Genomic DNA, 57,671 nt, shown 5'->3' on the forward strand with positions numbered 1-57,671 from the left:
TGATTGCCGGGGCGGGCCGCCCGGAGTCGAGCGCCGTCGCCAGGAGCCGCAGCGCTGCGAACTCATGCGGGGGTATCGGATCGGGCAGGGAGTCCAGCGCGAACCACTCCAGGCCTCCGCATTTAGCAGGCTCCTGGATGGTGGGGACGCCGTACCAGTGGGTGAGAGTGAAGAAGAAGTCAACGCGCTGCTCCAGTGCCGGCCCGCCGACCGCATTCGAGCGGTGCATGGCGGTCAGCGGCAGCAGCTCACCCGGGGCGATGACGACGCCCATCTCCTCGGCGCCTTCCCGTACGGCAGCCGCGGTCACCGACTCGCCCGGCTCGACGTGTCCCGCGATCCCGGCAGCCCAGTGCCCGTCCATGAACCCGGTGTTGCGGCGCAGCTGTAGCAGGACCTCGGTGTCTGCGGCCGGACCGGGGCAGGGACCGCCGTGGGGGCGATGCTCCCGGCTCACGCGGGTGGGACGTCCATCTAGCGCGGATGCGACGGTGTGCTCGCGCTGGCGTAGCAGCAGCACGTAGGCGGCTGGTACCAGGGCGAAGGGAGCGGGGTCAGGACCGGAAGGACGGGGGAGTGCGGGCATGGGCGCACGCTAATGCATCGCCTGCGGTGCGGCATTCACGCCGGAGCCCTACGGGGGACACAGGCGGCGCACAAGGGGGACGGCCACAGTGGTCGGTGACCAGTAACCCGGCGCTGCGGCGACGGCCGACTCGCGCGCCGTCCGGGCAACGCCGCACCTAAAGGAGACCCCCATGCGCTTTGGCGCTACTACCGAATACCGTACCGACCGCGAACCCGGCGACGGCAGCCGCCTCCACGCGCGGCGCCGTTCCATGCTGCTGGGCGGACTCGGCCTGGCCGCGGCCGGCGCACTGGCCGCCTGCGGCTCCTCCAGCACCTCCACGTCCACCGCCTCGCCCGCTACCGGGGGCGCCACCGCCGCGGCGGACGCCGCCACCGCCGACGAGACGCCCGCTACCGGCCCGGAGTACCACGAGGCATCGGAGTCGAACACGGTCCTGTCCGCAGGCTCCTGGACCGGCACCATCGGTGACAAGGAGATCAGCCTGAGCGGTGCCTACCTGGTGGATGGCATCGAGGCGACTATTGACGGCGGTACCTTCGAGTCCACCAGCGCCGACGAGGCTGTTTTCCTGGTGGTGAATGGAGGCAGCCTCACTGTGGCCAATGCCCGCATCAACAAGTCCGGCGACGCCTCCACCGATGGCGAGCACGGGGTGGATGACTCCTACAGCTTCTACGGGCTCAACTCCGCCGTGGTGGTGGTTGGCGCGGGCAGCAGCGCCAGCATCGGCCAGACCGCCATGACTACCGATGCCTCCGGCGCCAACGGGGTAGTCGCCACCGGCGGCGCCACCGCCGAGGTCACCGCCAGCGCCATCGCCACTACCGGCGAGTCCTCCCGTGGCCTGCACGCCACCTACGCCGGAGCGATCACCGGCGCCGACCTCACCATCACCACCGAGGGCGCCCACTGCGCGGCTGTCGCCACGGACCGCGGTTCGGGCACCGTGACGGTAGACGGAACCAACAACTTCACCACCGCCGGCGACGGCTCACCCTGCATCTACTCCACCGGCGAGATCACCGTCTCCGGCCTGACCGGCACCGCAGGTCAGGGGCAGGCGATCGTGGTTGAGGGCAAGAACCGCGCCACCGTCTCCGACTCGACCCTCACCACCGACTCGGAGACCGCCGGCGTCATGCTGTACCAGTCCATGTCCGGGGACGCAGCCGACTCCGATGCCGCCACCGAGGCCTCCGCGCTCGCGCTTACGAATGTGTCCCTGACCTGCAGCCGGGACGTACCGATCCTCTACGTCACCAACACCACCGCTGAGGCCACGCTCACCGGCTGCACCCTGGAGACCTCCGGCGGCCTGGCCATGGCCGATGAGGACCGCTGGGGCAACTCCGGCTCCAACGGTGGCAATCTGGCGCTGACTCTGGACGCCACCAGCTTCGGCGGCGCCATCAGCGCCGGCAGCAGTTCGTCTATCACTGTCAGCACGACCAACGGTGGTTCTGCTACCGGCACGACCTCCGGTGACGTCACCGTCGCCTGACGCCGCGGCTCGCAGGGCCTCTTGCGGCGTGCTTGGCGCGCCTGAGGCCGACACCTGTCATGGAATGCACCTCTTTCTGCGTCTGCTTCCCGAGGGGTATCCCCGCTCACCGCAGAATCATGCGATTCGATGCGGTGTGCCAGGGGCTGTTGCGGTTGAAAGTGGTGCATTCCGTGACAGGCGTACCTTGCCTAGCGGCCGCGGTGTGCCGCGGACACCGGCGTGGGCGTGTAAGCGGCGGTTACACGGGCGAGTAGGGGAAGGCCCTTGCCGTGTAGCTGGCATTCTGTTTGGCGTTGACGCGCTGACCGAGCTGCGGCACGGCCTTTGGCGGGTGAGCTAGCCAGTAGTAGGGAATTGGAGGAATTCCACAAGTTGCGCTCGCGGATACGGGCGGCAAACGGCGGTGTGTCATGGGCGCAGATGACCCTACGGTGGTGACATGAGCACAAACATGCGCCCTGCTGCCAGCCTCGAGGCCACCCCTGCCACCGCCGTACCCCTGATCCGCCGCGTGGCCCGCGAGGCCGCGCTCATCGTCGGTGGCGCCGCCGCCATCGCCCTGATCGGTCAGGTCGCCCTGCCGCTGCCCTTCACTCCAGTGCCGGTCACTCTCGGCACCCTTGCCGCCCTTGGCGTGGGCGGAGTCCTCGGTTCTCGCCGCGGCCTGGCCGCCGTGGCCCTGTTCGCCGCCGCAGCCGCCTTCGGCGCACCGGTGCTCGCTGGCTGGAACGGCGGCGTCACCGCCTCCTTCGGCTATGTGCTGGGGTATGGGCTGGCGGCGCTGCTGGCCGGCAGAGCTGGGGCCGTGCTTGTTGACCGTGGTGCAGGCGCTGCGGCCCTGCGCGCGATGGCGTTGCGGGTTGGCCTGATGCTCGCAGCCTCTGCGCTCGTGTACGTTCCCGGGCTCGTCTGGCTCCACGCCGCCACGGGAGCTTCCTGGGGCGTCACCGTTTCCCTGGGTCTCATGCCGTTTATCGTCGGCGACCTGCTGAAGTCCCTGGTTGCCGCACTGCTGCCCCGCCCGGCTGCCCTGCGCTGACTGGTGCTTCTCCCGGATCCTGAGAATGTCTGCTCGCCCGGAGGTGAGTGGCGATAGGACTACAGCGTGAACAGTCCAGCTGACTCCCCAAACACTTCTCAGCCTGTAGACCCGCGCCCGGCGGGGGCGGGACGCAGCGACGAGGACCGCTCGGCCTATATTGCCGTGACCGTCTTCCCGCTGCTGATCCTGCTGGCCTTTGCCGCCGCGATGCTCGCCCCCGAGGCGCTCAGTCCGCTGGCGGCGGGCACCAACTACGCCCTGGGCATCATTATGTTCGGCATGGGCCTGACCCTGACGGTCCCCGACTTCGCCCTGGTGGTGCGTCGGCCCCTGCCGGTTCTGGTGGGAGTGGCCGCCCAGTTCGTGGTCATGCCCATCATCGCCTGGACGCTGACCCGCATCTTCCAGCTGGACCCGGCCCTGGCCGCCGGCGTCATCCTGGTCGGCTGCGCGCCCGGCGGCACCTCCTCCAACGTCATCTCCTACCTCTCGCGCGGTGATGTGGCGCTCTCGGTGACCATGACGTCCATCTCCACCCTGCTGGCCCCGCTGATGACGCCGCTGCTGACCCAGTGGCTCGCCGGGCAGTACATGCCCGTCGACGCCGGCTCCATGGCGCTGTCGATCGTGAAGATCGTGCTGGTGCCGGTCATCGGCGGCCTGGTGATACGCGCTCTCCTGGGGCGGTATGTGGAGCGGCTGCTGCCGGTCATGCCCTGGATCTCGGTCCTCGGCATTTGCTACGTGGTGATCGCGGTCGTCTCCGGCTCGGCCGACAAGATCGCCTCCGTCGGCGTGCTGGTGGCGCTGGTGGTTGTCCTGCACAACTGCCTCGGCTACCTGCTGGGTTACGGGATCGGCTGGATCACCAGCCGCAATGAGAAGGCCTCACGCACCACCGCCATTGAGGTAGGCATGCAGAACTCCGGCCTGGCCGCGGGCCTCGCCGCCCAGTACTTCAGCCCGGAGGCGGCCCTACCCGGTGCGGTCTTCTCCATCTGGCACAACCTCTCCGGCGCCGTGGTAGCCGCCCTGTTCCGCCGCCGGGACGCCCGCGCCGCCGGCTGAGGCATTGCGCGACGACGGCGGGCACCCACCTGCGCGGTGGGACACCGCACTCGGGCCGAGCGAAGGTGGTGGGTTCTCGCGGATTCTCTGAAGCGAGCGGCGGGTTCGCGCGTGAGTAGCCCAGATCTGGGACCTGCTTCCGACCCGGTGGCGGGAATGTGGTATAGGTTACTTGCGCGGCCGGAAGTGGCCGGTTCTGCGCCGTCCATCGTTGGACATAACCCCCGGCTTTGACGTCCGGGGTGTCAGGCGCGTTTCGAAATGCGGGTATCGTGAGACGGTCCGTTCGGTCCCAAGGTCGCCCGCGGGTGGCTGTGTCTGGGCGGCACTGTCCGTAGCCGCACCGGAATCGGCTCCCACGCGGAGTCCGGGCCTCCGGCGGCCCGCCAAAGAGAAGACCGCATGTTTCCGTACCTAATGCGCAGGCTTGCGAACTACGCGATCCTGTTGTTCATAGCGACGTCACTGGCGTACTTGTTGGCATCGGCGTCCTTGGACCCCGCCAACAACTGGAACCGCGAGGACCCGTCGCTGAACTGGGATGCGATCAACGCTGCTCTCGTCCAGTACAACATCAGCTCGGACATGCCCGTGTGGGGCCGATACGTCACCTGGCTCCGTGAGGTGGTCACTTCCTGGGACTGGGGCGTCACCCCAAAGGGTGAATCGATCAACGCGTTGCTGGGAACGAAGATCGCCGTGTCGGTACGGTTGGTGTTCCTGGGCGCCATGATCGGCATGGTCGGTGGCGTGGCCCTGGGCGCCTGGACGGCGACCCGCCAGTACAAGTTCTCAGACCGGGCGATCTCCCTGCTCGCGATGATCGTGATCTCCACGCCGGCGATGGTGCTGGCGATTCTCCTGCAAGTGCTCGCCGTCCACATCAACCGGACCACCGGCTACCAGATCTTCGAGTTCACCGGTGAGGGCGAGGGTTTCCTGGGGCGGGCCCAGCACCTGCTGCTGCCGACGCTCTCAATGTCGCTGGGGTCAATCGCCTCTTACTCGCGTTACCAGCGCAACCTCATGCTCGATACGCTCGGCGCTGACTATGTGCGCACCGCCCGCGCCAAGGGGCTGCGCAAGCATCAGGCCGCCACTCGCCACGCCCTGCGCACCGCTCTGATCCCCATGGCCACCTACTTCGCCTTCGCCTTGGCCGGCCTGTTCACAGGTGCGGCGATCACCGAGCGCGTCTACGGCTGGCACGGCATGGGTGAGTACTCAATCAACTCGATCTCGAGCTACGACATCAACGGGGTGACCGCCGTGGTCGCGTTCTCAGGCCTGTGCACATTGGCCGGTGCGTTGCTGTCCGATGTCTTTGTCGCGATCGTTGACCCACGGGTGAGAGTGAGCTGACCGACATGCATGGCTCGACTAACGAACCAGACGGCGCCGTACAGCCCGATACGGAATCGACCGCCAACTTGAGTGGCACAGGGCAGTCCGCCATGGACCAGCCGGGACAGGCACCGGTAACCGTCGCGGACGGCGGCAACCTTCTGGACAACAACCCCAAGGAATCTAGGCGGCTTACCCGCGGGCGCATCATTCTGCGCCGCTTCCTGCGCAACAAGACCGCCGTATTCGGAGCTGTTGGCATCCTGGCCCTCGCACTGATGGCGATCTTCGGCAACCGTGTTGGTCAGTGGTCCTACACGGACGTCGACTCGAAGGCATTCCTGCAACCGCCCAGCGCCGACCACTGGTTCGGCACCACCCAGGGCGGACGCGACGTCTTCGCCATGGTGGTGGAGGGCACCCGCAAGTCGATGATGATCGGAGTGTTCGTGGCCCTCCTGCAGACCAGTATCGCCGCGATCATCGGTTCCTCCGCCGCCTATTTCGGCGGCTGGTGGGAGAAGGTCGCCCTGTGGGCCACCGACCTGCTGCTGGTGGTGCCGTCGTTCCTGATCATCGCGATCCTGTCCCAGAAGGCGGGGGCTGCCAAGGGATCGACCGCCCTTTTGATTGTGCTGCTGGGCGGATTCGGCTGGATGCTCACGGCACGCGTGGTGCGCTCGCTGACCCTCAGCGTCAAGAACCTCGACTACGTCAATGCGGCACGATTCATGAACGTACCCAGCCCCGTCATCATCGTCCGCCACATCATCCCCAACATCGCCTCACTACTGATCGTCGATGCCACGCTCAACGTCGCCTACGCGGTGCTCAGCGAGACGACGCTGTCCTACTTCGGTTTCGGTGTGCAGGCGCCGAACACCTCCCTGGGCACATTGATCGCGGAGGGACAGCGCTCCGCAACCACCTACCCCTGGATCTTCTTGGCGCCCGCCGCGGTGTTGGTGTTCATGCTCGTATGCGTCAACTTCATGGGAGATGGGCTGCGTGACGCCATCGACCCCTCGTCCAAATCCGGAGGCAAGGCATGAGAGCGACACGGCGCAACCGGGATACGGCCGCCAAGGCACAGGACTTGCCGGATCGGGAGGCTGATGCCCCGCTGCTGGAAATTGCAGATCTGCACGTCTCCTTCCCCTCCGAGAACGGCCGGGTCCACGCGGTGCGCGGCATCGACCTGACAGTTAGGCGCGGGGAGGTGCTCGCCCTCGTGGGTGAATCGGGCTCCGGCAAGTCGGTTACGTCCACGGCTGTCATGGGACTACTTGACGAGACCGCGGATATTTCCGGGTCGGTGCGTCTGTACGGCACCGAGCTGCTCGGGCGCAGCGACGAGTACATGTCCAAGATCAGGGGCACCCAGGTCTCTATGGTTTTCCAGGACCCGCTGTCCGCCCTCACGCCCGTGTACACGGTTGGGGATCAGATCGTCGAGGCGCTGAAGGTCCACAACCCGGACATGCCCGACGCCGATGCCAACAAGCGGGCGGTCGAGCTGCTGGATCTGGTGGGCATCCCCAATCCGGAGGTGCGTTTTAAGGCCTATCCGCACGAGTTCTCCGGAGGCATGAGGCAGCGCGCCGTGATCGCCATCGCGATCGCCAACAACCCCGATCTGATCATCGCCGATGAGCCAACCACGGCGCTGGACGTGACCATTCAGGCGCAGATCCTCGATGTTCTGCGCACGGCGCAGAAGGAGACCGGCGCCGGCGTCATCATGATTACTCACGACCTGGGGGTCGTGGCCGGCATGGCCGACCGGGTCGCCGTCATGTACGCGGGGCGGGTTGTCGAGACCGGTAACGTCGACGACATCTTCTACCGCTCGCGCATGCCCTACACGATCGGGCTGCTCGGGTCGCTTCCCCGCCTCGACGCCAAGAAGGACTCCGCCCTGGCAACCCTTGAAGGCGCGCCGCCCTCGCTGCTGGAGGCGCCCACCGGCTGTCCATTTGCGCCGCGGTGCCCCATGGCGGTCGCGGAGTGCCTGGACGGCGAACCCGATCTGGTCCCGGTCCGCGACGACGCCTTGCCATCTGACTCCACTGCCGCTGAGCAGCAAAAGTCCGCCTGCCGTCGCTTCCCGGAGATCGAGAAGAACAACCTCGACTACACGGACATCTTCCCGGTCCCCTCCCTCAAGACCGCCGATGTCATGAACCTGCCCCACTCACAGCGCCCCGAGGTGCTGCGGGTAGGCGGCCTGGTGAAGGAATTCCCGCTGATGAAGGGTGCGGTGTTCAAGCGGCGCGTCGGCACCGTGCACGCGGTGGACGGCATCTCCTTCGATGTGCGCCAGGGCGAGACGCTGGCAATTGTTGGCGAGTCGGGCTGTGGCAAGACCACCACGCTTATGGAGGTGCTCAATCTGCAGGCGCCGCAGGACGGCAAAATCGTTGTCTTGGGCAGGGATACTGCTGCGATCAGCCGCGCTGAACGCAAGCAGATCCGCCGCGATTTGCAGGTCGTCTTCCAGGACCCCATGGCGTCCCTGGACCCGCGTCTGCCCATCTACGACATCATCGCGGAGCCACTGCGCGCCAATGGCTGGAGCAAGCAGCAGGTCGGTCCGCGCGTCGAGGAGCTCATGAAACTGGTGGGGCTCGAACCGAGCCACGCCAACCGCTATCCCCGCAACTTCTCCGGCGGGCAGCGCCAGCGCATAGGCATCGCCCGGGCTCTGGCCCTGGAGCCGAAGCTGCTCGTACTGGACGAGCCGGTCTCTGCTCTGGACGTGTCCATTCAGGCCGGCGTCATCAACCTGCTCGACGAGTTGCGTGCGACCCTGGGGCTCAGCTACCTGTTCGTGGCCCACGACCTGTCCGTGGTGCGGCACATAGCCGATCGCGTGGCCGTCATGTACCTGGGCAAGATCGTCGAGATCGGTGACGTCGATGCGGTGTTCTCCGCGCCGGCTCACCCGTATACGCAGGCACTGCTCTCGGCCATTCCGATTCCGGATCCGGCGAAGGAGCGCACGCGCAGCCGCATCATCCTGGAGGGCGATCTGCCGTCCCCGGCCAGTCCCCCCTCGGGCTGCCGCTTCCGCACTCGCTGCCCCAAGTTCGCGAACGAGCTGAATGAGGAGCAGAGAAAGGCCTGCCTGGAACGAATGCCGGACTTCACCGGCGAGGGTGAGGACCACGAGGTCGCCTGCTACTACCCAGAGCGTACCGCTGTGTTCTGACGTCATCAGCGAGTACCTAGCCCGGAGCAAGGTAGTAGTGACCAAGAACTACGAAACTGCAGGTCACACGATGTCGCAAGCAGGATGCGACTGCTGCAGATGAACGTATGATGTACACCATGCCCACGGCTTGACTGCGGCGGCAGCGTAGCGCCGCCCTGTCCAACCATCCGGATCCATCTCGAATCGGAGCTTTGATATGAACATCAACCGCCGCTTGTTCCTTGCCGGCTCGGCCTCCGCGGCAGTCATGGCCGCCCTGGCCGCCTGCGCCAAGAACACCGAGTCCAACTCGAACTCATCTGCCGATGCAAACGCCGAGATCGACTTCGACCAGGCGATGAATCGCCAAGAGCGCTCCTCCCTGCAACAGGGTGGCACCCTCAACTTCGCCATTTCCAACACCATTGCCAATTGGAACTATCATCACGCCAACGGCGTTAACGTCAATCTGCGTAATATTCTGGACTTCGTCTCCCCCTACCTCCTCGACTGGGCGGATGACGGCACCCCGACCGCGAACCCCAACTTCTACACCACCTTCGAGGCTGAGGATGTGGATGGCAAGACCGTCGCCACTGTGGCCCTAAATGAGAATGCCGTCTGGGGCAACGGGCGTCACATGGACTCCGAAGACATTGAGGCCTTCTTCGCTCACGCCGATGACCCCGAGTATCAGTGGGCCTCAACGGATGGTATCGCCGACGTTGAGTCTGTCGACATTATCGACGATCTGACCGCTAAAGTGACCTTCAAGTCGATTTTCCCCGACTGGACCAATCCGCTATCGTCCCTCTTTCCGAAAGAGCTATTCGTGGACGCCAAGACCTTCAACGAGTCGATGGCGGGCGCCGGCGCTTTCAACAACGACTACTTCGCCGGCCCCTTCAAGGTGGACTCCTACAACGAGTCCCAGCAGCTGGTGACCCTGGTCCCCAACGACCTGTGGTGGGGCGAGGCCCCACTGCTGGATAAGGTAACCTTCCGCGTCCTGGACCCTGCAGCCGAAGCGACCTCATTCGCGAACAAGGCGATCGACGTTATCGACTACATCATCTCGGCAGACGTTTACAACCAGGCCGCCGGGCGGGAGGATGCCGAGATCCGTCAGAACTTCGGCCTGCAGTGGCGGCATTTCACCATCAATGCGGCATCCGGTCCACTGGCGGACAAGGCTGTGCGTCAGGCGGTCCTGCGTGCCTGTGATCGAGCCGCTATTGCCTCCTCCGACCTGGCGGGACTGCCGATCGAGGTCGATGACGTGTTGCTTGGTAATCATTTCTTCATGCCGCCTCAGGAGGGCTACCAGGACAACTCGGGTGACTGGTCCTACGACCCCGACGCCGCCAAGCAGCTGTTGGATGACGCCGGCTGGGTAGAGGGGGCTGATGGCGTACGCGAAAAGGACGGTCAGCGCCTTAGCTTCACCTTTACGGTTCCCTCTGGGACTCAGACTACGGAGAATGAGGCCAACCTGCTGCAGAGTCAGCTCAGCGAGGTTGGTATTGAGATGAAGTTGGACCCGGTTGACGCCAATAGCTATTTCCCCGAGTACATCAACGCCAAGAACTATGAGATGACCGCCTTCACCTGGGAGGGTACTCAGTACCCTATGGCCAACATCGGTCAGATATACGGCTCGAGTTCTTTGAGTAACTACACGTCCCAGTCGATCCCGGAGATCGACGACTATGCTGCAAAGATTGCGTCGACTCCGGATCATGATGAGCGTATCCGCATGACCAATGAGTGCGACGTGCTCATCTGGGAGAACGTCATGAATTTCCCCATCTACGAGCGCATGCAGTTCACGGCCGTCCCGAAGAACCTGGCGAACTTCGGGGCCAAGGGCCTGGCCTACTTCCGTTCCGAGAACGTCGGTTACATCTCCGAGTAAGGGAGCCACGGGGCATTGCCCGCGGTCGTGATCCGCTCACTGACAGGTCGTGCTGGCACCCTGCTGACGGGTGCCGGCACGACCTGGGCCGTCATTACGGTTTGGCTCGCCGACGGTACTCGCAACGGGCTGCAGGCCCTGGGCTGCGGCCTGTTCCTGATGCTTGCGGTTTGGTGCTTGTGGTGGGCGCCGCAGCTCACCATCGCGGACGCCGGCATCACTGTGCGTAACGCATGGCGCACGCATACTGTCGGCTGGGATGAGGTGGAATCTTGCCGCACCCGCTGGGGACTGGAGATCATCACCGGATCCGGTCATACGGTCAAGGCCTCCGCCGCGCAGCGTGCAGGTGGGTTGTCGACATCCTTCCGCAGACGCCAGGAGTTGCGGGAGCGCGAACTGCTTGGAAGGGGCGGCCGCACGGGGCGGTACGCCTCCGCGCGCCGGACGGTGCCAGAGGAGTACCTAGCGGAGGGTGATTCCGTGTATCGCACCCGGATGGACGCCGATGCGGCGGGCGATCTCATCGCCGCATACCAAGAGGCCATTCTGGCCCGCAACAGCCGCCCCGAGCGGAAACAGTCCGAGACCAGGCAGATGAGCTCGCGGTGGAACCGCGCCCCCGTGGTGGCAGCGACCATCGCCGCCGTAATACTGCTGACGGGAGTGCTCTGAGCCGCCCCGGTCGCCGCCAGATCACGGGTCAACAGAGGTGAGCGGCCGCACAGGCCGCATGTCGCGCCTGTCATGGCCTGTCCGGCCGCAGTAGCGGTACCCTGCCTGAGTTTGTGCGCCCGCGGGCGCTTACCAAATGGAGGAAAGAGCCCACATGACTGTGCGCCAGGACCTGCGCAACGTCGCCATCGTCGCTCACGTCGACCACGGCAAGACCACCTTAGTCGACGCGATGCTCTGGGAGGCCGGCGCCTTCGGCAACCGCGCCACCGAGGAGAACACGACCGAGCGCGTCATGGACTCCGGTGAGCTGGAGCGCGAGAAGGGCATCACGATCCTCGCCAAGAACACTGCCGTCCACTACGCCGGTCCCGCGGCCATCGATGCGGGTCTTCCCGCCGGTATCACCATCAACGTCATTGACACCCCCGGCCACGCCGACTTCGGCGGCGAGGTCGAGCGCGGGCTGTCCATGGTTGACGGCGTCCTCCTGCTCGTGGACGCCTCCGAGGGCCCCCTGCCTCAGACCCGCTTCGTGCTGCGCAAGGCCCTGGCCGCCTCCCTGCCGGTCATCCTGGTGGTCAACAAGGTGGACCGCCCCGACTCTCGCCTGGACGAGGTCGTGTCCGAGACCACCGACCTGCTGCTCTCGCTCGCCTCCGACCTGGCCGATGAGCACCCGGACATCGACCTGGACGCCGTGCTGGACGTGCCTGTGGTGTACGCGTCCGCCAAGGCCCGCCGCGCGGACACCGTCAAGCCCGCCGACGGCGAGCTGCCCGCATCCAAGAACCTCGAGCCCCTGTTCCGCACCCTTATTGATCGCATCCCCGGCCCCTCCTACGACGAGTCCGCCCCCCTGCAGGCGCACGTGACCAACCTCGACGCCTCCCCGTTCCTGGGGCGGCTCGCGCTGCTGCGCATCCACTCCGGCACCCTGCGCAAGGGCCAGACCGTCGCCTGGGCCCGCCACGACGGCTCCCTCACCTCCGCCCGCGTCTCCGAGCTGCTGGTAACCGAGGGCCTGGAGCGCAAGCCCGCCGAGGAGGCCCACGCCGGTGACATCGTCGCCGTCGCCGGTATTGAGGACATCACCATCGGCGAGTCCCTGGTCGACCCTGAGGACCCGCGGCCCCTGCCACTGATCAAGGTGGACGATCCCGCCATCTCCATGACCATCGGTATCAACACCTCGCCGATGGCCGGCCGCACCAAGGGCGCCAAGGTCACCGCCCGGCAGGTCAAGGACCGCCTGGACCGCGAGCTGGTCGGCAATGTCTCCCTGCGCGTGCTACCTACCACCCGCCCCGACGCCTGGGAGGTGCAGGGCCGCGGTGAGCTGGCGCTGGCGATCCTGGTGGAGCAGATGCGCCGCGAGGGCTTCGAGCTGACCGTAGGCAAGCCGCAGGTGGTTACCAAGATGATCGACGGCAAGCGCCACGAGCCGGTCGAACGCATGACCATCGATGTGCCCGAGGAGCACCTGGGCGCCGTCACCCAGCTCATGGCCGCCCGCAAGGGCCGCATGGAGACCATGGCCAACCACGGCACCGGCTGGATCCGCATGGAGTTCCTGGTGCCCGCCCGCGGCCTGATCGGCTGGCGCACCCAGTTCCTCACGGAGACCCGCGGCACCGGCATTGCCTCGTCCATCTCCGAGGGCTACGAGCCGTGGGCGGGCCAGATCACCGCCCGCACCTCCGGCTCCCTGGTCTCCGACCGCGCCGGCGCCGTCACCGCCTACGCGCTGATCCGCCTGCAGGACCGCGGCACGTTCTTCGTCGAGCCCGGTCAGGAGACCTACGAGGGGCAGGTCGTGGGGGAGAACCCCCGCGATGAGGACATGGACGTCAACGTGGTGCGGGAGAAGCAGCAGACCAACATGCGCTCCTCTACTGCCGACGTCTACGAGGCGCTCACGCCGCCGCGACGCCTCACCCTGGAGGAGGCCCTGGAGTTCGCCTCCGAGGACGAGTGCGTGGAGGTGACTCCGGATGCCGTGCGCATCCGCAAGGTCATCCTCGACTCCCAGGAGCGTTTCAAGGACGCTGCCCGACGCCGTCGCGCCGGTGCCTGAGGTGGAGGGATCTCACTGCTCCACCAGGAGATGCGCCTCATGAGCCAGACCCCGCCCGACGTCGGCGCCCGCGCCTCAGCGGGCCCGCACGCCGACGCTGTCCCCGACTCCGCCGAACCGGTCGCGGCACTCGGCGGGACCGCTGCCCGGGGCACCCGTGCGATCGTGCGTCCACTGCTGGCCGCACTCGGCGCCACCCTGGCGATCGCCTGGCTGGGACTGGCCTGGGCGACCACCCGGACCCTGGCCCCGGGCTCGTCGGTGTCCGGCGTGGACGTCTCCGGCATGACTCGTGCCCAGGCTGTGGCTGCCGTGGATACCGCCATCGGCGCCCAGCTTGAGCAGCCTGTCACGCTCACCGTCGACGAAGCCACCGACACGCTCATCCCCGCCAGCTCCGGCGTGAGCGTGGACGCCGCCGCCAGCGTCGACCGGCTCACCGGCCCCACCCTCAACCCACTCACGCTGGTAAGGAGGCTAGCGGGCACCGCCGTCGACGCCGTCACCCGGGTCGACTCCGACGCGCTCACCCGCGCCCTCAACGCCCGCCTGGGCACGCTGGCCACCGGCACCGCCGACGCCGTCGTCACCCTGGACGGCACCACCCCCGTGCTCACGCCCGGGTCGGTAGGCACCGGGCTGAACGTGGCGGAGAGCGTGAGCGCCCTGACCGGCGCCTGGCCGCTGGGGGAGACCACCATCGCCCTGGCCGCAGGCACCGCCAACCCTGCCGTCACCGACGCCGAGGCCCAGGAGTTCATCGACACTGTCCTGACCCCGCTGCTGAGTGACGACATCACCGTCACCACCGCCGGCGCCGGCACGGACGCCGCCGGCACCAGCATCCTGGCCCCAGAGGCGCTCGCTGCCCTGACCGACATCGACTCCACCGACGGCGTCCTGACTGCCACTCTCGACGCCGAGGCGCTGCACGCCGCGGTCCTCGCCGACCTGGGCGGGGACATTGAGGCGCCCGCCACCGACGCGACCTGGACCATCGACGGCAACCCCGATACCGCCGTGGACGCCACCCCCGTCTACCACCCCTCAGCCACTGGCACGGGAATCGACCCCAGCACTCTGGCTGAGGCAGTCCTAGCCGCCGGCACCGAGGCCGACGGGGATCGCACCGCCACCGCGACCGTGGTCGTCCTGCAGCCGGAGGTGACCATGCCGGAGGAGGAGTGGGGGATCGTCGAGATCGTCGGCGAGTTCTCCACCCCCTACGTCTCCCAGTACGGGCGCGACCAGAACCTCCAGCGCGGCACCGAGATGATCAACGGCACCCTGGTGCCGCCGGGGGAGACCTTCTCCACCACCGACGCCCTCGGTCCGGTAGACCTCGAGCACGGCTATACCTACGCCGGCGTAGTCACCGATGGGCAGCACACCGACGCCATGGGCGGCGGCCTGTCCCAGGTGGGCACCACCGTGTTCAATGCCGGCTTCGAGGCCGGCATGGACGATGTGGAGCACTGGCCCCACACCTACTGGTTCACCCGCTACCCGGCCGGGCGCGAGGCCACCATCTGGACCGGCGTCAAGGACGTCAAATGGCGCAACTCCACCCCGTACACGGTGCTGGTGCAGGCCTGGGCCGGCGACGGCGAGGTACACGTGCGACTGTGGTCCACCCCCTACTACGAGGTCACCATCACCGAGGGTGAGCACACCAACTACCGGCCCTACGCCACTGTGTACGGCTCCGGGCCGGGATGCGAGCCCTACGGCGGGGGCACGCAGGGATTCGACGTCACCGTTACCCGCACCCGCAGCCACGATGGCGAGAGCCTGCCCGACGACGTCCTGACCACTGCCTACGACTCCGACAACCCCGTGGTGTGTCGCTGAGCTCAGCTGCGGGTGGCCGGCGGACGGGGCCGCGGCGGCACCGAGGACGGCGGGATCGGCGTCGGTGCCCGCAATTCGCACACGGCGCGTGACGCAATACGACTCGGGCGAGCGGGAGAATCCGGCGGACTTGCTGACACCTTGCGCGGCTGTTGGGCGCAGCGCCACCGCGGGGAGATACTTGGATACGCAGATGCGCCCGCGGCCCCGCGCGGCACGCCTGGAGACAGAGAGGAAGCAGTCAATGACCTATGTCATCGCTCAGCCCTGCGTGGACGTCAAGGATCGTGCGTGCGTGGACGAGTGTCCGGTCGACTGCATCTACGAGGGTGAGCGCAGCCTGTACATCAACGCCGACGAGTGCGTTGACTGCGGCGCCTGCGAGCCGGTGTGCCCCACCGAGGCGATCTTCTACGAGGACGACGTCCCCGAGGAGTGGGAGGACTACACCCGGGCCAACATCGACTTCTTCTCCCTCAAGGGCCTGGGCTCACCGGGCGGCGCGCAGAACGTCGGCCCGCAGGACTACGACGATCCCATGATCGCCGCCCTGGAGCCCCAGAACGAGGAGTGGAAGGCCGCCAACGGCTACTGAGCCCGCACCCTTCACCGAGACCGGCACCAGTAACACACCGAGACCGGCACTAATGACGTGCCGAGACCGGTAGAACTGGCTCCGCGAGCGGCACTTGTAACCTGTTGCCGAGACGGAGCGTAAGATACGTTTGCAACGTTGCTGGCAGCTCCCTGAACCTTAGTAGGTGACATGTTCGAGGTTCGTCCGACCGTGAGAACACTCAAGGCACTGCCTGCGGAGTCATACAGCGGCCCAATCCCGGATGCGATTCGTCGTTCTCGATGGAAGGACCTCGCCGATGTGGATATCAGCCAACTGCCGCACCCGTTGATCGACGCCGGCAAGAAGGCGCTAGCCCGCGGAACGGACCGGCATATCAAGGCGAGTGCCGCTGCGGGAAGGCCGGTCTTGGAGCTACGTACCCGTGAAGGTGCGGCGTGGCGCGGGGCAATGATCGTCGACGACGATGGGATCGGCTGGATTGTCTATGCGCAACGGCATGATCGGTTCCACTCCGCTGTCGCAGGCCAGCTGGAGGCCGCTCGCGCGCACGACTGGATGCCAAGGCCGGTGGATCGCACTCTTCGAAGACGGGAACAGGCTCGAGCCGAGATTCGTCGGTGGCGCATACAGACGCTAGCGGCAATCATCGGGGCGGTTGGCGCTGCGGTGGTGGCTGATGACCACAGCAGTGAGCTCTTGGTGCAGCGGGAAGAACCCAGACTAGACGCATCCGCGCGTTTAAGTATCTTCTCGTCGACGATAACGGTGTCAGTTGCGGCAGACCTGCCTGAGGTCGATGCGGCTCCAGGCTTGCGAGGCGAGGCGCTCCTGGACGTGGTAGTCGTGACAAGGCGGGCGGAGGACAAATTGCTGAGCACCACCATTGCCGAGGCGGTGACGCTTTTGGCCGGTCATCGACGTCCTGACGCCGTTACGCTCCCGGACGGCTCAGGTGTCTACTACGATTTCATCGTCCCGGCGTCTCGGTTGCAGTGGCTTGTGGCGGTGGAGTCCGCAGATGAAGTGGGCGAGCTGGCGGAGACGGCCCTAGGTGAGCGTCTTCGGCCTACGCATCTTCATTACACCCGCAAGGAACTGGTTGCTGAGAGCGCGGTGGAAGGGCGAGCTGTGCGGGCCCTGTGCGGCGAGTGGTTCGTTGTCAGGCGTGACGAGGGCCTACCGGTGTGCGAGGCCTGCGAGACGAGGCTGCCAGTTGCTCGCCTTGTGGCCGAACGGCTGCGCTAGCTGTTCGGCCACAAGGCGAGCAGATCAGGCCTCCTCGAGCTCGGCGAGGTCCTCGGCGGACAGCGGCGCGATCGCATCCACGGCCTGCTTGATGGTGCGGTCGCGGTTGGCCAGGTCTTCCGCCAGCTGCGCACTAGCGCGTTCGCGACGGTCGAGGTAGTCGACCAGGGCTGTTGCCGGAATACGGCGGTCCTTGCCGACGTAGTGGAACTTCAAGAGGCCGGAGTCCATGAGCTTGTACACGCTCGGACGGCTCATGCCGAGAGCTGCTGCCGCCTGATTTGGGGTGACTGGACGGTCGAGACTGAGTGCTGCGACGTCGACGCCGCTGCGCAGGGAAGCCAGTATGTTCTCCAGCAGGATTGCCAGTGGCGATCCCTGGGGGAGGCTGTGTGCGGCGCCGAGCAGGACGTCCATGCTCTGCTCATTAACGGAGGCGGCGTTAACGGTTGTTACGGTGTTGGTCTTAGTGGCCATCGGGGTCTCCTTGGACGAGCAGCAGGCGCTGCGTCGCCTGCGATAAATGTAGCAGATGCATCAGGTGTAGCAAGTGCTTGGGGGGTATCGGACGATGAGACGCCTCACGCTGTCGCCCGCTAGATCGCTGCTACGGAGGCGAGAACGCGACACAATGGCGGCGTGAACGCCTCCACGCCCGCCGTCCCGGACCCCGCCGCCTCTGCTCCAGCGGCCCTGCCCCGCCCGCTCGCCCTGCCCGACTTTCCCTGGCACTCCCTGCGCCCCTACCGGCAGCGCGCCTCCCAGCACCCCGACGGCGTCGTCGACCTGTCTATTGGCACGCCCGTCGACCCCACCCCGACCGTAGCCCGCGAGGCACTCGCCGCCGCCGCGAACGCCCCCGGTTACCCGCCCGCCGACGGCACGCCCCAGGCGCGTGCCGCCATCATCGACTGGATGCGTCGCCGCCGCGGCGTGCCCGGCCTGAGCGACGCCGCCGTGATCCCCGCCATCGGCTCCAAGGAGTCCGTGGCCCAGCTGCCGCTCCAGCTCGGTGCCCGCCCCGGCGACCTCATCGCCCACCCGCGCGCCGCCTACCCCACCTACGACGTCGGTGCCCGCCTGGCCGGCGCCACCCCCGTCCCCGTCGACACCGCCGCCAACCCCGACACCTGGGAGCTGCCCGAAGGCCGCCTCGCCGCCATCTGGCTCAACAGTCCCGGCAACCCAGACGGGCACGTCCTCGGCGTCGAGCAGCTCGCGTGCATTGTCACCTGGGCGCGGGCGCGCGGCGTCGTCGTCCTGTCCGACGAGTGCTACGCCGAACTCGCCTGGGAGGAGCCCTGGGCCACCGTCGGCGTCCCCAGTCTCCTGGACCCACGCGTGACCGGCACCGGCCCCGACGGCGCGCCGGACTTCACGGGGTTGCTCGCCCTGTACTCCCTGTCCAAGCAGTCCAACCTCGCCGGCTACCGGGCCGCCTTCCTCGCCGGCGACCCGAACCTGGTGGCACCCGTCACCGAGGTGCGCCGCCACACCGGTATGCTCCCTCCCGCCCCCGTGCAGAATGCCCTGGCCGCCACCCTGGCCGACGACGCGCACGTGGCGGCCCAGCGGGCGGTCTACCGGGCCCGGCGCGAGGCCCTGCTGGAGGCGACCGCCGCCGTCGGCCTGGTCAATGACCCCGAATCCGTGGCGGGCCTGTACCTGTGGCTGAGCGGGCCTGCATCCATGAGCGCGTGGGACCTGGTGGGTGCCTTTGCCGAACTGGGGATCGTCGTCGCCCCCGGGGACTTCTATGGAGCGGCCGGTGCCGGGCACGTGCGCATGTCACTAACCGACACCGACGAGCGGGTTGCCGCCGCCGTACGCCGCCTGCGCGCTCCCGAGGCGGCCGCGCGATTCGCGGGCTGACGGGCGGGGAGTCCTGTGCTGCCGGTTCTCGCCCGGGTGAACTGACCGGGGCGACGACGGCGCCCGCGGGCCGGTAAGGTTCCCGGCAGACAGGTCCGGGGCCGCGCCCGCAGCCCCGCCGTCGCCAGCAAGGAGACACTTATGACCGAAACGCCCACTGACCTCCGCGCCCAGGACGCCCCCGGGATGCTTACCGTCGGAGAGACCAGCCTGGAACTGCCGCGCGCGCTGGCAACCGAGGGCTCCGCCGGGCTCGCCATCGGCAAGCTGCTGGGGGCCACGGGCCTGGTCACACTCGACCCCGGCTTCACCAACACCGCCGCCTGCACCTCTGACATCACCTACATCGACGGCGCCGCCGGCATCCTGCGCTACCGCGGCTACCCGATCGAGGAGCTGGCCAAGTCCTCCACCTTCCTGGAGGTCGCCTACCTGCTGATCAACGGGGAACTGCCCGACCCGGAGACCTTCGAGCGCTTCCAACGGCGCATCGGCCGTCACCGGCTGCTGCACGAGGACTTCCGCAGCTTCTTCACCTCCTTCCCCTCCTCCGGGCACCCCATGGCGATCCTCCAGGCGGGCATCGCCGGCCTGGCCACCTACTACGAGGACACCCTCAACCCGCACGACCCCTACGAGACCGAGCTGGCCACCGTCCTGCTGCTGAGCAAGATGCCGACGATGATCAGCTACATCGCGCGCCGCGCCATCGGGCTGCCGCTGCTGTACCCCGACCCCAAGCGCGGTTACGTCGAGGACTTCCTGAACATGACCTTCGGCATGCCCTACCAGGCCAGCGACATCGATCCCACCGTGGTGCGTGCCCTGGACATGCTGCTGATCCTGCACGCTGACCACGAGCAGAACTGCTCCACCTCTACCGTGCGCCTGGTGGGTTCCTCGGACGCCAATATGTACGCCTCCGTGGCTGCCGGCGTCGGCGCCCTGTCCGGGCCGCTGCACGGCGGCGCCAACGAGGCCGTGCTGCGCATGCTGGACACCATTCAGTCTGAGGGCATGAGCACCTCCGAGTTCGTCCGCAAGGTGAAGAACAAGGAGGACGGCGTGCGCCTAATGGGCTTCGGGCACCGCGTCTACAAGAACTACGACCCACGCGCTGCCCTGGTGAAGGAGACCGCGCACGAGGTGCTCACACGCCTGGGTTCCAAGGACGGGGACCGCAAGCTGGAGATCGCCATGGAGCTGGAGGAGGTCGCCCTGTCCGACGACTACTTCATTTCCCGCAGCCTGTACCCGAACGTTGACTTCTACACCGGCCTGATCTACCAGGCGATGGGCTTCCCCACGAAGATGTTCACCCCCCTGTTCGCGCTCGGGCGCCTGCCCGGCTGGATCGCCCAGTACCGGGAGATGATGAATGACCCGGCCAAGCGCATCGGTCGCCCGCGCCAGGTGTACACCGGCGAGGTGGAGCGCCACTACGTGGCCATGCACCGCCGCAAGCGCGTGCGCGAGTACCTCGACACCCGCGTCGGCGAGCCCACCCTGGACCGCGTCCCGCGCGTGTGAGGGCCTTACGCCTCCTAACGTGCTAGCTGGGTTCGTCAGCGGCAACGCTGGAGCTGACAACAAAGTTTGCGTCGGTAGCAAACGGGATCTTCGCGTTTGAGGGTTCGGTGGACGGGTGGATCGGCGGTGCTTCGGCGAGTGGTGGATGGCGTGCGTGTTCCGGCGGCGCGGCGGGTGGGGAGTGTGGTGTGGCGATCTTGCTCGAGGGCCGTTCTCGGGCTAATGAGGTCGTTTTCGCCGTGCGGAGGTCGTTCTCGGGTTGGTGAGGTCGTGCTCGGTCGGGCGCAGGGGGTCGTTTTTGGGTTGGCGAGGTCGTATTCGGGCGTGTGAGGTCGTAGTCGACTAACCCGCGCTGGCCGAATACGACCTCATTCGCCCCACACCCTCCACATCGTGGAGGGTTTCGGGCCCACGAGGACGTTTTCGCCACACGGAGGACGTTCTCGGGCTGACGAGGTCGTTTTCGCCGTGCGGAGGTCGTACTCGGGCGTGTGAGGTCGTAGTCGACTACCCGACGCCGACCGAATACGACCCGCGCTGTTGGGCGTGGTGGCCGCCGTGTCGTACTCGACCACCTGATGGGCCGGTTCTCGTCAAACAGGGTCCCGAACACAACCAACACCAACAGCCCCAGCTCAAACCCCCCACACCCACAAACACGAAGAGCCAGCAAACGGATGCAGGGCCTTGAGCGCGTTTCTTGACCGCTTGGACTCACGTGGATCCGCTGAGGTCCTAAGGGGACGGGTGCAGTGTTTGCCGCGGATTTAGACGTGGGGAATGCATGTGCCTGCTTCGGTGCGGCTGCCGACTCTGATGGGCCGGCAGCCGGCACGTACAAGTCAGAGGAAGGCTCCGTTGCACACCTGGATCACCTGGCCGCGCACGGCCCGGCCCATCTTTGAGGCCAGGAACAGACAGGCGTAGGCCTGGTCCATGGGGTCACACTCCGGTCCGGGGAAGTAGACGTAGTGCTGGGAGTGCTCCAGCATCTTCTTTCCTCCGGGCTGCTCGCCGGCCTTGTTGGCCTCATGCGCTGGCGTCACCGTAGCGCCGGGGGCGACGGCGTTGCAGCGGATGTCAGTGTCGTTGAGCAGCATTGCCACGTTCTTCGTCAACGTGTTCAACCCGCCCTTGGTGGAGGTGTAGGCGGCGCCGCAGAAGGGGCGCTCGCCGTTGACGGAGGAGATGTTGATGATGCAGCCCGCGTTCTTGGGCCGGAAGATCTTCAGCGCCTCGCGGATATAGCGCATAGGACCGGCCAGGTTGGTGTTCATGACGTAGAGCATCCAGTCATCGTCGGTATCGTCGATCGTCTTCTGCTCGCCGATGCCGGCATTGTTGATGAGGATGTCCAGGTCGCCGAACTCCTCCAGCACGCGGGCGAAAACCCGCTCGGTGTCTTCCAGGCTGGTGACGTCGGCCACGATACCGATGGCCTGCCCGCCCTTGGCGCGGATGCCCTCCACGACCTCTTCCAGTTGCTCAGCGTGGCGGGCGGTGATGGCGACGGCGGCCCCCTCCTCGGCGAACAGCTCCGCCATTGTGCGGCCCATGCCGTAGCTGGCGCCGGTGATCAGCGCCACCTGGCCCTTAAGCATCTGTGCTTCCATGACGACCTCGTCTCTTTCAGTCCGGGCGCAGTGGCAGGCGCATGTCGCCTACTGCTTCACCCGGCGCCCGGCATCGGCCTTGACCTTAAGTGGTGCGGACGGGATCGTGCCTGGCCCTGGTAGTACTCCTCAGTGGTAGTGACGCATGCATCGGAGTCGTGCTGGAGCAGACGTATGGGGTGGGCGTCCCATCACCTTATGGCTTGACGTGAGGTGAGGCTAAACTCTCCTGCATGGAAGATCAGCGTCCTACTTCCGAGACCGCCGCGTCGGCGGCTGCGCCCGCCTACGCGGCGGAAGCGCCCCTTCCGTACGCCAACCGCCCTTTGGCCACTGCCCCCGGTCACTGGGTGCTGGCCCGCGCAGGCAAACGCGTGCTGCGCCCCGGAGGGGCGGCGCTGTCCACCGCCATGCTGGCTCGCGCCCGCCTGTCCGGCGCCGACGTTGTTGAGCTCGCCCCCGGACTGGGGCGCACCGCCGCGGAGGTCATTGCCGCACGCCCGGCCTCCTACACGGCCATCGACCGGGATCCCGACGCCGCCCGGCGCGTGGCCGCCGTCGTCGGCGACCGCGGCAGTGTCCGCCGGGGAGAGGCCGCGCAAACTGGCCTGCCCGACGCCAGTGCCGACGTCGTCATCGGCGAGGCCATGCTGAGCATGCAGGGGGACAAGGCCAAGGCGGCGATCGCCGCGGAGGCGGCCCGGGTGCTGCGCCCCGGCGGACGCTATGCCATCCACGAGCTGGGCGTGGTCCCGGATGACATAGACGCGGCCCACTACACCGAGCTGCGCAAGGACCTGGCGCGCGCCATCCACGTCAACGCCCGCCCCATGACGGTGGCGGCCTGGCGGCAGCTGCTCGAGGACGCCGGGCTGGTGGTCTACTGGGCGGACACCGCCCCTATGGCCCTGCTCAAGCTCAGCCGCAACCTGCGAGACGAGGGCCTGGGCGGCTTTGCGCGCATCGCCCGCAACGTCATCTCCGACCGGGAGCTACGGCAGCGCATGCTAGTGATGCGCCGCACCTTCAAGCGCTACGAGCAGGACATGGTGGGCGTCGCCCTGGTGGCCCACAAGCCTGAGTAAAGCCGAACGTCAACGCCTGCCGGGGCGGGGCCGCCGACGTCGGGCCCGCGCGACCCGTGCACACCAGCCTCTGCGCCCGCGGTTGCCCGCCCGGCGGCCTCAGTCGTCGCGGCTGCGGCCGCGCAGGCCGGCACGCAGCACCTCCCGGTTCAGGGCGGCGATTGCCGTCAGCGGGATGCCCGCCGGGCAGGCCGGAACGCACTCCCCGTACAGAGAGCAGGGGCCGAAGATCTCATTGACCGTGCGCGCCATGCGCCGTGCCCGCCGGGAGCGCTCGTGGCGGCCCTGCGGCATGAGCGACAGGTGCGCCAGCTTCGCCCCGGCGAACAGCATGGCTGCGCCGTTGGGGCAGGCGGCCACGCATGCGCCGCAGCCGATGCAGGCGGCGAAGTCGAGCGCCTGCTCGGCCTGTAGGTAGGGCTGGGGCACGGAGTCGGCGTCGGGGGCGGTGCCCGCCGCCACGTCCACTGTTCCGCCCGCCCGGATCAGCTCGTCCAGGGCGGTGCGGTCCACCACCAGGTCGCGGATGACCGGGAAGGCTGCCGACCGCCACGGCTCCAGCCGGAAGCGCGTCACCCCGGGGAAGGCCCGCAGGTGCTGGCGGCAGGCGGGGGTGTTGTCCTGTGGCCCGTGCGGCTTGCCGTTGACCAGGAAGCCACACATGCCGCACACGCCCTCGCGGCAGTCGGACTCGAAGACGACCGGCTCGCCGCCGCCGGCAATGATCTGGTCGTTGAGCCGGTCCAGCAGCTCCAGCAGGCTCATCTCCGGCTCGGCGTCCTCCACCGTGTAGGACTCGAAGCGGCCGCGGGCACGCGGCCCGTCCTGCCGCCAGATCTCCAGTTCCACTCTCATCGGTAATCCCTCACCTGCATCGGTACCAGCGAGAAGCTCAGGGGTTCGCTCCGGCGCGTGTGCCGTCCGGAGGCGTCGGTCAGCCAGGCGGACACGGTGCACCACTGGGCGTCATCGCGCTTCGCCTCGCCCTCGGCGGTGGCGTACTCCTCCCGGAAGTGCGCCCCGGCGGACTCGCGCCGGTCCAGCGCGTCCAGGATCATCACCTCGGCCAGCTCCAGGAAGTCGGCCACGCGCAGCGCCTTCTCCAGCTCCTGGTTCAGGCGCTGCGGCCCGCCGACGATCTTCACGTCCGCCCAGAAGTCCTGGCGCAGCTCCCGCACCTGCTCCAGTCCGTGGCGCAGTCCCGCCTCGGAGCGGCTCACCCCGCAGTCGGCGTACAGGATCTCGCCCAGGCGCCGGTGGAACCAGACGGGCCGGTGCGTGCCGCCCACCGCCAGCAGCCGCTCCACCCTAGAGCGGGCGTCGGCGAGGGTGGTGGTCACCTCCGGGGCGTCGTCGGCGAGCACGCTGGTGCCCACCAGTCCGGCCAGGTAGTTCGGCACCGACAGCGGCAGCGTGAACCAGCCGTCCACGGATGCGCTCAGCAGCGAGTTGGCGCCCAGCCGGTTGGCGCCGTGGTAGTTGTTGGAAGCCTCCCCGCCCACGAACAGCCCCGGGATGGTGGACATCTGGTCGAAGTCCACCCACAGGCCGCCCATGGTGAAGTGGGCGCCCGGGGCGATGCGCATGGGCACCTCGTAGGGGTCCTCGCCGGTGGCGTCCAGGTACATGTCGAACAGGTTGCCGTAGCGGGCGGCGATCACCGGCTTGCCCAGGCGCTGTAGGGCGTCGCGGAAGTCCAGGTAGACGGAGTTGTGCAGCGGGCCGACGCCGTGCCCGGACTCGATCTGCTCGCGGGCGTTGCGGGAGGCGACGTCGCGCGGAGTGAGGTTGCCGAAGGCCGGGTACTTGCGCTCCAGGTAGTAGTCGCGCTCCTCCTCGGGGATGTCGTTCGGGGGCCGGTCGTCCCCGGCCCGCTTGGGCACCCAGATGCGCCCGTCGTTGCGCAGCGACTCGCTCATCAGCGTGGTCTTGGACTGCCAGTGCGAGCTGACCGGCAGGGCAGTGGGGTGGAACTGCACCATGCAGGCGGAGGCGAAGGCCGCGCCGCGGCGGTGGGCCCGCCAGGTGGCCGAGGCGTTGGAGGCCATCGCCAGGGTGGAGTAGTGGAAGACGCTGCCGTAGCCGCCGGTGGCCAGGACGACGGCGTGCGCCGTCCACGCCTGGATGTCACCGGTGAGCAGGTCGCGGGTGACGATGCCCTGGGCGCGGCCGTCGGCGACTATCAGGTCCAGCATCTCGGTGCGCGAGTGCATGTGCACGCTTCCGGCGTCGATCTGCTCCTGCAGTGCCTGGGCGCAGGCGACCTCCAGCTGCTGGCCGGTCTGCCCGCGCGTGTAGTAGGTGCGGGAGACCTGCACGCCGCCGAAGGAGCGGGTGGCCAGCTGGCCGCCGTACTCGCGGGCGAAGGGGGCGCCGATGGCGTACATGTGGTCGATGACCCGCACCGACTCCATCCCCAGGCGCACCACATCGGCCTCGCGGCCGCGGTAGTCGCCGCCCTTGACGGAGTCCTTGACGAAGCGGTTGAGGGAGTCGCCGTCCACCTTGCGGGCGCGCGCGGCGTTGATGCCGCCCTGTGCGGCCACGGAGTGGGCCCGGCGGGGCAGGTCGTGCAGGCTGAAGCACTCCACCCGGTAGCCAAGGCGTCCCAGGGTGGCGGCGGCCCCGCTGCCGGCCAGGCCCGTGCCGACGACGATCACGGTCAGGCGCCGCCGGTTGGCCGGGTTGACCAGCCGGTACTCGTCGCGCCGGCGCGTCCAAGCCTCTTGCGGGGGGCAGTCCGGCAGGTGCGGGTCCAGGTCGGGGCCGATGTCGTAGAGGTTGTCGACCGGGGGCGGTACGGGGCTCATGCGATCACTCCACTCAGTACCAGCAGGGGGAGCATGCCATTGCCGATGGCGATGGCCAGTGCGACGGCGATGGCGATTACCAGGCAGACGCGGCGTAGTCGGCTGCCTGTGCCGCCTAGGTCATTCACAACCGACCACAGGCCCTGCGCCAGGTGCGCCCCAATGGTCAGCATCACCAGGCTGTAGAAGATCGCCATCGGTGGGCGCGAGAGGCTGGCGATGAGGTTCTCGTAGGCGTAGGCGGTCATTTCCCCATCGGAGTGGGTGGCGGCCATGAAGCTGCCGGAGGCTACCAGGCGCCCGATAGTCAGGTCCAGCAGGTGTACCACGATGAAGGCCAGCAGCAGGCCGCCGGTGGCGATCATGGAGCGGGCGCCGAGCGCGCGGGGGCGCATGTTCTGCCGCCTGAAGGAACCGCGGGCGCTCCGTCCCCGCCGCCACAAGGTCACGCCGGCCGCTACGTGCAGGATCAGGCAGGTTCCCAGCACCAGCCGCAGAATCCACAGCACACCCTCGTGGGGGACGAGCGGGTAGCCGATCTCCCGTAGCCACGCGGCGTAGTTGTTGTAGGCCTCGGCTCCCTGGAAGGCCTTGAGGTTGCCGATCATGTGGACTAGCACGAACAGCGCCATGGCGGTGCCGGTGACTGCCATGGTGGTTTTCAGCGTGGTGAAGGAAGGGCGGGCGTGGTGTGTGGGACGGGGCGCAGGTAGGTCCCCGCGCGAGGGCGCGGAGGGAGAGTTGCCCGCAGGGGTGCGGGAGCGGGTGGATGTGGGCATCAGAGCTCCCCTCGACGGCGATGTCCGGCGGACGTCGACTCACGTCGACTCACTGTGTTCAGGCGCACATCCATCGTAATGCGTGTCACAAAAAATTGAACCCAGGTGAGTGCACGTCTTGCGCTGCGAGCCCAGATGTTTCGAATAGTGGCCGTCCTTGGTGTGGGACGTCTACACCGCGGCCGCGCCGCCGTGACGCGGCCGCGTACAAGCAGGCGTGTGCCTACAACCGGGACGATGTGGCCTGCGGGTCCAGCTCGATCCCCTTGCCTCCGCGGGACAGGGCCTCGACCGCCCCGGACTGGGAGTTACGGCGGAACAGCACATTCGAGGCGCCCGCCAGCTCGCTTGCGGCCACCACCCGGGGCTCCTTGAACAGCCCGTGCGATCCGGGGACCACTCCGCCCTGCGGCATTAGGGCGACCCGTGTGCCGGCGGTGACGAACAGGCCGGCCTCGACCACGCAGTCGTCGCCCAACGGAATGCCCAGGCCCGAGTTGGCGCCGAGCAGGCAGCGCTCGCCCAGTGCCACCCGGCGCCCGCTGCCGCCAGACGGCAGGCCCATCGTGGAGGCGCCGCCGCCGATGTCGGAGCCGTCTCCGATGACCACGCCCTGGGCGATGCTGCCCTCAACCATGGAACGTCCGAGCGTGCCCGCGTTGTAGTTGACGAAGCCGCCGTGCATCACCGTGGTGCCCGCTGACAGGTAGGCGCCCAGGCGCACGTTCGCGGCATCGCCGATGCGTACGCCGGACGGCAGCACGTAGTCCGTCATACGGGGGAACTTGTCTACGGACAGCACCTGCACGGGGCGGCCCAGGGAGGCCTGCAGGCGGATGCGCGTGTCGCCGAAGTTCTCCACCGAACAGGGCCCCGCCGAGGTCCACACCACATTGGGCAGGCGGGAGAACAGGCCATCAAGATTGATGGTGTTGGGGCGCACCAGCCGGTGGGAGAGCATGTGCAGGCGCAGGTAGGCGCCCGCCACCGTCTGCGGGGCGTCGTCCAGGTCGGCGGAGGTGCGCACCACCGTGGTGTGCACGCCACGGGCGGGGTCGCGGCGCTCCATGGAGCTGAGCGTGGCCAGCAGGTCGGAGTCGCCATCGGCAGGCGCCTGGCCCAGGACCGGCCGCGGGTACCACACGTCCAGGGTGTTGCCGTCGTCGGTTACGGTCGCTAGGCCGAGACCCCATGCGCTGCGAGTTGTCATGGACGCACCATACGGGACGGCGGGCGGTGGCGCACGATACGCCGCGGCAGCTGCACGCGACCGGCAGGCCGCGACGTCGGGCGCGTCGCCAATGCGGGGGCGGGCGTGCGAGAATCGCGGTATGGCGCGTACCACCATCCACCTAATGCGGCACGGCGAGGTCCACAACCCCGAGGGTGTGCTTTACGGGCGCCTGCCCGGCTACCACCTGTCCGACCTCGGACGAAAGATGGCCGACCAGGTTGCCGACGTGCTTTCCGCCTCCGGTCACGACATCGCCGCCGTGATCACCTCGCCCCTGGAGCGGGCGCGCGAGTCAGGTGCGCCCACGGCGCAGGCCTTCGGTCTCACTCCCAGTTGCGATGCCCGCCTGATCGAGGCCGATAACCACTTCGAGGGCGTGCCCGTGAACCGGGACCGCACGCTCCTGGCCCGCCCAGAGCACTGGCGCTATTACGTGAATCCGCTGCGCCCCAGCTGGGGGGAGCCGTACACCCAGCTGGTGGCCCGCATGAGTGACGCCGTGCGTGCAGCCATCCCGCAGGTGGAGGGGCGCGAGGCACTGCTGGTATCGCACCAGTTGCCCGTGTGGGCGTTGCGCCTGCGCCTGGAGGGGCGTCCCCTGGCGCACGACCCGCGCCGCCGCCAGTGCGCTCTGGCCTCCCTGACCTCGCTCACCTTTGACGGGCGCACCCTGGTGGGGCTGTCCTACTGGGAGCCCGCCGGGGACCTGCTGCGCCGCGCCGAGGACATGGTGCCGGGAACCTCTGCCGCCGCCGAGAAGATCGGGTCCGGCGAGGCCGAGAGTCCCGACGCGGACGATGCCGAGCGCACCACGCAGGACGCATGACCGGCACGCCCGTGCCACCAGGGCCGGCCTGGCCCGAAGACAGTGGTTCCCTGCGGGCGACTGCGTCTGGTTCGGGCGCGGGCGAGCTGGTGCCCGCTCGCGCAGCTGACGTCGTTCCCGCCACCCCGTCACGTCCGGCCCCGCAGCGTCCCTGGACCGGGCAGGACTTCGTGTGGTGGAACACCGCCGGCGTGCTTACCGCGCTGCGGTCCGGACGCCGCCCCAACCCCGTTTCCCCGGTGGTTGACCCCATTCGTGCTGTCTTCTCCGGTGAGGAGCGCATGCTGGCCACTTGCGATGCGGAGATGCTGGTGTGGCGGCGTGGCGACGCCACCTACAACCCCTCCCGGGGCTTCTTCCTGGCCGGCGGGCCGGTGGGGTTGGCGCTGACCGCCGCCTTCTTCGGTGGACAGGCCTACGTCAACTCCCGGCGCAAGCGGGCCGCGGAGGCGGACGCCGTGGAGAAGTGGCGGCATTTGGCCTACGCCCGGCTGACGGTGTCCACTCATGGCATCTACCTGGGGACGGGCGAGGGCGTCTTGCCGATCGCCTTCTCCGATGTGCAGGAGGTGCAGCTGACCGGTGTGGGTGAGGTGGTGATGGCGGCGGCCAACGCCTCCGGGTCGGCGCGGTGGAAGCTGCGCGCCCAGTGGGCGGAGCTGGTGCTGGTGATGTGGGCGGCGCAGTACCTGCCCGGTCACCCCCAGCTGGTGGGCCGCACCTGGCTGCCGGCGGACTGGTTCACGCATGCCGCAGCCTGGGGCTACGCCGTAGACACCTCCAACTGGCCCCGCTACCAGCCGCGTGCCCTGGACTGACGGGGTTGGTGCGCGTGTGTCGCGTGAGCGCATATTCTCGGCTACGTGCAGCACTCCGGCCTCCCCGCCTTCCTAGACCGCCAGACGATTCGTGATTCCTTGCAGGAGTTCGCGGTTCACTGGCGCTCCCGCATCGACGAGTGGAACGCGGCCGACATGGGGCACCTGGAGAAGTCCTACGCCCAGCCGTTCTGGTCCTCCTTCCTACGCTGCTTCGGCATTTCTGCCGAACGCATGAATATCTTTGAGCAGGACGCGCGTCGCGCCTCCACAGGTAACACCGGCTATATCGACGCCTTCTGGCCGTCGGTGTTCCTGGGCGAGGCCAAGAGCCCTGGCGAGGACTTGGACAAGGCTTACGGGCAGGCGCTTGACTACCTCAGTGGCGGTTCAATCAAGCCGACCGAGTTTCCGAAATACGTCCTCGTTGTTGACTTCGAGCGCTTCCGGCTCACCCGCCTAGGGGCGCCAGAGGAGCGTTCAACGACGCTGTTCTCTCTGACAGAGCTACCCGACCACGTGGATGAGCTCCTCTTCCTTGCCGGTATGGAGACGATCACTAAGGCGGAGGAAGAAGAAGCCTCTATCAACGCCTCCAAGCTCATGGCCCAGATGTACACGGCCATGCTTTCCGACGACGCCGATGAAGCGGTTGGCGAGGCCGCCGCGGTTGATCCCTCCGAGGAGGACGAGGCCGTCCAGCGCACCTCCATGTGGCTGACCAGGCTACTTTTCCTACTGTTCGGCGACGACGCCGGCCTGTGGGAGGCCGACCTGTTCTACCGCTTCGTGCTGCATGAGACGACGCCGGCGACACTCGGCCCACAGTTGCGAACCCTGTTCGACGTGTTGAACACGCCCGAGCACAAGCGCTCCCGCAACACCCCCGACCTCATGGCGCGCTTCCCCTACGTCAACGGTTCGCTGTTCGCCGAGCCGCTGCCGCCGGAGTTCTTCACCGAGCGCATGCGCGACGCCCTGCTGGAGGCCTGCCGCTTCCAGTGGACCCGCATCAGCCCCGCTGTCTTCGGAGCCATGTTCCAGCTGGTCAAGTCCAAGGAGGCCCGTCGCGCGGCGGGCGAGCACTACACCAGCGAGACCAACATACTGAAGGTGATCGAGCCACTATTCCTGGACGATCTGCGTGGCGAGGCCGATCGCCTGATGCGCAACAAGTCCACGAGCTTGAAGGCGCTGCGCGACTTCCGTGACTCCCTCGCCGCCATGACCTTCCTCGATCCGGCCTGCGGGTGCGGCAACTTCCTCGTGGTGGCCTACCGCGAGCTGCGGCGCATCGAGACCGACATCATTGCCCGGATCCGTGAGATAGAGGGCCAGACCACCGGCTCCTTGGACGCCTCCCTGGATCAGAAGCTGTCCATCGGCCAGTTCTACGGCTTCGAGATCAACTGGTGGCCGGCCAAGATCGCCGAGACCGCTATGTTCCTGGTTGATCACCAGGCCAACCGGGAGCTGGCCGCCCGCATCGGTCAGGCACCCGAGCGCCTGCCCATCAAGACAACCGCCCATATCACCCACGGCGACGCTCTGGAACTCGACTGGGAGCAGGCGCTCGCCGCACATGAGTCACTGCGCCCAACGGTTACCTACGTGTTTGGTAATCCGCCGTTCCTAGGGGACCACACCCGCACGAAGGCGCAACTAGCCCAGCTCCAGAGCGCGTGGGGTGGCGAGAAGACGCTCTCCCGCCTTGACTATGTGACCGCCTGGCATGCCAAGACCCTCGGACTGATGATGGACAGGCACGGCGAGTGGGCCTTCGTGACGACTAACTCCATCACCCAGGGAGACCAGACCGCTCGGTTGTTCGCTCCGATTTTCGATGCCGGCTGGCACGTTAAGTTCGCACACCGCACCTTCGCCTGGGACTCCGAAGCGCCCGGGCAGGCGGCGGTCCATTGTGTCATCGTGGGCTTCACCCGCAATCCCGATGCACGCAGGCGTTTGTGGGACTACGCGACGCCGAAGAGTCGGCCTGAGGAGCTAACGGTCAGGCGTGGCATCAACGCCTATCTGATCGACGGCCCCAATGTGCTTGTGGAGAAGCGGAGGCAGCCATTGAGCTCCGTGACGCCGATGCTCTACTACGGGTCGAAGCCTAGCGATGGTGGCAACTTTGTCATCGATGAGGCCACGTACCCGGAGATTGTGGTGGATCCGGTTGCGGCTAAGTACTTGCGCCCCTACGTGGGGTCAAGGGAGCTGATCCGGGGAGGGCGGCGCTGGTGCCTGTGGCTGAAGGACATGGATCCAACGGATGTCAATCGATCCAGTATCTTGCGCGATCGCATCCAGAAAGTGGCGGCATTCAGGGCCGCATCGGCTGCTGCCAGCACCAGGCAGTACCCGTACCACCACATGTTCCGGCAGTACGGCCTTGTCAGTGAAGAGCCTTATATAGGGCTGCCCGAGGTCAGTTCGGAGAATCGCCGCTACCTGCCGGTGGCCTACCTCGAGGCTAATGTGATCATCTCAAACAAGGTCTACGGTGCGCCTGATGACGGGGGCCTGCTGTTCGCGCTTGCGAGTTCGTCCATGTTCATCACCTGGATGCGCGCGGTGGGCGGTCGTATGAAGTCGGACTTGAGTCTGTCGAGCACCATTACTTGGAACAACTTCCCCGTTCCTGATCTGGGCGATAAGACTCGCGGCGCGCTGATTGAGGCAGGCAAGGGCGTCCTCGCGGCTCGCGCGCTTCATCCGGAACGCTCGCTGGCTGAGCACTATGGGCTCGTGATGGACAAGGCGCTGATCGACGCTCACAACAAGTTGGATCGGGTGATGGACAAGGCGATGGGCGCCCCGCGCAAGCTCACCACCGACGCCCAGCGTCTCGAGATCCTCTTCGCCAACTACGCACGCATGATCGACGCCCAGCAGCGGTGAGGCCAGGGGCGAGGCGAGTAGCTGGCCAGCCGTCGACACTCCAACTGGCCCCGCTACCAGCCGCGTGCCCTGGACTGAGCCAGGCTAGGTGTGGGATCATGACAGGGAGCCGAGCGGCGGCAACCGCCCGACTCCCCGGGAAACCGGGTGTCGCTCAGTGTCTTAAGACACTGAGAAGAGCTGTCAGGGCCCAGATCAATGGCGGAGTCGTTTGGACCACGGTCCGCCAAATCTGGGCCCTTTGCTCACCCGTCATCCCCTTCCGCTTCTGCGCCTTGCGGCGGTGCTTCCGCTTCTTGGATGACATGCCCAGTCTCACCTCCTTACGGTGCGCTCCCCGGCTGAGCTGTGCTGAGTCGTTCCGGGGATGCGCCGTGGAGGCAGGTCAATCATCGCAGAAGCACTGCCTATGCGGGTTCTATGGCCTGTTGACAGACCGGTTTGTGCACGCCGCCGCCTAGGGCTATGCGGTGGACACTTCCGACTGGCCCCGCTAACAGTGTCCTGGGCTGACGCGCCCGCGTGGGTGAAGCCGTGGCGGCGGCAGCCTCACGGGAGTGAGTTATTCGGCCTGGGCTATTCGGTCTGGTGAGTGGCGACGGCACGGCCGCGTGCGGTACTCACGGCGAAGGCGGCCAAGCCGATCGCCAGGCTTGCCGCCGCGATCATGGCCCAGCGCCCCGGGTAGGCGCCCGCCGCCTGAATCCAGCCCCACGGCGCCAGCTGCCACAGCGGTGTCGCCACCAGCACTTCATTGCCGTCGATGATCAGGCCCATTAGGAACAGACCCACGCCCACGCCGACCGTCACCGCCATACCGGCCACCTGTGCCAGCGCATGCGCGAGCGCCGCCAGCATGAAGACCACAAAGGGCATCACCATGAACACGTACACGGGTGCGCCCAGTCCGCCCAGTTCGGAGTCGGTGGGGAACAGCGGCGCCCCCAGGCGGGCGATGGCCCATGCTGGGATCAGCGCCACAGCCAGCACCACCATCGCCCAGGTCAGCGTCGACGCCGCCAGAACAGCCGGTCGGGCCCGCAGTACTAGGCCCCGCCAGGCGTCGGCCTGCGCCCGCCACGCCGTCGCCCCCGCCACCCAGGCGGCTATCGGCGCGCCCGCCAGGGTGAACAGCGGCAGCGCATAAGCGGCGGAGTAGACCGCCTGCGTCAGCGCCAGGAGCCCTAGCAGCACGGCCGTCAGCACCGCCCACAGCCGCCAGGGCAGGCCAAGGGCCACCGCGCGAAAGGTACTGCGCGAACCCGGTGCCGCCAGGGCATCCACTACCACTTGGGGCAGGCCCCGTGGCGCGTGCCCATCGTGAGCCGACGGGATCGGAGGGTCGGCAGCGAAGGCATGGGCGGCACTGACGGCGTGATCCGGTGAGAGCAGCGGTCCGCCAGGCCCGGACTGCACCGAGCCCGAAGCATCTGGCACGCTTGCCGGTACCGCTAGCACGTCCCCCGAATCGTGCGGGGCAGGTTCGGCAGCCCGTGTACGCGACCAGAAACCCGCGCTAAGAGCGGCCCGGCGCCTACCGGCGAGCGTCCCCACCGCCCGGCGCGTGCCCGTGAGCGCACTGGCTCGCTGCGCCCCCAGTAGTACGGCGCCGACGCCGAGCAGGCACAGCCCGGCGCTGCCCAGCACGCCCGGCGCCACCGGGTAGTCCCACACCGGCGAGCCCGGCTCCAGGGAGATGCCGTTGGCGTGCACCTCCAGCAGCGGCAGGGTCGGGCGCATCGCCCAGGTCCACGGCCGTGCCCACCAGGTCGGCGTCTCCGCCTGCAGCGCGCCCGCGGCCGACCACACCAGCGCCAGCGCCGGGGCCAGACCGACGGCGATGCCACCAAGCCACTGGCCCAGGGCCAGCCCCCACACGCTCGCACCGGTGACCGACACCCACATCACCAAGGCGAACAACAGGTACTGGGACCATGGCCCCCAGCCGGCGCCGCGAATGAGTGCGTCGATGACGAGCGGGGCCAGGAGGAGTGCCTGCGACGCCAATGCCGAGGCGGCCAGCACGATCACCCGCGCCGCCACGGTCAGTGCCGGGGCCACGCCCCGCCAGGCGGTTCCGCCGGCCCGGTGGCGCCGTTCGCGCCAAGCCGCCATCGCGCCGGCCAGTGCCCCCATGGGCAGGGCGAAGGCGGCGGGGTAGGGGTTCAGCCACGGCAGCACGCCGTCGTTCCAGCCGTCGGCGGTAAGGGCGGCATGCGCCACCAGCAGGGCGTGCAGGGAGAAGATCACCACGGCCACCGGAATGCCCCAGGTGGCGGTGCGGCGGCTGCGCCCCAGCTCCGCGCGCAGCACGGCCCCGAGCCCCGGCAGGCGACGCGGACGGGCACCCGGCAGTGATTCCACTCGGGTTGTGACGGATGCTGAGGTTGCAGTGCTCATCGCCGCACCTCCTGCCCGTGGCTGTCCGCTCCACCGGTGACGGCGGCGAGGAAGGCATCCTCCAGGTCCTGGCCGGCTGCCGCGAACTCAGCCAGCGGCCCCTCGTAGACCATGCGCCCGCCCGCAAGCACCCCGACGTCGTCGCAGGTGCGAGCCATCTCCCCGAGCACATGGCTGGACACTATGACGGTGCGCCCGCCCGCGGCGAGCTCACGCAGCAGGTCGCGCAGCCAGATGATGCCCTGCGGGTCCAGGCCGCTCTGCGGCTCGTCCAGCACCAGCACCTCCGGGTCGCCCAGCAGCGCCATCGCTAGGGCCAGGCGTACCTTCATACCGGTGGAGAAGCTTCCGGCCCGCTTGCGGCCGGCCTGCCCCAGGCCGACCTGTTCCAACAGTGGGTCGATCACCTCGACGGCGGTGCCGGTGAGCAGGCAGTGGATGCGTAGGTTGCGGCGGGCGGACAGCTGCGGGTAGAACGCGGGGCCATTGATACTGGCTCCCACGTGGCTGAGGCTCTCGCGGTCAAGGGGCCTGCCCAGTACCTCGATCGTGCCGGCGTTGGGACGCAGCAGCCCCAGGGCGGTGTTGAAGGTCGTGGACTTGCCGGCGCCGTTGAGCCCCAGCAGGCCGTAGACCCGCCCCGGGCGGGCGGTCAGGCTGAGACCCGTAAGGACCCGCTGTCGGCCGTAGCTCACCTCCACATTTCGCAGCGCCAGCCCGGGCGGGGCGGTGAGGTCCGCGGCCGACCGGGATGGGGCGACGCTGGCGGCGGGAGATGATGGGGGCGGTGACAATGGTGCTGTGGTCATGGGCCCAGAATCGGCCCGGGCACTCGCAGGCGGATCCCCACAAGGGACACGACCAGAACCGCTGGCCGCACGTCGACCTCCCCCGATAGGGGGATGAGGCGGCTACTGCCTACCGATCCGCGTCAACCATCCCGGTCCGCAGCGCGTGGATAACCAGCTCCACCCGGTTGCGGCAGCCGGTGCGACCGAGCAGCGCCTTGACATGGGTCTTCACGGTCGACTCGGCGATGTACAGGCGGGCTGCGATCTCCGGGTTGGTCATTCCCCGGCAGACCAGTTCAAGCACGTCGCGCTCGCGGCCGGTCAGTGCCTCGCCTGGCAGCAGCCCAATCACGGTGCGGGGAACTCCGGCGGGCTTCGCGCCGAGCGGGGGAGAGGCGGGAACGTTGGCCGAATCTACTTCCACGACCGGACCGCCTGCGGGCTGCTCGGGCCGTCCCTCCAGCGCGCCCAACACGTACGGGGTGATGACCGGGTCCAGCCAGGCCCGACCGGCGCCGACGGCGCGAACCGCTGCCAGTAGCTCCTCCGGGCCGGAGTCCTTCAGCAGGAATCCGACTGCGCCGGCCCGCAACGCCCCCAGCACTAGCTCCTCCTCCTGGAAGGTGGTGAGCATGAGTACCCGTGTGGGGCTGTCGCCGTCACGGCCGCTCAGGCCGGGATCGGACAGCAGCAGCCGGGTGGCCGCAATGCCGTCCAGCCCCGGCATGCGGATGTCCATAAGCACCACATCGGCCGGCTCGCCACGGTCCCGGGCACGGCGCAGCGCGTCCAACGCCGCCCGCCCGTCGTTGGCGGTTGCCACCACGGTCATATCCGCCTGCGCGTCCAGCAGGGACCGAAAGGCCGCGACCAGGAGCTGCTGGTCGTCTACGACGGCGATGCGCACATGGCCGGCGGTCATGGTTGCTCCTGTCCCGGCGGTGCAGCTGCGGGCGCCGCCGCGCCCGGGCGGGTGACATCAGGCGTAGACGCCACCGGGAAGACGGCGGACAGTAGGAAGTAAGCGCCGTCGCCGCTTGGACCGGCCTCCAGGTGGCCGCCGGCCAGGCGCAGCCGCTCGGCCATGCCGGTCAGACCGTGCCCGGGGCCATCATGGCTAGCATGCGTCTTCCCGCGCTCGCCTTCCGCAACCGTGCTGAAATCACCCCGGGGCTGCGGGTTGGTGACCCGCACCTCGCATCTGCCGCCTTGCGCGGCCACGGTCAGGTGGGCGGTGCCGCAGCCGTGCCTGACCGCATTGGTCAGGCCCTCGGAGACCACCCGATTCAGTGTCAGCCGCTGCAGCGCCGTCCAGGATCCGTTCCAGGTGGCAAGCTCTGCCGCGTCGGGTAGGGCGGCCTTGACCTCCATGCCGGTACCGCGTGCCTGCTCCACCAGCGCCGGCAGGCCAGTCAGGTCCGCCGCCGGGGCCAGCGCGCCCGGGCCGGACGAACTGCGCAACAGCGCCACCAGCTCGCGGGTGGAGGCGAGTGCCGCCGCAGAGGCGTCCCGCACCGCCGTCAGGGACTCACGGGCCGCCTCTGGCGTGCCCAGGGCGAGCCCGGTGTCGGCCTGTACCTTCACCACGGTCAGGCCGTGGCCGACCAGGTCATGCAGTTCCCGCGCAATGGTCAGGCGCTCCGCGGACACCGCCTGTGCTGCCGCCAGCCGGGCTGCTGCCGCGACGGCCCGGTCCACGGACTCCGCGGCCGCGCGCCGACGCAGCGCCCCCAGGTAGGTGCTGGTTACCACCAGCACGCAGGCCAGGGAGAATCCGAAAGGCGGATAATTGAACATATGCGCGGTGTGCGGGTTGAACGAGTACACCGTCTGCGGGTTGATCACCGCCCCGACCAGCGCCGCCAGGAGCGCCACCACGCCCCAGCGGCGGTCAGGGGCCCAGCGGGCAAGTGCGTGCAAGGCCGCCGGCACCGCCACAATGACCGGCGACAGGCCAAGACTTACTGGCGTAAAGCGCAGCAGCACCACATACGCCACCATGGCGAGGTAGACCGCCACGCCCGAGGCCACGGGGGCGCGATGACGGAAGGGCTGGGCGGCGGCCACTGCCACGGCGACCAAGGTGTTCAATACATAGGCCGGATGCGGTCCCCAGGTGGTTACCAGCGTCGAGTCCGCCGCCACAACTACCAGCAGCAGGGCAGTGAGCACCGCGTCACTGAGTGGAATCCGGTACTCACCCAGACCGATCAGGCGGCAGCTCCGCCGCCAGTCCAGGGCAGTGGGCAGCGGCGCGTCCGCGCGTGTATTGGTGGCCGGGGGAGCAGCCGGATCAAGGCGGCCGGCTGAGCGAGCTGAGCCAGCTGAGTCAGTGGCGGGCGCGGGCGCTGCCGGGGAGGCCGCGGGGACGGTGCCGGCGGTGCTCACGGCGTCGGGGAGTCATCCGAGGCAACTTCCGGTCCCTCTCCAGCGCCGCTGCCGTCGGAGCCCCCACCAGGGTTCTCGGCATCCCCGTCCGCCGCGCCGCCGCGCCCAGCGGCGGGCTTGTCATCCCGGCGACGACGCCGAATATCCCGCTCCAGGCGGGCGAGGAACTCCGGATCGTCATCGGGCGCCACCGGGCGGGGACGCTCCGCCAGGTGCAGTTCCACACGCTCCTTGGAGGACCACACGGTCCGCTCGATCTCGCCGCCGCGCTCCTCCGCGGCCCGCACACGGGAGGTAATGATCCAGGCGATCGGCCCCACCCCGGTGATCAGCAGGATGATCAGGATCCACATGGGCTTGGGCAGGCGTGCGGGCATGTTCTCCGACGGAGTGCGCACGCAGTCGATGACGGCATACAGATCCAGCGCCAGTACGAGGATGTAAGGGACAGCACGCACGTATCTACCCTAACCTTTCTTTGCGGTGTGGCGCTGGCCGGTTCCCATGCCACCCTGGTGTTCGTGCCATCCACAACCAGCCGCGCCCGCCCGTTGTTCCTCCTGCGCGGGGGCACCCGGCCCGAGGACGTCGCCACGCTGACCGCTGCCCTGCGCGAGCGGATCGAGGCGCGCACTCGGGGCTCCCGAGCGTGCGCGAGCGCCGATGCAGTTGGGGCCGTTGGGACAGTCAAGACCTGGGACATAGCCGGGCAGACCCCCGGGGACGGCCCGGGCGGCAGGCGCCGCGCCCCCGGGAACGGGCAGCGGCTACCGCTGCTGGTCCCCATCGGCCCCGCCGAGGAGCCGGAGACCGTCACCACCGATCTGGCCCGCCGCCTGGACCCGGCCGGCCCGGCAACCCGCCCGGACGTCGACCTGCTGCTGCGCACCTCCGGCTCATCGACGGGCACCGGCACCCTGGTGGCCATGCCACTGGCATCCCTACTCGCCTCCGCGCGGGCCACGCACGCCCGCCTGGGCGGTCCCGGCACCTGGGTGCTGGCCCTGCCCACACACCACGTGGCCGGCCTGCAGGTGCTGATCCGGTCCGTCTTGTCCGGGCGCGCGCCGGTGGTGGTGGACTCCGACGGCGGCTTCAACCCCGATGCACTCGCGGACGCCATTGAGCGGGCCCTTTCAGCTCGGCCCGGCGATCCGGTGCGCGTCCCCCTGGTACCCACCCAGCTGGTGCGCGCGCTGGCCCCCGGGCAGCAGCGGGCACAGCGGGCACTGGCCCGCGCCGACGCCGTACTGCTGGGAGGCGCCGCAGCCGACTCGGAGCTGTTGCGGCGGGCCCGGGCCGCCGGGGTGAAGGTAGTGACCACATACGGGATGAGCGAGACCGGGGGCGGCTGCGTCTACGACGGTCTTCCCCTGGAAGGCGTGCGGGTGAGCATTGATGACCCAGACGCGGCGGGCGTGGGCCAGATCGTGCTCTCCGGGCCGGTGCTGGCATCCGGATACGCTGAGCGTGGCGCCCGCCCGGCCGGCGCGGCGAGCTTCCGCGAGCCGCCGGGCAGCAACGCGGATGAGCCGGAGCGCCGCCGCGAGCTGGTCACCAGTGACCTGGGCAGACTGGTCGACGGACCGGACGGAATACGGCGGCTGGCGGTCCTGGGGCGCGTTGACGACGTCATCGTCACTGGCGGCGTCAAGGTCGCCCCGCATGAGGTCGAGGATGCACTGACGGCACTGCCGGGCGTCGCCCAGGCCTGCGTGGTCGGAGTGCCGGACGCCGAATGGGGCAGCGCCGTAGTCGCGGCAGTCGTGCCGGACACCGGCCGGGAGATCACAGACCGGGACGCCTGGGCGCAGCAGTGCCGGGACGCCGTGCGCAAGCACCTGGATGGGGCGCACACGCCCAAGCGGATCATCGTCCTCGACACGCTGCCGCTGCGCGGACCGGGCAAGGTGGACCGGCGGGCCCTGGCGCGCCGGCTCACTTCCGCCTGCCGAAACGCCGACTGAGTGGGGCAGAACTGGCAGAGAATGCACCACTTTCCCGCAGACGATGTCGCGGCCGAACCGAAAACGTCCCGAATACTGCCAATCCTGTGAAGGACCAGTGAGCGGCGGCCAGTGAAAGTGGTGCAGATTGTGACACCCGGTCCTGAGATAGGCTCTGCGCGCCCCAAGGAGGAACACATGACTGACCGGGATCTGCCCGCCGGTACCGAACCGCGCGCCACGAGCTGGACGGAGGTCGTGCGCCTGCGCACCCTGCCCGCAGCCGTCGCCCCGGTGATCCTCGGGGCTGGCGCCGCATCCGCCCTGGGTGCGGCCTCGGGCCCCCGGATCCTGCTGGCGGCCGGGGTGGCCCTGGCGCTGCAGATCGGCTCCAACCTGGCCAACGACTACTCCGACGGGGTGCGCGGCACCGACGACGACCGTACCGGCCCACCCCGGCTGACCGCCTCCGGCCAGGTAGACCCGCGCCGAGTGAAATACGCCGCCTTCGGCTGCTTCGGCGTGGCCGGCGTGCTCGGGCTGATCCTGGTGGCACTGTCAGGCCAATGGTGGCTGCTGGCAGCCGGGATTGCTGCGGTGGCGGCCGCCTGGTTCTACACCGGCGGTTCGCACCCCTACGGCTACGCGGGGCTCGGTGAGGTCTTCGTATTCATCTTCTTCGGCCTGATGGCCACCGGCGGCACCGTGTACGTGCAGGCCGGGGGCGTGCCCGGGTGGGTGTGGCTCGCCGCCTGCGGCATCGGCCTGATCGCCTGTTCCCTGCTGATGGTCAATAATCTGCGCGATATCGCCACCGACCCGCAGCACGGGAAGATGACTCTGGCGGTGCGGCTGGGGGAGCGGGGCGCCCGCCGGGCCTTCACGGCCATGGTGACGACGCCCGTGGTGCTGGCGGCCGCGGCAGCCTGGTGGGCGCACGCCGACCTGACCGCGGCGTCCGGAGGATCACCCTGGGCGGCACTCGGCGGGGCCGTAGTGCTGCTCGCTTTCCTCACCGTCATGGCGGCACGGACCCTGCGGCCGGTGCGAGCCGGGGCGACCGGGCGCGCACTGATTCCGGCACTGCGCGACGCCGGTCTGTACGAGCTGGCCTACGGCGGCGCCCTCGCACTGGCCCTGATCGCGGCGGCGTGAGATTGGCCGGGGTGGAGCGCGGTCACTTGCCCCCCATCGCCGAGGCGGGCTAGCGTGCTGGCCATGGCCAACACGCACCTGACGACCCGGACCGCTGGCAGCGCACAGGCGCTCGCGGTCATGTGTCAGGTGCGCATGTGTCGGTGCTGTCAGGCACGCTGACCCTGTCCGTGAGGCGTGACGTCCGCCGCTAGCCCGACTAACTCAGTTTCCCCCCAGTTCTGCGCTGCTCTGTAGTTCCTGTGCCGTCCGCCCGACCCGGGACGCAAACCCGACCTGGAACGAGTGCCGCGTAAATCTTGGAACAGGGCTATTCCCGTCGTCCGCCTGTGCCTGACAGCGATCCTCCCTTTCGGACAACGCCATTTCCGTCCGCAGCAGCGCGACGATCACGTCGATGCGCCTTGAGGAGAACCCCCATGTCCACTTCCTCCAACACCGCCAACCACCCCGAGCACACGCCCGACCCCACCCCCGAACCCCAGGCCGGTGACATCACCGCCGAGAACGCCGCCGCCATCCTGGCCGCCGACGACGCCGACGCCGCAGATTCCCCAAATGCCTCACGCCTCACCCGGCGGCGCCTGCTGACTGTCGGCGGGCTCGCCGCCGCGGCCGTCGTCGGCGGTGGCGCCTGGCTGACCCTGCGCCGCACCAATTCCGGCGTCGTCGGCGCCGCCGAGCGCCTGCCGCTGGTGATCGGCGGCGACATCTGCGCCGCCCCGCTGTACGCCGCCTACCACCAGGGCTACTTCGACGACGCCGGCCTGAACGTCACCCTTGCCCGCACCCAGCGCACCGAGGACACCAAGGACGCCCTCAGCGCCGGGAAGTACATCGGCGCCCCCGGCATCTTCTTCTCCTGGCTGGAGCCCATCTACAACGGCATCAACGCCAAGCTGACCGCCGGCTTCCACTCCGGCTGCCTACAGCTGGTGGTCAACAACGGCTCCCCGATCTCCTCCTACGCGGACCTGAAGGGAGCCACCATCGGCGTCCCCTCCCTGTCCTCCTCGGCCTTCGCCTACTTCTCGATCGGCCTGGCCAAGGCCGGCATCAACGTCGACCCCGAGCACGGCGACATCACCTGGACCACCATCGACGAGGACTCCCTGGGCACCCGCCTGACCAACGGCGACGTCGACGCGATCATGGGCTCCGACCCCGCCCCGCTGCTGCCCGTATTCGACGGCACCGCCCATGTGATCGAGTCGAATGACGACGAGCCCTTCTGCTGCTCCGTGGCTCTAAACGGCGACTTCGTGGCCAAGCGTCCCGACGACGCCAAGGCGCTGACGGAGGCGTGGCTGAAGGGCTCGGACTACCTGGCCGCCTCGCAGGCCCACCGCAAGGAGATCGCCAAGATCGAGGTCGACAACAACTACGTCGCCGCCGACCAGTCCCTGGTGGAGGAGGTGCTGGAGACTTACGGCTGGGAGGCCTCGGCCACCGCCTTCCGCGAGGCCATCGAACCGGGCATCGAGGACTTCAAGCTCACCGGCTACATCGACTCCGGCATCGGCGCCGCCGAGCTCGCCGACACCGTTTACGCGGACCTGGGGATCAACCGGTGAGCGCCCAGGCACAGGCGGATGCGGCGGCGGGACAGCCCGTTCCCGCCGAAGACGCGGCCTCGGCCGGTGCTGCTGCGACGCGGCCCTACCGGACCCCGCCGCACCCCCACGAGGACGCTCACCGGCGCACCCACCTGAGTCGTCTCGCCGGGGCGGCGCTGGCCCTCTGGGTCGCGTACGTCGGAGTCGTCGTCTTGGTGCCCGACGCCGCCGATGCGCGCACGGCCAGCACGACGCCGCTGCTAGCGCTGGTCGGCACCTGGATCGCGGTGCTGGTCGGCTGGACGGCGGTAGCCCAGGCCCGCCCGGGTACCCCCGCGGCGGGGGCACTCGCGCACCGACTGCCGTGGATCGTGTTCTTCGGGGCCTGGTTCACCCTCTGGCAGCTGACCACGGTCAAGTCCGGGCTGCTGGACCCGCCCTACTTCGTTGCCCCGGAGGTGCTGATCGAGGCCTTCCTCGGCGACTGGACGCTACTGGCTAGATGTCTGGGATCATCCGCCCTGCTGTTCCTGACCGGCTACGCCGTCGGTTCGGTGCTCGGCTTCGTCACCGGCCTGCTCATGGGCTGGTCGCGGCGGGCCGACTACTGGCTGCACCCACTGCTGCAGACGGTCGGGCCGGTGCCCGCGGCGTCACTGCTGCCGCTGGCGGTGCTCGTCCTGCCGACCACATACGCCTCGGCCGCCTTCATCGTCGCCTTCGGGGCCTGGTTTCCCATGGCGACCATGACGCGCGCCGGCGTGCGGGCCGTCCCGCGCTCCTACTTCGACGTCGCTCGCACCCTGGGCGCCCGCGAGTCCTTCCTGGTGCGCCGCATCGCGATTCCGGCGGCCCTGCCGGACATGCTCACCGGCCTGTTCACGGGCCTGGGCACGAGCCTGGCGGCGCTGATGACCGCGGAGCTGGTGGGCGTCGACCAGGGGCTGGCCTGGTACATCAACTGGGTCAAGGGTTGGGCGGACTACCCGCGCATGTACGTGGGCCTGGCCGTGCTCATCATCTTCTGCCGCGCGTTGATGATTCTGCTGTTCAAACTGCGCTCCTCGCTGCTGGCGTGGCAGCAGGACCTGGTGAGGTGGTAAACGATGACTGCTTCGACGCCCTCCGCCGGTTCAACAACTTCTGCGCCAACGCAGGCGGACACCTCGGGCATCCCCGCCCCCGGCGCCGAGCCCGCATCCCGCGGGGCGCGGGTACACCTGACCGGCATCAGCCATCACTACCCGTTACGGCACGACGTCGACCACGGCTGGGTGCCGGCCCTCATGCGGCTGGTTTCCCCTGCCGCCCGGGCGCGGTATGAGGCCGAATCCGCCAAGCCGGACCAGTTGCCGGTGCTGAACGGCATCGACCTGGATATCGCCCCGGGGGAGTTCATCTCCCTGGTGGGCCAGTCCGGCTGTGGCAAGTCCACGATCCTGCGGCTGCTGTCCGGCCTGGAGACTCCCAGCCAGGGCAGCGTCGTCGTCGACGGCGAGGCCGTGACCGGCACCGCCCCCGAGCGGGCCCTGGCCTTCCAGGACGCCACGCTGCTGCCGTGGCGCACGGTGCGGGAGAACGTCGCCCTGGGGCCACAGGCCCGTGGACGCCTGGAGCCGCGCCGGGTCGAGGCGGCGCTGGAAGTGGTGGGGCTGCGCGACTTCGCCGACGCCTACCCGACCACCCTGTCCGGTGGCATGGCGCAGCGCGCGGCCCTGGCCCGGGCCCTGGTCAACCGGCCGCGCCTGTTCCTGCTGGATGAGCCCTTCGGCAAGCTCGACGCACTCACCCGGCTGACCCTGCAGGATGAGATCGCCTCCCTGTGGGCCTCCCAGGGCTTCACGGCGGTGCTGGTCACGCACGACGTGGAGGAGGCGCTGCGCCTGTCCAACCGCGTCATCGTGCTCTCTGAGCGGCCCGCGCACGTGGTGGAGGACATTCGCGTGCCCGAGGGGTTGGGGAGTGACGAGGCCGCCCCCGAGTTCCAGCGGCTGCGCCGTCGTCGGTAAGCGCGCGGGCTCACTCAGCGGGTGGCGGCCTCCAGGGTGACCTCCGCGTCGGGCTCGCGGGTGATGCGGTTGCGCAGGTCGCGGCGCACGATCTCGATGGACCACATCCACACGATGTGGCCGAAGAACTCCGAGAAGTGCTCCGACCAGGTCTGGGCGCCGTCGATCCAGGGGAATGGGCTGGGGGCCCAGCCCAGCAGCGGCATGACGATCACATGCGCGCCCACGTACACGAAGACGCCGAAGACGGCACCCTGCCACAGCTTGATCCGTGGGAAGTACTCGGCTGCGATGCAGTAGATCAGGCCAAAGACGATCGCAAAGCTGAAGTGCACGATGAAGGACATGATCGGCAGCTCGTTGTTGGAGAACGTAATCGTCAGGTGCGAGGTCTCCGGGGACATGCCGAACCACTCCAGCATCGCCTGCGGCGGGTTCGTGTCCGAGCGGATGCCGGGCGTGCGCGGCGGGAACGGCACCTCCCAGCCGAACTTGACCAGGGCGGAGAAGGTGCCGGCAATGAGGCCGACGAGTGTGGCCACGCCGACGCGGCGGCGGGACGGCTCGGTCGAGCCGAGCAGGCGTGTGATCCAGGCTGGCATGGGAACCTCCGGGTATTGCGGCGGGGTCGCCGCGGCGATGATGAGCAAGCGCCTACGGCGCGCGCTCATCGGGGTCGACCAACGATTTCACGGCGCAGCGCCGGTGTCCAAGCGACCCGGCGGCGAAGGCGGGCGTCGAACTCGACACCCAACACCACCGGTAAGCGCATAGGGTGAAGCCGTGATCTACTACCAAAGGGACGATGAAGATGGCGGGACCGCGCTGGGTGTTGTCAGTGCCATCCTGGCGGTCGGCCTGACGTGCATCTTGCCGTTCGCGCTAGGTCTGTCGATCATAGCCGTGTCCTTCTTCCTGGAGGCGTTCCCGGAGTCCCTGTATGCGGCGGATATGGGGTTTCCCTTGCTGGCGCTGCTCTACTTTGTGGCCTATGGGGCAACCTGGTACGGCGCCCACCGTTTTCTTTTGTCCCCCTGGACTGTGCAGGTGACTGAACGGGGTGTGCGCATTGGCAGGGACAACCTTCCTTGGCCGCGGCGGCGCGAGGAACTGATCATTGTTGAGAAGCATCGCCTGGGCGGGCGCATCCGCCACCGGGCTATTTACGACTCTAAATTCGGTCGCGTGCGCTTGCGCGCACTTGAGGCGTATACATACGGTAATTCCAACGCTGCGCGGCAAGCCGTGGAGGCGCGGCTGGACCAGGTCTGGGCGGCCTGTGAGCAGGCGCGCGAGGATGCGGCTGAAAGACGGCGCCAGGCGGCCGCGGAGCCGGGTGCGGACGCTCAGAAGTAATCAGAAGTAATAGGGGAAAGGCGACCAATCCGGCTTGCGGCGCTGAAGGAAGGCGTCGCGGCCCTCGGCGGCCTCGTCGGTCATGTAGGCCAGGCGGGTGGCCTCCCCGGCGAAGACCTGCTGGCCCGCCAGGCCGTCGTCCGCCAGGTTGAAGGCGTACTTGAGCATGCGGATCGCCTGCGGCGACTTGCCGGCCACGATGCGCGCGTACTCCAGGGCCCGCTCCTCGAGCTCGGCATGGGGGACGGCCTCGTTGACCACGCCCCAGTGCTCGGCGGTGGCGGCGTCGTAGGTGCGGGCCAGGAAGAAGATCTCGCGGGCCCGCTTGTCCCCGACCTGCCGGGCGAGCAGGGCGGAGCCGTAGCCGGCGTCGAAGGAGCCCACATCGGCGTCGGTCTGCTTGAAGCGGGCATGCTCGGCGGAGGCGAGCGAGAGGTCGCAGACCACGTTCAGGGAGTGGCCGCCGCCGGCCGCCCAGCCGGATACGGCCGCGATGACGACCTTCGGCATGGTGCGGATGAGCCGCTGCACCTCCAGGATGTGCAATCGCCCCGCCCGCGCGGCGTCCAGGCGCTCGCGCTGTGCGGCGACGGCGGCGTCGTGATTGTCGGTGGTGGCTGCGACGCTCCCGACGACGGCGTCGGGGCGGGACCTCCCGGCGCCCTCTCCGGCAGAGGAGGCGGCCCCGGCGTCGTCGCCCGCCTTCTCGTACAGGTAGCCGTCCCGGCCGCGCACTCGCTGGTCGCCGCCGGAGCAGAAGCCCCAGCCGCCGTCCTTGGGGGAGGGGCCGTTGCCGGTGAGGATGACGGCGCCGACGTCGCCGCTCATACGTGCGTGGTCGAGCACCCGGTACAGCTCGTCGACGGTGTGCGGGCGGAAGGCGTTGCGCAGCTCGGGACGGTCCAGCGCCACCCGCACCACCGGCAGGTCGCGCACCCAGGCGCCGTCGGCGTCGCGCTCGCAGCCGCGGTGGTAGGTGACGTCGGTGAGTGCGCCCGGGCCGTCGCCGCGGTTGGCGAATCCGGCGACGTCGCGCCAGCGGAGAGGGTCGAAGATCTCCGAGACCCGCTGCGGCAGCGGGTGGGGCGACGGTGCAGCAGATGACGACTGGCTCATGCACACAGGGTAGGCGGTTCGCCTACGGCTTGGCTCTCGTCTTGCCCGTGCCTCGACTAGTCCGCTTCGATCCGGTTGCCATCTTCGTCAACGTAGTAGCCTTCATCATCTATTTCGGAGAAATTCAAGCGGCCGTCCTGAATCTCCTCCGCGAAGTGCTCGCGTGTCATCAGGCGCACTTGGCGGCCGCGCTTCATCATTTCCTTGTGGTTGAGGGTGGTGTTCCAAGGCTTCTCGAGGGTGATGATGATGACCATGTAGAAGATCCAGGTCACCAGGGTGAGGGTGACTATTGAGGACGACGCCAACAGCGTGGCAGCGGCGGAGCCTGCTACGGCTGCGCAGATGAGCGAGATGACAGTCAGGGTCGGTCCCTCGGGGTCCTGCGACCGCCTGGCTCGCATGATCAGCCGCGACGCCGTTGCATCGAGAACCTCCCGTATGACGGCGGCCACGATCGCGAATGCAACCACACGGTCAACGGTCAGGCCCGTGTGGGTCAACGCCGACAAGATCCCTGTGACGATGCCAAGACCGAGTCCATAAAGCAGAGCCATGAAGGCCCTCCCGGAAGCCAGGGCCCAAAGCGGGATTGCTGGGTGCCAGCGGGAGTCGGATTCCTGTGTTGTGGTCGCCATGGGTTCTCCTGATTGGCGCTTATCCGCCGATCTGTGGTCTGCGGACGTAAATGTGGCTGAGTGTAGGGAAAGTATGAGCTGAATCATAGGCTGATCTTCGTCAGGGTTGTGCGTGCCAGGCCACTGCACGAGCCGGATGTTCCGCTACGGCGGCGTCACTGCCGCCGACCAGGTTTGTTGGGCTCTTCCGGTTTGAGGGCGTGGCGCTGGACTCCGGGGTGACGTCGGGTGAGGGCCTGCCCGCCCACGCAGCCCGTCGCTGGCGCTCGTTCCCATGCGCGGGCGCCCCAAAATGTCCAAGATCGGCATAAAGGCCGTTAGGGGCCGCTGGGGCCGTTTCTGAAACCGCATGATTCCAACGTTTTGCCCACGGTGCCCGGAAACGTCGGAGTCGTTTGTACCGAACTCGGACATTCCGTCCCGCGGCGGGGCGCCCGAGGCGTGCAACATGCCCGGCTCACAGTGCTCCCGCACACGCCCGCCGCTCGACCCGGCTAGCCTGTGTCCATGACGCTCATGACGCCCAGTCCCCAGACGGCCTCGGACCCCGCCGACCGCACGGTCATCCCGCGCTCGGCCGGCGGCGGCCGCGTCGACTCCGAGACCGGCCGCCTGCGCGAGGTCATTGTCCACCGGCCCGGGCGGGAGATCGCCCGTATCACGCCGATCAACGCCAACTCCCTGCTGTTCGACGACGCCCTGAACATCGCCCGCGCCCAGGCCGAGCACGACGCCTTCACCGCCATCCTGCGCGCCGAGGGCGTGATCGTCCACGACTTCCGCGACCTGCTCACCGAGACCCTCGCCGTCCCCGAGGCCCGTCGCCTCGTCCTGGAGGAGACCGTCGGCCCGCAGGCGGTCGGCGTGTCCACCTCCGAGGTGCTCATCGACTTCCTGGGCGGCCTGCCCGACGCCGAACTCGCCGAGGTCCTCCTGGCCGGCATCACCCGCAACGAACTGCGCGAGCGCCTGGACCCCGCCGACGCCGCCACCCTGTTCGCCACCACCTACCTGTCCACCCTGGAGGGGCAGTTCGTGGTCACCCCCCTGCCCAACCACCTGTTCACCCGCGACACCTCCGCCTGGCTGTACGGCGGCGTGTCCGTCAACACCATGGCGCTCGCCCCCCGCCGACGTGAGGCCGTCAACTACGAGGCCGTCTACCGCTTCCACCCCGCCTTCGCCAGCCGAGTCGGCTCCGTCTCGGGCGGGGAAGGGGCGACGTCGTCGGACCGGACGCCGGGCGAGCGCGGCCCGCTGTGGGTGGAGCCTCACGGCGCCTCCCCGGCCACCGTCGAGGGCGGCGACTTCCAGGTGCTGGGTAACCGCACCCTGGTCATGGGGCTAACCCACCGCTCCAGTGCGGCCGGTGTGGAGCGCCTGGCGACCCGGCTCTTCGCCGACGGCGTCGCCGACCGGGTCATCGGCATCCACATGCCCGACCGCGCCTTCTACACCGAGCTCGACGCCGTCATGCACCTGGACACCCTCATGACCATGGTCGCCCCCGACACCTACCTGCGCTTCTCCGGCTTCAACGACGTCACCACCGTGGAGATCGAGCCCGGCGCCAACCACGGCTCCAGCAAGGGCTCCGCCCTGCGGGTAACCGTCCACGACGGCGGCGACATGGACGCCGTCCTGGCCCGGGCCGCCGGCATCGACGCCTTCAAGGTGATCAGCCCCGACATGTCCGACGAGGCCGAGGCGCTGCGCGAGCTGTCCCGCGACTCCTGCAACGTCGTCGCCCTGGCGCCGGGGCGGGTCATCGGCTACGCGCACAACCAGCGGGCCAACGATGTGCTGCGCCGGGCGGGTGTGGAGGTCATCGAGACCCCCGGCGTCGAGCTGGTGCGCGGTCGCGGCGGCGCCCACTGCATGACCTGCCCGGTCACGCGCGATTGAGCCGAGTGACGCCGAGCTTGCTCGGGTGTCCGAGGCGATTGAGTCGCGTGAGAGGCCTTGCCGTACACGCGCGATTGAGCCGAGTGACGCCGAGCTTGCTCGGGTGTCCGAGGCGATTGAGTCGCGTGAGAGGCCTTGCCGTACACCCGCGACCGAGCCGAGTGACGCCGAGCTCGCTCTGATGTCCGAGGCGACTGCGCGGCTCACTTCCCGACGATGCTGATCTCTCGCGCCTCGGCCCACGGCACCGTCCAGCCCGCGGCGTCGATCACCGTGGACAGCACCGCAGCGGTGAAGCCCCACACGAGCGGCCCGCCGTCGCGGGTGACGAAGGCGGGGCCCCGCCACACCTGTCCGCCGCGCTCCAGCACCCATGTACGCCGAGCCGCCGGATCCACGAGCGCACCTACCCCGACCCGCGTAGCCCACCTCGTCTCGGTGCCATCCAGCCGCATATCCCGAGGCGTCGCCCACCAGCCGAGCACCGGAGTCACCAGGTTCGCCGAAGCGGTCAGCGCCGCTTCCGGCAGCGCGCCGAGCACATCCACGTCGGACGGCTCGATGCCCGCCTCCTCCCATGCCTCACGCAGAGCCGCTGCCGCGGGATCGCCCCCGTCGGTCGGCTCCAGCCCGCCGCCGGGGAAGGCGACCTCACCGGGGTGGTGCCTCACCGCCGCGGAGCGCAGCGTGAGAACGACGTCGAGGTCGTCCACCGATGCCCCCTCGCCGTCGGCGCGCACTCCGCGGGATACCGCCTGCTCGCCCACCCCGAATAGGACGAGCACGGCCGAGCGCTGCAGGGCGCGCCCCGAGGACCTGAGCCCCTGCGCACGCTCCCGCCGCGACTCCAACCCGTCCAAGCGGGGTGCTGCCGCCGCGACCCGGCGAAGATCATCAACCACTCCCATGGGGGTGAGGCTACGGCTTCCTCATCGTCGGCGACGGTTAACGGCGAGTCGGCGGTGGTGACAATGGCAACCGGCTCTGGGAAGAGTCGTGTGGCGTCAGCTGACGTGCGCGGCCGCGGCGGTTGCCGCAGACGACGATGCCGCCTCAACCGAGCCGACCGGCGCCAATGCTGCGGCCTCGTCCGCGGGCCATGCCGCTTTCACCGGTGAATCAGGAACGGCGGGCTTAACGAGCGTTTCCGCACCCTCCGGCGACGCGACGGGACAGGGCCCCGCACTTGGTGCGGGTTATCGGCGTGAACGCGTGTTTTGGCGTGGCGGCGTGTGGGGGTGGTGATTTTGCGCGACCCTGGGTGACACTGCACGACCTTGGTGTGTTTTCCACGACCACCCCGGGGTCGTGGAAAACACACCAAGGTCGTGGAACGCGGCCCGGGGTCGTGCAGTGCATACATATCCGACTCCGGTGGGGGTGCCGACTGAGCGTGTGGCACGGGACGGCTGCCGCCGCCCAGGCATGCCCTACGATCATCCCCTGAGCTCACGCCTCGAAAGGACCTTCGCATGCTCGCCATCCCGGCCCCAGACCCCGCCGTCCTCGCCTCGCTGAAGGGACGCAGCTTCCTGCGTGAACTCGATTTCACGCCGCAGGAGTGGATGACGCTGATCGCCCTGGCGGCACAGTTGAAGGCCGACAAACGAGCCGGCCAGGAGACTCAACACCTGAGGGGCAAGAACATCGCCCTGATCTTCGAGAAGACCTCCACACGCACCCGCTGTTCCTTCGAGGTCGGCGCCCACGATCAGGGCGCCCACACCACCTACCTGGACCCCTCCGGTTCTCAGATCGGCCACAAGGAATCCGTGGCGGACACCGCCCGCGTACTGGGCCACATGTTCGACGGCATCGAGTACCGCGGCGACTCCCAGGCCAAGGTGGACCAGCTCGCCGAGCTGTCGGGCGTGCCGGTGTGGAACGGGCTCACCGACGACTGGCACCCCACCCAGATGCTGTGTGACTGCCTGACCATGCTGGAGCACACTGACAAGCCCGCGCGCGAAATCGCCTACGCCTACGTCGGTGACGCCCGCTTCAACATGGGCCGCTCCCTGCTGGTGGCAGGTGCCCTACTAGGCGCCGACGTGCGCATCGTCGCCCCTAAGGAACTGTGGCCCGACGACGATTGCGTCGCCGCCGCCCAGGCCGTTGCCGCCGACACCGGCGCCCGCATCACCCTCACCGAGTCCGTGGACGAGGGCGTGGCCGGGGTGGACTTCGTACACACCGACATCTGGGTGTCTATGGGGGAGCCGAAGGACGTGTGGGCCGAGCGCATCGAGCTGCTGCGCGACTACCAGGTCAATGCCGCCCTGATGGCAAAGGCGGGGGAGCAGGCGAAGTTCATGCACTGCCTGCCCGCCTACCACAACCGCGAGACCACAATCGGGGAGGAGATCTACCAGGCCACCGGCATGGACGGCCTAGAGGTCACCGAGGACGTCTTCGAGTCCGAGCGCTCCATTGTCTTCGACCAGGCCGAGAACCGCATGCACACCATCAAGGCCGTCATGGTCGCCACCCTTGGGAATCCAGCGGCGGCAACGACGACGGCGCAGGCCGGCTGATCCGGGACGTCCGGTTATCCGGGGGTAGAGAATCTGCGGAGGCTGTGGACGAAAAGGTGCATTCACACTGGCCCTGGGCTCGGTGCGTGCGCTGACCTACCCCGAAGGCGTGATCGAGCCGCCCGCCGCGACGACAATTACCTCCGCGCTACCGGACGGGGATGAGCAGGTGGCCCAGGAGCCTGCCGACACGGGCGCGAGCACCGACCGGCGGTGGGGTGCGACCATCGGCTGCCGAACTCAGTGGTGAACTCACATCTTACGAGCCGCCGCTGGAGGCGCTGACGAGCGTCGACGCCTCCCAAACCCAGCGTTTGACAGGCCTGGAGACCGCCAGCCGGGAGGACCATGCCGTAGATTCCGCCAGCAAGATGTTCTACGGCATGGACGAGGACTGACGGCGGAATCGTTGCCATTGGGCACTGATCATTACGCCCGGGCACCAGGCCCCGGCCGCCTGGCTATTCTGTCGGCGTGACCATCCCCAACCGCGGCCCGGAACCCGCGTCGGCACGCGTGCGCGGTGAACTCGATCTGGACGCCCTGCGTGCCGGCGTCGGCGGGCGGTTGCTGGCCGACATCGACCAGGCGGTTGTCTGGGACGTAGCCATGCGCACCCCCTTTCGCGGCCTGACCCGCCGCGACGGCGTGCTCCTGCACGGGCCCGCCGGATGGGGCGAACTAGCCCCCTTCTGGAATTACGACGCCGATACCTGCGCCCCCTGGCTCGCCTCCGCCCTGGAACAGGCCATCGTCGGCCACGCCGACCTACCCCGTTACCGCCAGACGGTACCCGTGAACATCACCGTTCCCGCCGTCGCCCCCGACCACGCCCGCGCCCTAATCGCCGCGGTGGGGGCGAGCGCCGCGACCGGCCCAGGCCGCAGCGCCTCCCGCCAGCCCGAAGCCGGCCCCGTCACCGTCAAGATCAAGGTCACCGGTGCACGCGCCTCCGACCGCAAGGCGCTGGCCGCTGACGTGGCGCGCATCGAGGCCGTCCGCGACGCCGTCGGCCCGGGCGGCCGCATCCGCATCGATGTCAACGGTGCCTGGGACCTGGAGACCGCCCGCAAGATCCTGCCGCTGCTGGACACTGCCGCCCAGGGCCTGGAGTACGTGGAACAGCCCTGCGGCAGCACGCAGGCGCTCGCGGACCTGCGTCGCCTGGTCAATATCCCCGTCGCTGCGGACGAGTCCATCCGCCTGTCCGCAGACCCGCTGGCCGTGACCCGCCTGAAGGCCGCAGACGTGGCCGTCCTCAAGGTCGCCCCGCTAGGCGGCGTGCGCCGCTGCCTGGCACTGGCCGAACGCCTCGGCCTGCCCTCCGTCGTCTCCTCCGCCGTCGACACCAGCGTCGGCATCGGCGCGGGCGTAGTGCTCGCGGCCGCCCTGCCGGAACTCGAACACGCCTGCGGGCTGGGCACGGTGCGGCTGCTCGCCCGGGACGTCGCGGCCCCCTCCGCCGTGCCCGCCGACGGCGTCCTGCCGGTACGGCCCGTGCATGTCTCGCGGGCGCTGCTGCGCACGGCCTCCGCCGACGCCGAGGTCACCGCCCGCTGGCGCACCCGCCTGTCCCACATCACCGCCGCCCTGCAGCGCCGGCGTGAACGTGAAGCCGCGGACCCCGGCCTCGCTGTGGCAGGACTGCGCCTATGACCGCCCCGCCGCCGTCACTTACCGCCGCCCGCGCCATCGTGACTTCACTGATTCGCGGCGGCGTGCGCCAGGTGGTGCTCGCCCCCGGCTCCCGCTCCGCGCCCCTGGTCCCCGCGCTAGCCGCCGCCGAACGCGAAGGGGCACTGCGGGTGCGCGTAGTCATTGACGAGCGCACCGCCGGGTTCGTAGCCCTGGGCTGCGCCCGCGCGGAGCTGCTGGCCGGCACTCGCCGCCCTGCCGCCGTCGTCACTACCTCCGGCACCGCCGTCGCCAACCTGCACCCGGCTGTGGCTGAGGCCGATGCCGCCGGCGTGCCTCTGCTGCTGGTGACCGCCGACCGGCCCCACGAGGCGGTCGGCACCGGCGCCAACCAGACCACCGAGCAGACCCGCATCTTCGGTGCGGCCCCGCGCACGGTGGTGGACCTGCCCGCAGACATCACCGCCGACCTGGGGGAGAGGGCAGGTATGAGTGCCCTCGCCGGCCAGGTGCGCCGGGCAGTGGACGCCGCCACCGGTGCCCTGACCAATGACCCGGGCCCCGCGCAGCTAAACGTCCGCTTCCGGCCCCCGCTCGCGCCCGAGCCCGGCTTCGACGACGCTGCCGGTGCTTACCGGAGTACTGCACCGCTGCCGCCGGGCGGCTCCCCAGGAGCCTCGGCCGGTGCCGCCGCACCTGTTGTTGTCGCCCCCGCCACCCTGCGGCACCCGGCGGGTGCGCAACCGGCTCCGGAGGGCTCTGGACCGGGGCGCCGGGAGCGGCGCGGCGTCATCGTCGCCGGGGACAGCGGCGACGCCTCCGGTCGTCATGCGCGCGCCCTGGCCGAGTACCTGGACTGGCCGCTGCTGGCGGAGCCGACCTCTGGGGCCCGTGGCGGCCCCCAGGCCCTGACCCGCTACGCCGAGCTTTTGGCGGCCCCGGAGGGGACGCGGCTTGCCGCGCAGGTTGAGCACATCGTGGTTGCCGGGCACCCCAGTCTCACACGACCGGTCAGTGCCCTGCTCGCCCGCGAAGACCTGCATATCGACGTGCTTACCTCCACCTCCCGCTGGACGGATGTAGCCGGTACTGCCGCGCGGGTCGTGCCGCTCCACGCGGCTGCCGCAGCGTCTGCTGACCACAGCTCCGTAGCCGTGGTCGGCGACGGCAGCGCGTCCCCGCAGCCGGCCGACCTTGCCGCCGCGCTGGGCCTCGGCCCCGGCCCGCGCGACTGGACGGCGCAATGGCGCGGCGCGGTTGCAGCACTGCCCGCCGTCGGCCTGCAGCCGGGGTCCGGGGCACTGACCGCGGACGCTGCCGTCACCGCGGTGTGGGATGCCGCTCTGCGTGCGCCAGCCGGTGCCGCACCCCTGCTCGTTGTCGGTTCCTCCATGACTATCCGCCGGCTGGACCGGCTGGCCGCGCCCGCGTCAGGACCCGCGCCGGCCGCAGTCGCCAACCGGGGACTGGCCGGCATCGACGGCACCCTCGCCACTGCACTGGGCGCTGCCACTACTGGTCGGCCCGTGCGCGCCGTCGTGGGAGATCTCACCTTCCTCCACGATGCCATGAGCCTTTCGCGCGGGAGGCTGGAACCAGAGCCCGACCTGCAGGTCGTTGTCATTGACGACGGCGGGGGTGCCATCTTCTCCACCCTGGAGTACCCCGCGGTGATGCCGCAGGCAGACTTCGCCCGGTTCTTTGCGGCGCCGCAGGCTACCGACCCGGGGGAGCTTGCGGCGGCCCTGGGCATCAGGGTCCGCCGACCTGCCGACCTGGGCGCGATGCAGGCCCTGCTGACCGAGCCGGTGCGGGGGCTCAGCGTGGTACACGTGCGCGTATGATCTTGTGTACCGTGCCTGTGGCGCTTTCCACCACCGACGCGTGATATCAAGCCTAAACACGAGTTTCACAGGTAAGTCCCAGACTAGTGTCGGAGATGACTCAGGTCATGCGTATTGGGTTTGAGACGTCTACTGAGCGGGCTGAGGCCCGAGGAGGAGAGCCATGAGCACGAACGATCCCTTCGCCGCATCCGGGGACGCCAACCGGCCGTCGAGCGATGACACGCAGCCTCTGGGCGGCGGCCCGGCATCGACTCATCCAGGCTCCGGTTACACGGGCACCGGTGGTGGGAGTGGCGCCGCCTACGGGCCCGGGCCTGACGGAGTCGGCGCTTCGGGTTCTTCGTCGCCCTACACGTCCGCGCCCCAGGCGCCTGCCGGGTACAACTTCGGTCGCAACTCCGCGTCGGGCTCCGGATCCTCCCCCTACGCGCCGTCCGGGCAGGCCGCCGGCTCCTGGGCCTACGGGAATACCGCCGACCAGGCCTCCGGTGCGGGTGCTTACCAGAGCCCCTACCAGCAGTTGAGCGCACAGAGCTCCAGCGCTGCCGGGAGCGCTCAGCCACCCTTCCCGCCGCAGAACCAGCCACAGGGGCGGCCGCTGACTCCCTCGGGTCCTGAACCCCGCGGGGGCAGCCGCGGTCCGGGGTGGGGCGGAGTGATCGCCACGTCCCTGGTGACCGCCCTGCTCGCCTCCGGGGGTGCGGTGGCTGCGGTGCACTATCTGGGAGACGGCGATGACTCCGCCCGCTCCTCCTCGGCGCCGACGGCGATTGCCACCGGTTCTACGACGCAGACCGTCTCCTCCACCGGCACTGCCCCCGACTGGGAGGCTGTCACCGCGGCCGTGTCCAACGCCGTCGTCTCCATCACCGTAGCTGTCAGTGAGGGCACGGCCGTCGGCTCCGGCGTTATCTACGACTCGTCCGGACATATCATCACTAACAACCACGTGGTCGCCGGTGCCTCCAAGATCCAGGTGACGCTGGCGGACGGGCGCATCTACGAGGCGGAGACCACCGGTACCGACCCGGCCACCGACCTGGCCGTCATTGAGCTGGTTGACGCCCCGAATGACTTGACGGTAGCTCAGTTCGGCAACTCTGACGATCTGGTCACGGGTGAGAATGTCATGGCTATCGGCAACCCGCTGGGGCTGTCCTCCACGGCTACCACCGGTATCATCTCCGCCCTGAACCGCCCGGTGGTCACCGTCCAGGAGGAGACTGACACATCCAACCAGGGTGGCTCCTCCCTGCCGGATCAGCTCAGTGGCCTGCTGGGGCACTCGCAGACAACCACCACGCAGGTATACACCAACGCCATTCAGATCGACGCGGCGGTGAACCCCGGCAACTCCGGTGGCCCGCTGTTCGATGACACCGGTGCCGTCATCGGTATCACCAGCTCGATCGCCAGCATGTCGAGCTCGGCGGAGTCGGCAGGCTCAATCGGCATCGGCTTCGCGATCCCGTCCAACCTGGCGCAGAAGGTCGCCGACCAGCTGATTGAAAACGGCACGGCCACACACGCCTACCTGGGTGTAGCGATCGGCGATGGTGGAGCCACCACCTCTGAGGGCGTGACTCGGGCCGGTGCCGAGGTCGGCGATGTTGAGTCCGGTTCTCCCGCGGATCAGGCCGGTATCAAGGCGGGTGACGTCATTACCGCAATCGATGGGAAGGCCACCAGCCAGGCGGCCGCGCTGACCGGCTTCGTGCGGCAGTACTCCGCCGGGGACGAGGTCACCTTGACCGTTATCCGTGACGGCGCGGAGATCGAGATTCCCGTCACCTTGAAGGAGCGCCAGGACTCCTGAGCAGCAGCGGGTCGAACCG

At 68.7% G+C, this 57,671-nt stretch carries 46 protein-coding genes; 30 read left to right on the forward strand and 16 right to left on the reverse strand.

Going from position 1 to position 57,671, the window contains the following annotated elements; genetic code table 11:
- Positions 1-586: NUDIX domain-containing protein (locus tag GZ998_RS08400; RefSeq protein WP_219109584.1), on the reverse strand; the 586-nt coding region annotated here is incomplete at its 3' end.
- A gap of 172 nt (positions 587-758) precedes the next feature.
- Between GZ998_RS08400 and GZ998_RS08405 the strand changes: the two genes are divergently transcribed.
- From GZ998_RS08405 to GZ998_RS08460, 12 genes are all read left to right on the forward strand, one after another.
- Entirely contained in the window at positions 759-2,093 is a 1,335-nt protein-coding gene (locus GZ998_RS08405; protein ID WP_203234015.1) for a hypothetical protein, read from the forward strand.
- 442 nt (positions 2,094-2,535) lie between these two features.
- Entirely contained in the window at positions 2,536-3,135 is a 600-nt protein-coding gene (locus tag GZ998_RS08410; RefSeq protein ID WP_162679135.1) for a biotin transporter BioY, read from the forward strand.
- A gap of 159 nt (positions 3,136-3,294) precedes the next feature.
- Entirely contained in the window at positions 3,295-4,206 is a 912-nt protein-coding gene (locus GZ998_RS08415) for a bile acid:sodium symporter family protein (protein ID WP_308807195.1), read from the forward strand.
- A gap of 402 nt (positions 4,207-4,608) precedes the next feature.
- Positions 4,609-5,568 carry an ABC transporter permease gene (locus GZ998_RS08420; RefSeq protein ID WP_161923646.1) on the forward strand — a complete coding sequence of 320 codons (960 nt, stop codon included), beginning with the start codon at positions 4,609-4,611 and terminating at the stop codon, positions 5,566-5,568.
- Positions 5,569-5,660: 92 nt separating this feature from the next.
- Positions 5,661-6,602, forward strand: coding sequence for an ABC transporter permease (locus GZ998_RS08425; protein ID WP_202616258.1), 942 nt, complete (start codon positions 5,661-5,663; stop codon positions 6,600-6,602).
- A complete protein-coding gene (locus GZ998_RS08430; protein ID WP_162679134.1) occupies positions 6,599-8,761 on the forward strand; it encodes an ABC transporter ATP-binding protein in 2,163 nt (720 codons plus the stop codon). The genes GZ998_RS08425 and GZ998_RS08430 overlap by 4 nt, the downstream gene beginning before the upstream one ends.
- Positions 8,762-8,960: 199 nt before the next feature.
- Positions 8,961-10,658, forward strand: a complete 1,698-nt coding sequence (locus tag GZ998_RS08435; RefSeq protein WP_161923649.1) for an ABC transporter family substrate-binding protein — start codon at positions 8,961-8,963, stop codon at positions 10,656-10,658.
- 15 nt (positions 10,659-10,673) lie between these two features.
- The gene (locus GZ998_RS08440; RefSeq protein ID WP_162679133.1) at positions 10,674-11,333 is read left to right on the forward strand and encodes a PH domain-containing protein; all 660 of its coding nucleotides are present in this window, start codon (positions 10,674-10,676) and stop codon (positions 11,331-11,333) included.
- A 154-nt stretch (positions 11,334-11,487) separates the two neighbouring features.
- Entirely contained in the window at positions 11,488-13,410 is a 1,923-nt protein-coding gene (typA, locus tag GZ998_RS08445; protein WP_162679132.1) for a translational GTPase TypA, read from the forward strand.
- A gap of 39 nt (positions 13,411-13,449) precedes the next feature.
- Positions 13,450-15,261, forward strand: a complete 1,812-nt coding sequence (locus GZ998_RS08450; RefSeq protein ID WP_162679131.1) for a VanW family protein — start codon at positions 13,450-13,452, stop codon at positions 15,259-15,261.
- A gap of 244 nt (positions 15,262-15,505) precedes the next feature.
- Positions 15,506-15,856 carry a ferredoxin gene (gene fdxA / locus GZ998_RS08455; RefSeq protein ID WP_161923653.1) on the forward strand — a complete coding sequence of 117 codons (351 nt, stop codon included), beginning with the start codon at positions 15,506-15,508 and terminating at the stop codon, positions 15,854-15,856.
- A gap of 171 nt (positions 15,857-16,027) precedes the next feature.
- Entirely contained in the window at positions 16,028-17,086 is a 1,059-nt protein-coding gene (locus tag GZ998_RS08460) for a DUF3039 domain-containing protein (protein ID WP_219109585.1), read from the forward strand.
- A gap of 24 nt (positions 17,087-17,110) precedes the next feature.
- On the opposite strand, the gene GZ998_RS08465 is transcribed toward GZ998_RS08460, so the two are convergent.
- Entirely contained in the window at positions 17,111-17,563 is a 453-nt protein-coding gene (locus GZ998_RS08465) for a helix-turn-helix domain-containing protein (RefSeq protein WP_161923654.1), read from the reverse strand.
- A gap of 162 nt (positions 17,564-17,725) precedes the next feature.
- Here GZ998_RS08465 and dapC point away from each other — a divergent pair, with 162 nt between their 5' ends.
- Together dapC and GZ998_RS08475 are read left to right on the forward strand one after the other, a co-directional pair.
- Positions 17,726-18,958 (forward strand): succinyldiaminopimelate transaminase, encoded by a 1,233-nt coding sequence (gene dapC / locus GZ998_RS08470; protein ID WP_308807190.1) that lies wholly within the window; start codon positions 17,726-17,728, stop codon positions 18,956-18,958.
- Positions 18,959-19,099: 141 nt separating this feature from the next.
- Complete coding sequence (locus GZ998_RS08475) at positions 19,100-20,488, forward strand: citrate synthase (protein ID WP_161923656.1); 1,389 nt, start codon at positions 19,100-19,102, stop codon at positions 20,486-20,488.
- A gap of 842 nt (positions 20,489-21,330) precedes the next feature.
- Here GZ998_RS08475 and GZ998_RS08480 read toward each other — a convergent pair.
- Positions 21,331-22,101 carry an SDR family NAD(P)-dependent oxidoreductase gene (locus GZ998_RS08480; protein ID WP_219109586.1) on the reverse strand — a complete coding sequence of 257 codons (771 nt, stop codon included), beginning with the start codon at positions 22,099-22,101 and terminating at the stop codon, positions 21,331-21,333.
- 233 nt (positions 22,102-22,334) lie between these two features.
- Here GZ998_RS08480 and GZ998_RS08485 point away from each other — a divergent pair, with 233 nt between their 5' ends.
- Entirely contained in the window at positions 22,335-23,186 is an 852-nt protein-coding gene (locus GZ998_RS08485; RefSeq protein ID WP_219109587.1) for a class I SAM-dependent methyltransferase, read from the forward strand.
- A gap of 99 nt (positions 23,187-23,285) precedes the next feature.
- Here GZ998_RS08485 and GZ998_RS08490 read toward each other — a convergent pair whose 3' ends face one another.
- The 4 genes from GZ998_RS08490 to dapD all read right to left on the reverse strand — a co-directional run bounded on the left by GZ998_RS08490 (position 23,286) and on the right by dapD (position 27,985).
- Complete coding sequence (locus GZ998_RS08490) at positions 23,286-24,041, reverse strand: succinate dehydrogenase/fumarate reductase iron-sulfur subunit (protein WP_161923658.1); 756 nt, start codon at positions 24,039-24,041, stop codon at positions 23,286-23,288.
- Positions 24,038-25,996 (reverse strand): fumarate reductase/succinate dehydrogenase flavoprotein subunit, encoded by a 1,959-nt coding sequence (locus GZ998_RS08495; RefSeq protein ID WP_219109588.1) that lies wholly within the window; start codon positions 25,994-25,996, stop codon positions 24,038-24,040. Before GZ998_RS08495 ends, GZ998_RS08490 begins: the two co-directional genes overlap by 4 nt.
- On the reverse strand, positions 25,993-26,775 hold the full coding sequence (locus tag GZ998_RS08500; protein ID WP_219109589.1) for a succinate dehydrogenase cytochrome b subunit: 783 nt from the start codon (positions 26,773-26,775) through the stop codon (positions 25,993-25,995). The genes GZ998_RS08495 and GZ998_RS08500 overlap by 4 nt, the downstream gene beginning before the upstream one ends.
- A 223-nt stretch (positions 26,776-26,998) precedes the next feature.
- The gene (gene dapD / locus GZ998_RS08505; protein ID WP_161923660.1) at positions 26,999-27,985 is read right to left on the reverse strand and encodes a 2,3,4,5-tetrahydropyridine-2,6-dicarboxylate N-succinyltransferase; all 987 of its coding nucleotides are present in this window, start codon (positions 27,983-27,985) and stop codon (positions 26,999-27,001) included.
- A gap of 121 nt (positions 27,986-28,106) precedes the next feature.
- Here dapD and GZ998_RS08510 point away from each other — a divergent pair, with 121 nt between their 5' ends.
- The 3 genes from GZ998_RS08510 to GZ998_RS13135 are packed head-to-tail and all read left to right on the forward strand — an operon-like array spanning position 28,107 to position 32,560.
- Positions 28,107-28,835, forward strand: coding sequence for a histidine phosphatase family protein (locus GZ998_RS08510; protein WP_162679124.1), 729 nt, complete (start codon positions 28,107-28,109; stop codon positions 28,833-28,835).
- The gene (locus tag GZ998_RS08515; protein ID WP_257505668.1) at positions 28,832-29,653 is read left to right on the forward strand and encodes a hypothetical protein; all 822 of its coding nucleotides are present in this window, start codon (positions 28,832-28,834) and stop codon (positions 29,651-29,653) included. Before GZ998_RS08510 ends, GZ998_RS08515 begins: the two co-directional genes overlap by 4 nt.
- Before the next feature lie 45 nt (positions 29,654-29,698).
- Positions 29,699-32,560, forward strand: coding sequence for a DNA methyltransferase (locus GZ998_RS13135; RefSeq protein WP_257505670.1), 2,862 nt, complete (start codon positions 29,699-29,701; stop codon positions 32,558-32,560).
- A 576-nt stretch (positions 32,561-33,136) separates the two neighbouring features.
- Here GZ998_RS13135 and GZ998_RS08525 read toward each other — a convergent pair.
- The 5 genes from GZ998_RS08525 to GZ998_RS08545 all read right to left on the reverse strand — a co-directional run bounded on the left by GZ998_RS08525 (position 33,137) and on the right by GZ998_RS08545 (position 38,597).
- Positions 33,137-34,960, reverse strand: a complete 1,824-nt coding sequence (locus tag GZ998_RS08525) for a hypothetical protein (RefSeq protein ID WP_219109590.1) — start codon at positions 34,958-34,960, stop codon at positions 33,137-33,139.
- Positions 34,957-35,769, reverse strand: coding sequence for an ABC transporter ATP-binding protein (locus GZ998_RS08530; protein ID WP_219109591.1), 813 nt, complete (start codon positions 35,767-35,769; stop codon positions 34,957-34,959). The genes GZ998_RS08525 and GZ998_RS08530 overlap by 4 nt, the downstream gene beginning before the upstream one ends.
- 109 nt (positions 35,770-35,878) lie before the next feature.
- Entirely contained in the window at positions 35,879-36,673 is a 795-nt protein-coding gene (locus GZ998_RS08535) for a response regulator transcription factor (RefSeq protein WP_162679120.1), read from the reverse strand.
- Positions 36,670-38,139 carry a histidine kinase gene (locus tag GZ998_RS13140; protein ID WP_219109592.1) on the reverse strand — a complete coding sequence of 490 codons (1,470 nt, stop codon included), beginning with the start codon at positions 38,137-38,139 and terminating at the stop codon, positions 36,670-36,672. Before GZ998_RS13140 ends, GZ998_RS08535 begins: the two co-directional genes overlap by 4 nt.
- Positions 38,136-38,597 (reverse strand): PLD nuclease N-terminal domain-containing protein, encoded by a 462-nt coding sequence (locus GZ998_RS08545; protein WP_219109593.1) that lies wholly within the window; start codon positions 38,595-38,597, stop codon positions 38,136-38,138. Before GZ998_RS08545 ends, GZ998_RS13140 begins: the two co-directional genes overlap by 4 nt.
- A 63-nt stretch (positions 38,598-38,660) precedes the next feature.
- Between GZ998_RS08545 and GZ998_RS08550 the strand changes: the two genes are divergently transcribed.
- The 5 genes from GZ998_RS08550 to GZ998_RS08570 all read left to right on the forward strand — a co-directional run bounded on the left by GZ998_RS08550 (position 38,661) and on the right by GZ998_RS08570 (position 44,805).
- Positions 38,661-40,106, forward strand: a complete 1,446-nt coding sequence (locus GZ998_RS08550) for an AMP-binding protein (protein ID WP_308807191.1) — start codon at positions 38,661-38,663, stop codon at positions 40,104-40,106.
- A 177-nt stretch (positions 40,107-40,283) separates the two neighbouring features.
- Positions 40,284-41,240, forward strand: coding sequence for a 1,4-dihydroxy-2-naphthoate polyprenyltransferase (locus GZ998_RS08555; RefSeq protein ID WP_162679117.1), 957 nt, complete (start codon positions 40,284-40,286; stop codon positions 41,238-41,240).
- Positions 41,241-41,659: 419 nt separating this feature from the next.
- Positions 41,660-42,814 (forward strand): ABC transporter substrate-binding protein, encoded by a 1,155-nt coding sequence (locus GZ998_RS08560; protein ID WP_219109594.1) that lies wholly within the window; start codon positions 41,660-41,662, stop codon positions 42,812-42,814.
- Positions 42,811-43,899, forward strand: coding sequence for an ABC transporter permease (locus tag GZ998_RS08565; protein ID WP_374939190.1), 1,089 nt, complete (start codon positions 42,811-42,813; stop codon positions 43,897-43,899). The genes GZ998_RS08560 and GZ998_RS08565 overlap by 4 nt, the downstream gene beginning before the upstream one ends.
- Before the next feature lie 3 nt (positions 43,900-43,902).
- Positions 43,903-44,805, forward strand: a complete 903-nt coding sequence (locus tag GZ998_RS08570) for an ABC transporter ATP-binding protein (RefSeq protein WP_219109595.1) — start codon at positions 43,903-43,905, stop codon at positions 44,803-44,805.
- A gap of 14 nt (positions 44,806-44,819) precedes the next feature.
- On the opposite strand, the gene GZ998_RS08575 is transcribed toward GZ998_RS08570, so the two are convergent.
- Positions 44,820-45,407: a DUF1440 domain-containing protein gene (locus GZ998_RS08575; protein WP_219109596.1), complete on the reverse strand. Its 588-nt coding sequence runs from the start codon at positions 45,405-45,407 to the stop codon at positions 44,820-44,822.
- A 181-nt stretch (positions 45,408-45,588) separates the two neighbouring features.
- Between GZ998_RS08575 and GZ998_RS08580 the strand changes: the two genes are divergently transcribed.
- On the forward strand, positions 45,589-46,161 hold the full coding sequence (locus tag GZ998_RS08580) for a hypothetical protein (protein WP_161923674.1): 573 nt from the start codon (positions 45,589-45,591) through the stop codon (positions 46,159-46,161).
- Here GZ998_RS08580 and GZ998_RS08585 read toward each other — a convergent pair whose 3' ends face one another.
- Both GZ998_RS08585 and GZ998_RS08590 read right to left on the reverse strand, forming a co-directional pair.
- Entirely contained in the window at positions 46,162-47,277 is a 1,116-nt protein-coding gene (locus GZ998_RS08585; RefSeq protein WP_219109597.1) for a 1,4-dihydroxy-2-naphthoyl-CoA synthase, read from the reverse strand. It lies immediately after the preceding gene.
- Between the two features lie 56 nt (positions 47,278-47,333).
- Positions 47,334-47,915: a hypothetical protein gene (locus GZ998_RS08590; RefSeq protein WP_219109598.1), complete on the reverse strand. Its 582-nt coding sequence runs from the start codon at positions 47,913-47,915 to the stop codon at positions 47,334-47,336.
- A 516-nt stretch (positions 47,916-48,431) separates the two neighbouring features.
- On the opposite strand from GZ998_RS08590, the gene GZ998_RS08595 reads away from it, so the two are divergent.
- The gene (locus GZ998_RS08595; RefSeq protein ID WP_219109621.1) at positions 48,432-49,820 is read left to right on the forward strand and encodes an arginine deiminase family protein; all 1,389 of its coding nucleotides are present in this window, start codon (positions 48,432-48,434) and stop codon (positions 49,818-49,820) included.
- A gap of 203 nt (positions 49,821-50,023) precedes the next feature.
- Here the strand turns inward: GZ998_RS08595 and GZ998_RS08600 are convergent, their stop codons facing one another.
- Positions 50,024-50,728: a CoA pyrophosphatase gene (locus GZ998_RS08600; RefSeq protein WP_219109599.1), complete on the reverse strand. Its 705-nt coding sequence runs from the start codon at positions 50,726-50,728 to the stop codon at positions 50,024-50,026.
- Between the two features lie 564 nt (positions 50,729-51,292).
- Here GZ998_RS08600 and argF point away from each other — a divergent pair.
- The 5 genes from argF (at position 51,293) to GZ998_RS08625 (ending at position 57,652) form a co-directional block, all read left to right on the forward strand.
- Entirely contained in the window at positions 51,293-52,354 is a 1,062-nt protein-coding gene (argF, locus tag GZ998_RS08605) for an ornithine carbamoyltransferase (RefSeq protein WP_219109600.1), read from the forward strand.
- Between the two features lie 218 nt (positions 52,355-52,572).
- On the forward strand, positions 52,573-52,752 hold the full coding sequence (locus GZ998_RS08610) for a hypothetical protein (protein ID WP_162679108.1): 180 nt from the start codon (positions 52,573-52,575) through the stop codon (positions 52,750-52,752).
- Between the two features lie 76 nt (positions 52,753-52,828).
- Positions 52,829-54,010, forward strand: coding sequence for an o-succinylbenzoate synthase (locus GZ998_RS08615; RefSeq protein WP_308807192.1), 1,182 nt, complete (start codon positions 52,829-52,831; stop codon positions 54,008-54,010).
- A complete protein-coding gene (menD, locus tag GZ998_RS08620) occupies positions 54,007-55,833 on the forward strand; it encodes a 2-succinyl-5-enolpyruvyl-6-hydroxy-3-cyclohexene-1-carboxylic-acid synthase (RefSeq protein ID WP_219109601.1) in 1,827 nt (608 codons plus the stop codon). Before GZ998_RS08615 ends, menD begins: the two co-directional genes overlap by 4 nt.
- 163 nt (positions 55,834-55,996) lie before the next feature.
- Entirely contained in the window at positions 55,997-57,652 is a 1,656-nt protein-coding gene (locus tag GZ998_RS08625; protein WP_219109602.1) for a S1C family serine protease, read from the forward strand.
- Positions 57,653-57,671: the final 19 nt, after the last annotated feature.

This window comes from Actinomyces sp. 594, from assembly GCF_019325145.1.
Taxonomy (GTDB): domain Bacteria; phylum Actinomycetota; class Actinomycetes; order Actinomycetales; family Actinomycetaceae; genus Actinomyces.

Bases quoted from the DNA above. Each gene is read 5' to 3' on its own strand.
- GZ998_RS08575 (WP_219109596.1), bottom strand. From the start codon at position 45,407: ATGCCAGCCTGGATCACACGCCTGCTCGGCTCGACCGAGCCGTCCCGC.
- GZ998_RS08420 (WP_161923646.1), top strand. From the start codon at position 4,609: ATGTTTCCGTACCTAATGCGCAGGCTTGCGAACTACGCGATCCTGTTG.
- GZ998_RS08405 (WP_203234015.1), top strand. From the start codon at position 759: ATGCGCTTTGGCGCTACTACCGAATACCGTACCGACCGCGAACCCGGC.
- GZ998_RS08525 (WP_219109590.1), bottom strand. From the start codon at position 34,960: ATGAGCACTGCAACCTCAGCATCCGTCACAACCCGAGTGGAATCACTG.
- GZ998_RS08530 (WP_219109591.1), bottom strand. From the start codon at position 35,769: ATGACCACAGCACCATTGTCACCGCCCCCATCATCTCCCGCCGCCAGC.
- typA (WP_162679132.1), top strand. From the start codon at position 11,488: ATGACTGTGCGCCAGGACCTGCGCAACGTCGCCATCGTCGCTCACGTC.
- GZ998_RS08410 (WP_162679135.1), top strand. From the start codon at position 2,536: ATGAGCACAAACATGCGCCCTGCTGCCAGCCTCGAGGCCACCCCTGCC.
- GZ998_RS08490 (WP_161923658.1), bottom strand. From the start codon at position 24,041: ATGAGAGTGGAACTGGAGATCTGGCGGCAGGACGGGCCGCGTGCCCGC.
- GZ998_RS08555 (WP_162679117.1), top strand. From the start codon at position 40,284: ATGACTGACCGGGATCTGCCCGCCGGTACCGAACCGCGCGCCACGAGC.
- GZ998_RS08570 (WP_219109595.1), top strand. From the start codon at position 43,903: ATGACTGCTTCGACGCCCTCCGCCGGTTCAACAACTTCTGCGCCAACG.
- GZ998_RS08460 (WP_219109585.1), top strand. From the start codon at position 16,028: ATGTTCGAGGTTCGTCCGACCGTGAGAACACTCAAGGCACTGCCTGCG.
- GZ998_RS08495 (WP_219109588.1), bottom strand. From the start codon at position 25,996: ATGAGCCCCGTACCGCCCCCGGTCGACAACCTCTACGACATCGGCCCC.
- GZ998_RS08590 (WP_219109598.1), bottom strand. From the start codon at position 47,915: ATGGCGACCACAACACAGGAATCCGACTCCCGCTGGCACCCAGCAATC.
- GZ998_RS08585 (WP_219109597.1), bottom strand. From the start codon at position 47,277: ATGAGCCAGTCGTCATCTGCTGCACCGTCGCCCCACCCGCTGCCGCAG.
- GZ998_RS08435 (WP_161923649.1), top strand. From the start codon at position 8,961: ATGAACATCAACCGCCGCTTGTTCCTTGCCGGCTCGGCCTCCGCGGCA.
- GZ998_RS08425 (WP_202616258.1), top strand. From the start codon at position 5,661: ATGGACCAGCCGGGACAGGCACCGGTAACCGTCGCGGACGGCGGCAAC.
- GZ998_RS08600 (WP_219109599.1), bottom strand. From the start codon at position 50,728: ATGGGAGTGGTTGATGATCTTCGCCGGGTCGCGGCGGCAGCACCCCGC.
- GZ998_RS08535 (WP_162679120.1), bottom strand. From the start codon at position 36,673: ATGACCGCCGGCCATGTGCGCATCGCCGTCGTAGACGACCAGCAGCTC.
- GZ998_RS08510 (WP_162679124.1), top strand. From the start codon at position 28,107: ATGGCGCGTACCACCATCCACCTAATGCGGCACGGCGAGGTCCACAAC.
- GZ998_RS08430 (WP_162679134.1), top strand. From the start codon at position 6,599: ATGAGAGCGACACGGCGCAACCGGGATACGGCCGCCAAGGCACAGGAC.
- GZ998_RS08595 (WP_219109621.1), top strand. From the start codon at position 48,432: ATGACGCCCAGTCCCCAGACGGCCTCGGACCCCGCCGACCGCACGGTC.
- GZ998_RS08515 (WP_257505668.1), top strand. From the start codon at position 28,832: ATGACCGGCACGCCCGTGCCACCAGGGCCGGCCTGGCCCGAAGACAGT.
- menD (WP_219109601.1), top strand. From the start codon at position 54,007: ATGACCGCCCCGCCGCCGTCACTTACCGCCGCCCGCGCCATCGTGACT.
- GZ998_RS08450 (WP_162679131.1), top strand. From the start codon at position 13,450: ATGAGCCAGACCCCGCCCGACGTCGGCGCCCGCGCCTCAGCGGGCCCG.
- fdxA (WP_161923653.1), top strand. From the start codon at position 15,506: ATGACCTATGTCATCGCTCAGCCCTGCGTGGACGTCAAGGATCGTGCG.
- GZ998_RS08560 (WP_219109594.1), top strand. From the start codon at position 41,660: ATGTCCACTTCCTCCAACACCGCCAACCACCCCGAGCACACGCCCGAC.
- argF (WP_219109600.1), top strand. From the start codon at position 51,293: ATGCTCGCCATCCCGGCCCCAGACCCCGCCGTCCTCGCCTCGCTGAAG.
- GZ998_RS08485 (WP_219109587.1), top strand. From the start codon at position 22,335: ATGGAAGATCAGCGTCCTACTTCCGAGACCGCCGCGTCGGCGGCTGCG.
- GZ998_RS08625 (WP_219109602.1), top strand. From the start codon at position 55,997: ATGAGCACGAACGATCCCTTCGCCGCATCCGGGGACGCCAACCGGCCG.
- GZ998_RS08465 (WP_161923654.1), bottom strand. From the start codon at position 17,563: ATGGCCACTAAGACCAACACCGTAACAACCGTTAACGCCGCCTCCGTT.
- dapD (WP_161923660.1), bottom strand. From the start codon at position 27,985: ATGACAACTCGCAGCGCATGGGGTCTCGGCCTAGCGACCGTAACCGAC.
- GZ998_RS08480 (WP_219109586.1), bottom strand. From the start codon at position 22,101: ATGGAAGCACAGATGCTTAAGGGCCAGGTGGCGCTGATCACCGGCGCC.
- GZ998_RS08500 (WP_219109589.1), bottom strand. From the start codon at position 26,775: ATGCCCACATCCACCCGCTCCCGCACCCCTGCGGGCAACTCTCCCTCC.
- GZ998_RS08475 (WP_161923656.1), top strand. From the start codon at position 19,100: ATGACCGAAACGCCCACTGACCTCCGCGCCCAGGACGCCCCCGGGATG.